We start from the raw sequence: 54,935 nt of genomic DNA on the forward strand, positions 1-54,935 counted from the left end.
CCGCTTCCGCGCGATCCGTTGTGCGCCAACGTCGCGTGGCGCACCTGACGGGCAATCGCTGCGCATCTCTCCGCTGCGTTAAGCAGAAAAGCCGGGCCCGGCCCGACACTTGCCCCGATTAACCACGAAAGTCGGCCTTGTCCCTCGCTGGGACGGATACGCCGTTAACCCAGTTTACCTGTTTCCAAAGAGGTTAAGCTGCGTTTAACCAACTGCATGGCTACAGACCTCGAACGCCTCTTTGGCATCACCGAAAAGCACAAGCGCCCGCTGATGCAGCAGGCTGACATGCTCCTGCCCGATGCGCCGACCGGGCGGGAGATTCGCGGACGGATTGCCTATAAGCGTGAACCGTTCATCAAGCAGCGCGATCTGCTCGATGCCTCGTTCAGCTTCCTCTTGACCTTCGTCGGCGCGATGATGTTCCTGATCTGAGGTCGGTCACCCACGCCGTCCGCCTGCATCAGCGCACGGGCGTGACCTCCGGGTCATCCGGGCATGGCACTTCTTCGCAAGCACGGTGCAACCGTTGCGCGATCCAGGCGGATATCAGGCATCCCGCCGCAATCAGGAACAGCGTGTCGGCGATGCTGATGCCCACGGCAGCCATGGCGCCATAGGCGAGTGCGCCGATTACCATCGCGCCCGAATTGACGATGTTGTTCGCCGCCACCGTCCGCGACGTTTCCGACTTGCTCACGGTCGTCGTGAGAAAGGCGTATAGCGGCACGACGAACATGCCACCCGCCACGGCTATACCCAACAGCGCCACCAGGATCATGTCGCCGCGGCGGATCGCCAGAAACTCGCGCCAGTTGAGCAGCGTGTCGCCATCGAGCGGCGAATCGGGAACATGCACCCATCCTTTGACGATCCACCACAGCATCAGCACAAACGCGGCCATCGCCAGCACCGAGACCGGGGAATATTTCGCCGAGACCTTGCCCTTCAGGATCATGTTGATGATGACTGATCCGGTCGCGACACCGACAGAGAAAATGGCGGTGAACATCGTTGCCACCGTATTGTCCCCGCCCAAGGCATTCTTGACCATCGGCGGGAATTGCGCCGCCAGCACCGCACCGATCGCCCAGAAAAAGCTGATGCACATGATGGCAAGGAAGAGGCGACGGACATGCATTGTGTCGGAAACCAGTCGCCAGCTTGAACGGAATATGTTCCAGTCGACCTTGCTGTCCGGCGCATCGGCCTCTGCGGGGGCGGGAGGGACGAACTGGGCGGTGATGCGACCAACAACCGCCACGACGATCACCCCGATGGCGGCGGTGTGCGGATCAACGATACCGCCGGCAATGGTTCCGGTCAGGATGGCCAGATAGGTGCCCGCTTCGACCAGGCCGGTGCCGGCCAGCACATCGTCATCCGCCAGATGCTGCGGCAAAATGCCATATTTGATTGGTCCGAAAAATGTCGAGTGGACGCCCATCGCGAACAGGGCGAGAAACATCAACGGGATGTTCTGGATCCATATGCCTGTCGCGCCGACCAGCATGATGCCGATTTCGGCGGTCTTGATCAGCCGGATCATCCGCGTCTTGTCGGTCGAATCGGCCAACCGTCCGGCAATCGCCGACAACAGGAAAAAGGGCAGGATGAAAATCGCCCCGGCCAGCGCGTTATAGTAGGCTTCTTCCTGTTCGCCCCCTTCAAGGATGACATAGGTGGCGAGCATGACCATCGCCATCTTGAAGAAATTGTCGTTGAACGCGTTGAGGAACTGGGTGGCGAACAGGGGCAGGAATTGCCGCTGCCGCATCAGCCGGGCCGAACCTTGCATGGGTGTGAAATGCTCCCTCTACCCTTTGTATGGCCACTGGGCCCCAGGGCATGACCGGCGCTTTACTATGCTGCCGGGTGGCTGTGGTCAAAATTCTTTTCCTTCCCCGGCCCGCATTGACTAAAAGGGGTGCGGTTTCATCGTCTGCCAGCCCTGATCGGTCCGCCCTTGCTCAGTCTGCCCAATCTTCTGACCCTGTCCCGCATATTGGCGGTCCCCATCCTCGTGGCCTTTTTGTGGTTCGACAAATGGACCACTGGCTGGCTGGTCGGCTTTGTCCTTTATTCGCTGATGGGCATCACCGATTATTTCGATGGCTATCTCGCCCGGGCCCAGGGGACCGTGTCGAAGCTGGGACAGTTCCTTGATCCTATCGCCGACAAGATACTCGTTGCGGCAGTCATCCTGCTGCTGGTGGCAACCAAACATGAACCGGCCTCGATCCAGGGCATTCACATCATCGCCGCTCTGATCATCCTCTTGCGGGAAATCGCGGTGTCAGGCTTGCGCGAATTTCTTGCCGGCATTGCCGTATCGGTGCCGGTCAGCAAACTTGCCAAGTGGAAGACGACTTTCCAGATGGTCGCCCTTGGCGCCCTGATTCTGGCGGGTGGGCTGCCGCAATTCCTGTTCATCAAACAGGTCGGCATCATCAGCCTGTGGGCGGCGGCAGCGCTGACTTTGGTTACTGGCTGGGATTATCTGCGCGTCGGCCTCAAACATATGGATTGACCAACCCTCGTCGGCGCGGCGCCGGGTTCAGCTGCGCCAATGCGCCTTCAAAATGTCGGCCAGCATGCGGAATTCTTTTTCCCGCGGCGAATTGCGCCGCCACACCAGCGCGATCGTGCGGCTGTCATGGTCGGTGTCGAGGCCGCGTGTCACGATGTTCGTCTGGTTCAACAGGCCCGCTGCCACCGCCATTTGCGGCAGCATGGTGACGCCCAGCCCATTGTCGACCATCTGCACCAATGTGTGCAACGACGTGCCCAGCATCCGCGCACCGGCGCGCAGATCGGGCCGGTTGCACGCGGCCAGCGCATGGTCCTTCAGGCAATGGCCATCTTCCAGCAGTAACAGTCTGGCCGGGTCGATGCTGCCCGGCACCACCCTGGCGGGATAATGGGATACATCGTCGCCCGGTATCGCCAGCAACAATGTGTCCTCGAACAATTCGGCATGGTCCACGTCCCCGCAGGCATAGGGCAGCGCCAACAGGACGCAGTCGACGAGGCCATGGTGCAGGGAATCACAGGCCGAGCCGCTGGTTTCTTCGCGCAGGAACAGTTTCAGCTCGGGCCGTTCCTTGCGCAGCTGGGGCAACAGGGCCGGCAACAGGAACGGCGCAATCGTCGGGATCACGCTCATCCGCAATTCGCCAGCCAGCGGTGTGCCAGCTGCCGCCGCCAGTTCGGCCAGTTCCTCCGCCTCGCGCAGCACGCGGTGGGCTTGTGCGACGATCCGGTCGCCCAAGGCGGTAAAGCGGACCACCCGGCGCGTCCGTTCCACCAGCATGATGCCCAATAGCGATTCCAGCTCGCGGATGCCGGCTGATAACGTCGATTGCGTCACATAACAGGCCTCTGCGGCCTTGCCGAAATGCTCATGTTCGGCCAGCGCAACGAGGTATTGCAGCTGCTTCAACGTCGGCAGATAGGTCTGCATGGCTGCCTCGATTTAGAGTTTCTGTCGATGAAACTGGTGACTTTAATCGAAATTGTCTCTCTAAGGGTGCTTGTCAAGGTGTGCGGGCATGCCAATGTGCCATGGTGCACCGGCGCTGTTTGAAGGAAACGGGGGCTATATCATGCTTTCATCGCTGATCGATTATCTGGCATCGATCAAAGCCCGCGACCCGGCACCCCGGTCGAACTGGGAAATCCTGCTCTATCCCGGCGTGTGGGCGCTCGGATTCCACCGAGTCGCCCATTGGCTGTTCGAAGCGGAGCTGTATTTCCTTGCCCGGGCCATCAATCACCTCTCCCGCTTTTTCACCGCCATTGACATTCACCCCGGCGCCAGGATCGGCAGTCACCTGTTCATCGACCATGGCTTTGTCGTCATCGGTGAAACGGCGGTGATCGGTAACAATGTCACCATCTATCAGGGCGCGACGCTGGGCGGCACCAATCCCACCAATGGCGTTGGCGGCAAACGCCACCCGACCATCGAAAATGATGTCATCATCAGCCTTGGCGCTGCCATTCTCGGCCCGATCACCGTCGGCGCGGGGGCGCGCATCGGTGCCAATGCGGTGGTGACAAAGGATGTCCCGGCCGGGGCCACCATGGTCGGCATCCCGGCCCGCTCGACGCTGGTAGAGGTGAAGCCGGAAACGCGGGAATTCGTCCCCTATGGCACGCCCTGCACCGAATTGTTCGATCCGCAGACGCAAAAGCTTGAACTCATGGCCTGCCAATTGGCTGACATGCAGAAACGCATCGCCGTCCTGATGGAGGAACGAGATGCCAAAGCGGGCGCACCCAAGGAAGCGCCCGCCAAGGTTGCCGCCAAAAAGCGCGATCAGGGCTGACGGCGGCGCATGGGTACGGTCACACCGCTTCCCGTCCAGCGTCCTGCCCTTCAGGTCGGCTTTGACCGGCTCGAACTCAACCGAATCCTCGATCTCTATGGCCGCATGGTCGCCGCTGGCCATTGGCGTGATTATGCCATGGACTTCGATCGGGATGTCGCCAGCTTTTCCGCCTTTCGTCGCACCGCCGAACGTCCTGAGATCCGTCTCGAGAAGCGTCCGGCGCTGCGCAACAAGCAAGGCATGTGGGCGCTGATCAACGAAAGCGGCGCGATCATGAAACGCGGCCACGACCTCCCCGGCGTCCTTGCCCCACTCGAACGCCGCTTGATGAAGCTGGTGGAGGGTTAGGGGTGCAGAGCCATTGCGCTGATGATCGTTTCGCAAAAGCTGTGCCGTTGCCGCCTGGACCGGGGACACATCGCCGGAGCGTTGCCGCAAGCGCGGAGAATGAATGGGCAGCAGGCTACCTCCCCACACACAAAAACGGCGGACCGTGCGGCCCGCCGTTCAGGTCAGTGAGTTTGGATTGCGTCAGGCGCTCTGGGTGACTTGGCCCGTGACCGGGACCATGCTGCGCACGCCGTCAGGCAGGATACCGACCACAATGCTGCGGGCATTCTGCCAGAAGGCCGAGAGCAGCAGCAGCGCCGAACCGATCACCAGCGCGGTCAGCGCGATGTTGAGTTCGACCGCACCGAATTCGCGGAACAACTGGGTCAGCGCGAACAGCACATAGGCGAGGGCCGAAACCAGCAGGGCGCGACGGTCAACCGCCAGGGCGATCACACCGAACAGCAGGTACAGGCCCAGCACGCCCACCGCGCCGCCCATGCCGATCGTGCCGCTGTCATTGACGCCAAGCAGCGAGAACAGCGGGTGGGCGATCATCGGTGCGGCGAGCAGGTGCAGCCAGAAGGCAACATCGCTGCGGCGGGTCTGGCGGGTGCGGTCGCTGCGGTCCCAGTTCATCGCAAAGGCAAAGACGCCGATGCCGCCTACGAGGACCAGCGACAGGATGACTGTCTTGTCGATATTGTCGGGACCGATGGCGGCGACAATCAGGCCGATGATCGTTGCCACCGCAGCGGCAGTGCCGGCCGCGATGGTGATCGGCACCATGAACCGGCGCCAGTGCAGGAAAGCGGCGGCAGTGGTCACCAATGCGACCCCGGCAATGATGACCGTGGTCAGCCTTTTGTCGGGATTGGTCCCGAACCATGCTTCGCCATTATCGACCAACAGGCCGATCTGCGCGGCCGCGACACCGCCGACAAAGGCGAGAAGCAGGATGATCGAGGGCAGGGCCATGCGGCGGCGCCGGGTGAAATATTCGGCGAGGCCCCAGGCGCTGGCCGCGATCAATACGCCGGCCATCGGGGTGGCGATTGATGCGCCGATCCACGCCATCGCGACAAGCAGGATAACGGCCGCGATCGAGACAAAAATATCGTTGAAGCCGGTGATGAGGCGGAAATGCTCCTCATCGACGGCCGGAGCATGCTGCCCCGCCGCCACATGGTCACGCAGCGCCTGTGCGGCTTCGGCGCTGATCGCGCCGGCCACCACGGCCGCTGTCAGGTCGGATTCGCTATACATCGGGACATCCCCTGTCTGTTACCCCTGAGCCCAGATCAGGGGTATAGCAGAGGTGTATTGCCGATGCAATACGCTAAGACAGGGGCAGGTAGAGGGGCGCAAGGCCGCTCTACCTTGCCCTCTACATCAATTGCCCGACAGCTTGCCCATCACCAGGCCCGACTGTTCGGCCCCGGTCTGCGGCACCGTCTCGCCAGCGCGGTCGGTGATCTCGGCAAAATGCTTGGCCACGCCCTCGGGATTGCGCTCGTCGGCGCCCAACAGCACACCATTGGTCATGGTGACATTGGCGGCGTGGACCACACCCGCACCTGCGCCGAGCGTGGTGTTGGTCGGCGCTTCCTCACTGACGAGATAGAGCGACGCCGGCACCACCAGTTCCGGCGCGAACAGCGCCAGCGCCGCTTCGGGGAAAATGTCCTCGGTCATGCGGGTCGCGGCGACCGGGGCGATATTGTTGACCTTGATGTTGTTCTTGGCGCCTTCGATCGCCAGAGTCTTGGTCAGGCCGACGAGACCCAGCTTGGCTGCGCCATAATTGGCCTGGCCGAAGTTGCCATAGAGACCGGTCGAGGATGAGGTCATCAGAATGCGGCCATAATTCTGCTCGCGCATGGTGTCCCACACCGCCTTGGTGGCATAGGCCGAACCGATCAGGTGCACCTTGACCACCAGTTCGAAATCGGCCGGTTCCATCTTGGTGAAGCTCTTGTCGCGCAGGATCCCGGCATTGTTGATCAATATGTCAACGCGGCCCCAGGCTTCCTTGGTCTTGGCGACCATTTCGGCCATCTGATCATATTCGGTGACACTGCCACCGTTCGACATGGCTTCGCCGCCAGCGGCCTTGATTTCCTCGACCACCTGCAATGCCATGTCGGAATGGCCTGTGCCGTCTCGCGCGCCGCCCAAGTCGTTGACAACAACCTTGGCGCCGCGACGAGCGAGTTCCAGCGCATAAGCACGGCCGATGCCGCCGCCCGCACCGGTGACGATGGCAACGCGATCCTTGAAACTGATGGTCATGGCAAAACTCCGTGTGAGATGCGGCCATCCTGGCCGCGCAAATTTCGCCGCCTTCCATAGGCAGATTCCTCTGCGAGGCAAGCGATCTGGCGCGGCTAGCGGGATGCCGCTACGGCAACGTGCACAAGCATTCGCCATGCAGCTGCGCGTCATAAAATCATAATGATAATGTCTCTGAAGTGTCACGAATACGAAATAGGGGCGTCTTGCATTTGTCACTGGTTTGAAGGGTATTTGTAACATGATCGTCAGGAACTGGCTTCTGTGCGGAGCGGCCGTTGCGGCACTGGCGGGCAGCCCCGCGACCGCGCAGACCATGTCTGCCGAAGATGCCGCCCTGCTGAGGGCGCAGATTGACGCGCTGCGTGCCCAGGTTGAGGCTCTTGAAGCGAGGCTGGACGCTGTTCAGGCCGCGCCGGTGGCTGATCCGGCGCCTTCGCCTGCCCCTTCAATTGCTGTTGCTGCTTCGCCGGCACCGGCATCACCTGCCCCGCCACAGATAAACACCGCTTGGCGCGGCGCACCGGAGTTCTCGGGTGAAGGCGGATGGAGTTTCAAGCCACGCGGTCGATTTCTTGTTGATACCGGCAATGTGTCGGCCCCGGACGGCATAGAGGCGACCACCCGGAATCTTGGTTACAACACGCGAGTCCGGCGCGTTCGACTCGGGTTCGAAGGAACCGTGCCGGGTGGATTCGGCTATAAGGTTGAGACAGATCTTTCGAACAGCTCGGTCGGGTTCGGTGATGTTTGGATCACCTATGCGCCATCGCCGGAGTGGCTGGTTCGCCTCGGCAATTTCGAGCCGCTCAATGGCATGGAACAGATCAGCAGTTCGAACTTTGTTACCACGCTTGAACGGGCCAGCTTCAACGAAGCCTTTTTGAACAATCGCCGTTTGGGCGCAGCCGTCGGATGGTATGATTCGGGTGATGAGCTGCGTGTCGATGTCGGGTTGTTCGCCAATCACGCGATTGACTCTTCGCTCGACAATGCCGGATGGCAGGCGTCGGCCCGTGCCACTTGGGCGCCGGCGATCGGTAACGGCCGCCTCCATCTCGGCGGGAGCATCCAGTTCCGTGAGTTTGCAGCCAATAACGGGGGAGTGGCCAACACATCTGGTGGCGCTTTTGCGGTCAACCAGCTTGCCCGCTATCGCGCTCGCCCCGGTTCTGTGCTCACCGATGTCCGGTTCGTTGACACTGCCAGCTTTGCGGCAAGCAGCGACCGGATCATCGGATTGGAAGCGGCCGTGATCTTCCCCGGAGTTTATGCTGCGGGTGAAATGCAGTGGCTTTCTGCCAATGCCTATGCCCCGGGTGGTCGCGCCAGCGGCCTGGACGCCTTCACCAACGGCAATACTGCGATTACGCCTGCCGGCAACCCCACTTTCTCTGGCGGCTATGCCGAAATTGGTTGGTTCATTACGGGAGAGAGCCGTGGTTATGGCAAGGGCTTGTGGCAGCGCACGCGCGTGCGTAACCCGGTGCATCGTGGCGGCTCAGGCGCGTGGCAGCTGGCGATGCGCTATGACTGGCTTGACCTCACCGATGCAAATCTGACAGGCGCGTCCACAACAGACTTTGCGACTGGCAACACGTCGCTTGCGGCCGTCAACAGTCGGCTTGGACGGGGTGGTTCGCAGGAAACGCTGTCCTTTGCGATCAATTGGCAACCGGTCGATTATGTCCGACTGATGCTTGATTGGAACCATGCGATGATCGAGGGCGGTCCGCTCGCGGCGCTGGCCCGCCCCACGTCCACCGATCCCATCAACCAGCGCAGCTACAGCGTCGATACGGTCGCAGCGCGAATGCAGATTGACTTCTGAGGGATGGCGGTCAGCGGCAATCACAATAGGGGCGCTGAAAGACAGCGCCCCTTTTTTTTGTCGTTTTGCCTCCGCCTCTGCCGGATGTTGTCCAACTCGGCCATGCAAGGCGGACCATGCCCGCGTTACTCCGCGCCATCCTTGTCGAGTGAATAGCCTGCTGAGCGGACTGTGCGGATGATGTCGGGCAGGCCATCAATATTGATGGCTTTGCGCAGTCGCCGTATATGCACATCGACCGTCCGCAACTCAATGTCGCTGTCCTGGCCCCAAACGCTATCCAGCAGCCGCTCGCGAGAAAACACCCAGCATGGCCGTTCAAGAAAGTGGCGGAGCAGGCGAAATTCGGTGGGTCCCAAACTGATGGATTTGCCTGCCCGCTTCACCCTGTGGCCGACCGTATCCATCTCAATATCGGCATAGATCAGCGTCTCGCCGGCGAGAGCAGGGCGCACGCGGCGCAGAACCGCATTGACCCGGGCAACCAGTTCACGTGGCGAAAAGGGCTTGGTGACATAATCATCCGCCCCGGTCTCCAATCCGCGAACCCGGTCCTCCTCTTCGCCCCGAGCGGTCAGCATGATGATCGGGACATTCGCGGTTGCAGGTGCGCGGCGCAGTTGCCGGCACAATTCGATGCCCGACATGCCTTCGATCATCCAGTCGAGCAGTATGATGTCGGGCAAGCGTTCGCGCACCAAGATCATGGCATCCTCCCCATTGGGGGTATGCCGGATGGCATAGCCTTCCTTGGCGAAATGCCATTGGACCAGCTCGGCTAGCGCGGCGTCGTCTTCGACCAGCAAAAGGTCGGGTGCCGGCATGACATCATGCTCCTGTTGACGAAGTGGATCCTGCTTCGGTGATGTCGGCGCCCTTTTCGCGCTCGTCCATATGGCGGCCGGTCGCGGCGAAATAGATCATCTCGCCGACGTTGGTGGCATGGTCGCCTGCTCGCTCAAGATTCTTGGCGATGAACAGCAGGTGTGCCGATTCTGTAATGCTGCGTGGATTTTCCATCATATAGGTGACGGAGGCGCGAAAGATCGAGTTATAAAACTCATCGACCTTGCGGTCACGGGCGCAGACTTCCTCGGCCTTGTCCGCGTCACGTCCGGCATAGGCGGCCATGATGTCACGCAGCATCTCGCACACCAGCTGGCCCATCGATGCCAGCAGGGGAATGCCCTCGATGGTGCGGTCGCCCGAAAGGATTGGCACGCGCTTGGCAATGCTCTTGCCATAATCGCCCACCCGTTCCAGCACCGCCGCGATTTTCAGCGCCGCGATCATCGTCCGCAGATCGTCGGCCATCGGCGCACGCAGCGCGATCGTGGTCACGACATGGCGTTCAATCTCTGCTTCCAGCTCGTCGATCCGCTTGTCATCGGCTACGATCGCGGCCGCTGCCGCCAGGTCACGCTGTTCGAGCGCCTTGATCGCCAGTTCGATTGCCATGGCCGCGCGGCTGCCCATGTCGGACACCATGCCGTGCAGCCGGGTCAGATCCTCGTCAAATGCCCTTACCGTATGCTGGGTCATCTCATGCCTCTCTTGCGCAGCGCTGTGGGCTATCAGCCATAGCGGCCGGTGATGTAATCCTTGGTGCGCTCTTCCCGCGGGTTGGTGAATATGTCTGTCGTCGCCCCATATTCGACAATTTCGCCAAGGTGGAAAAAGGCGGTGCGCTGCGACACGCGGGCCGCCTGCTGCATATTGTGGGTGACGATGACGATGGCATAACGACCCCGCAGATCGTGGATCAGTTCCTCGATGCGTGCCGTGGCGATCGGGTCCAACGCTGAACAGGGCTCGTCCATCAGGATCACTTCAGGGTCCACCGCAATTGCCCGCGCAATGCAAAGCCGCTGCTGCTGCCCACCCGACAGGGCCGTGCCGCTGTCGGTCAGCCGGTCCTTGACCTCGTTCCAAAGGCCGGCGCGGGTCAGCGCCTTCTCGACGATGGCGTCCAGTTCGCCTTTGCCGCTAGCCAGACCATGGATCTTGGGACCATAGGCGACATTGTCATAAATGGACTTGGGAAAGGGGTTCGGCTTCTGGAACACCATGCCCACTCGCGCGCGCAACTGCACCACATCCATCGATGCCGCGTAAATATCTTCGCCGTCGAGCCTGATGTCACCCGTAACCCGTGCGCCGACGACCGTGTCGTTCATGCGGTTCAATGTGCGCAGAAACGTTGATTTGCCACAGCCCGACGGGCCGATGAAGGCGGTGACATTGTCGCGGTCGACGTCAATCGACACGCCTTTGATCGCCTGCTTGTCGCCGTAAAACACGTCGACGTTGCGGGCGGTCATCTTGGCCGGGATGGAGTTGGCTTCGTTGGTCATGTTACCAGCGCTTTTCGAAACGGTTGCGAAGAATGATGGCGAGTGTGTTCATCGACAGCAGTACGACCAGAAGGACGATGATCGCGGCTGATGTGTTCTCGACAAAACCGCGGTCGATTTCATCCGACCACAGATAGATTTGCATCGGCAGCACGGTCGCGCTGTCACACACGCCTGACGGGGCGCCGCCGACGAACGCGCGCATGCCGACCAGCAACAGGGGTGCGGTCTCACCCAGCGCGCGGGCCATGCCAATGATAGTGCCGGTCAGGATACCCGGCAGGGCCAGCGGCAGCACGTGGTGGAACACCACCTGCGCCTTGGACGCGCCAACGCCCAAAGCGGCATCACGGATAGACGGCGGGACGGACTTGATCGCATTGCGCCCGGCAATGACGATGACCGGCATGGTCATCAGCGCCAGCGTCAGGCCACCGACGAGCGGGCTGCCCTGGCATATGCCGAGCAGGTTTATGAACAAGGCTAGCGCCAAAAGGCCAAAGATGATCGACGGCACGGCGGCAAGATTGTTGATCGACACCTCGATAATGTCGGTCAACCGGTTCCGTGGCGCATATTCCTCGAGGTACAGCGCAGCGAGAGTTCCCACCGGAAAGGCGATGGCAAAGCAGACCAGCATGGTCAGTAGGCTCCCCTTCAGAGCCCCCCAAATCCCCGACATCGTCGGATCGGTGGCGTCTGCGTTGGACAGGAACAAGGTGTCAAGTCCGGTCGAAAGCTTGCCGGCCTCTTCCAGTTGGGCGACTGCTCGCTCGGCGGCAGGTTCGCCTTCGCCCTTGGCCGCAACGTCAATCGCGGACGCGGCGGGAAGGTCGATGGTGACCTGACGTTGCAGCATCGACGGGTCATCGATAATGGCATCGCGCAGCACCCGCTCGGCGCCGGGACCGAACAGAGTTGCGCCCTGCGCGCCATAGGCTCCAGTTGCTGCCAGATTGACCAGATCGCCCAGTCCCTGCTGAGCCAGACTGCTCTGCGCTTCCTCGACTGTCATTGAATCCAGATTGATCGACAGGCCGCTGCCACGGAAATCAATCGGCAGTGCAACGCGGGTCTGGGTGAATCCGGACAGGCCTGACCCGGCCATTGTCACAAGCAGGAACAACAGGAAACCGGCGGACAGGGCGACAGCGGTCAAACCGAATGCCTTGAAGCGGCGCTCTGCTCGATAGCGGCGGCGGATGCGGGCTTGCATCTCCGCTCCCGCCCAGCGCGTCTCACTGGCGGACCGTTCGATGGCGGGAGTGGTCACGGCGTTACTCATAGCTTTCACGGTACCGCTTCACGATGGTGAGGGCGACGATGTTGAGCATCAGCGTCACAACGAAGAGCACCAGACCCAGTGCAAAGGCAGCCAGCGTCTTGGCACTGTCAAATTCCTGGTCCCCTGTCATCAGCTTGACGATTTGCACTGTCACCGTGGTGACGCTGGCAAAGGGATTGGCCGTCAGGTTGGCTGATTGGCCGGCTGCCATGACCACGATCATCGTCTCGCCAATCGCGCGACTGACGGCCAGCAGAACGCCGCCCATCACACCTGGCAATGCGGCCGGTATCAGAACTTGCCGGATCGTTTCCGAAGGCGTCGCGCCAAGCGCCAGGCTGCCGTCACGCATTGATTGCGGCACCGCGGCGATACTGTCATCTGCCATGGAGGATACCAGCGGAATGATCATGATGCCCATGACGATGCCGGCTGCCAGCGCCGAATCCGAACTGCCCCCTGCAATACCCAGCGAGTCGGACAGTCGGCGCAGCGCCGGCCCAACCGTCAGCGCTGCGAAATAGCCGTAAACAACGGTTGGTACACCGGCCAGAACCTCGATCATCGGCTTGAGCCATTGCCGCACGCGCACATGCGCATATTGCGTCAGGTAGATGGCGGTCATCAGGCCGAGCGGGATGGCGACGATCATCGCGATGATCGCCCCGATCAAAATCGTGCCCCAGAACAGCGGGATGGCACCAAATGTGTCGGCATTCACGTCGCCCGAAACCGGTCGCCAGTGCAGGCCGGTTAGGAAATCCGCTGGTGAGACCATCGAAAAAAAGCGAACCGATTCAAACAGTAAGCTGAAAACGATGCCAAATGTGGTCAGGATGGCAACCAGTGATGCAGCGAGCAGGGCAATCGTCACCACGCGCTCGACCCGGGTGCGGGCACGGAAGTCCGGACGAACGCGGGTAAAGCTGAAGGCACCACCGGCAAAGGCCAGGATAAGGGCAACCGCGAGTCCGATCAGCAGGTAATGCTGCTGTGCCGCGCGCCACGGTTCAACGAGCGAGGCGGCCGCCGGATTGAAGGCTTGGGTAATCGAACCGTCGGCAAGGGCACGCGCCTCACCCATGATCGCGTTGCGGCTGAAATCGTCGGCGGGCAGAGTGGCTGCGGCTGGATCGGCCAAAACCGACTGGGCTACCAGTCCCGGCGACACCATGTTCCAGACGAACAAAAAAGCCAGGGCCGGACCGACAACCCACAGTGCCACATACCAGCCATGATATTGCGGCCGGCTGTGCGCGCGGGTGCTTTGCAGGGCGGCCTTTTGCATCGCCCGGGCACGCCCAGTGATCCAGCCAACCAGGCCGAGACCCAGGATCAGGATGAAGATCGACATTGCCGACATGGAATGGGGGATATCCTGTTGATCGCCAGAGGGCAGGGCGGAACCGCTGGTCCCGCCCCAGGCCCGTTTCTCTTACTTCAAACCGTCCTTGACCAACAACGGCAGGTCATCGGTGGCCTTCAGTTGGGTGGCATAAATGTCGGCGCCCAGCGGGATCAGACCGCGCTGGCTCAGCGCGCCACCAGGGGCCGCCGCTTCGATCAGTGCCTTCAAATACTGCTGCAAGCCGGGGATCACGCCGATGTGCTGCTTCTTGATATAAATATAGAGCGGGCGCGAACCGGGATAGCTGCCGTCGGCGATGGTCGCCGCCGTCGCTTCGACACCGGCGATCGGCACATCGCGGATGGTCGTCCGGTTGGCATCGAGATAGCTGAAGCCGAACACGCCCAGATAATTGGGGTTCTGCGCCAGCTTCTGGACGATCAGATTGTCATTTTCGCCCTGCTCGACATAGGCCGGAGCACCGCGCAGCGTGTGGCACACTGCTTCATAGCGGTCCTTGTCGCTGTCCTTCAGCGCCTTCATTTCGGTGTTGGCTTCACAGCCCTTGCCCAGAATCAGCTCCTTGAACGCGTCATAGGTGCCGCTGGTCGATGGCGGACCATAAACAGCGATTTCGACAGCGGGCAGCGCCGGATTGACGTCGCGCCAGGTGCGGGCAGTATTCGGCTGGCCATAGGGGTTGGCCGCGAGGGCCTTGTATATATCTTCCTGCGTCAGGGCGAAGCGCGGGCCATTCACTGACTCGCCCAGCGCGATACCGTCGATGCCCAGCTGGACTTCGATGATGTCGGTGACGCCATTGGCAGCACAGGACTCGAATTCCTTGGCCTTCATCCGGCGCGAGGCGTTGACGATGTCGGGCGTTCCGGCACCGATGCCCGAACAAAAGCGTTCGATGCCGCCGCCAGTGCCGGTCGATTCGATCTTTGGCGTCTTCATGCCTGCGTTGGTCGCGCTAAAGCTTTCTGCGGCAACGTTGGCAAAGGGATAGACGGTCGAGGATCCGACAGCCCATACAAAGTCACGCGATGCGCTGGCACCGCCCGATCCGCCGCATCCGGCCAGCATCAGTGCAGGAGCCGCGATGAGCGCGAGCTTTTTGAAGGAAAGCTTGGAAAACATGGGATCCATCCTTGCAGAATTCAGGCACGAATCCTCGCCGTTTCGGAGCCGAACGATTCGTTGAATCGGCCAATCTTACACTTAGATGACAGTTTCATGACATCCGCGGCGGCAGGCAGGCGAACTCAATCGGTGATGAGGGGGAGTCGGACTTTCACCGTTGTCCCGACGCCGACGACGCTATCAATGTCGAGCCTGCCCCGGTGACGCTCGACGACATGCTTGACAATGGCGAGGCCCAATCCAGTGCCACCGAGTGACCGGCTGCGGGCGCTGTCTACCCGATAAAAACGTTCAGTCAGGCGCGGCAGATGTTCGGGCGCAATGCCCTCACTCTCGTCGCTCACTGCCAACTCGGCCATCTGTCCACCGACGAAGCCCAGCCTCACTGTAACCGGGGTTCCGGCCCGGCCATATTTCATCGCATTGCCAATGATATTGTGCAGCAATTGCGACATTTGCGCGGGGTCGGCGAGGATCGGCGCCGCTGGGCCTAGCTCCATCCGCACATCGGCTGCGCGTTTGTCTCCGGCCGCTGTCAGCTCGGCCACCACTTGCCGGATCAGTGCGCCCCACTCCAGCCGCTCGGTCGGCGCCTGGCTTTTGCTTGCCTCGATGCGCGACATCGACAACAGGTCTTCAACCAATTGCTGCATGCGCCGGGCTTCCTTATCGATCACTCCTAGGAATCGCTGGCGCACCTCGGCATCACCGCCGGCTGCCGGATCGGACAATGTCTCGACAAATCCCAATATGGCCGCGAGCGGCGTGCGCAGTTCATGGCTGGCATTGGCGACAAAGTCCGCCCGCATCCTTTCGATCGCATCGCGCCCACTATGGTCGGTCAACGCCACCAGACAGCTGCCGTCTTCCAGCAGCATTGTCCGCATTTCCCAACGTGCTCCTGGTCCGCCTATGCCGATCAGATCGATGGGTGTGGCAATGGTCGCCGGGTCGGTCCGGTCCAGGTTGGCCAGCCTGTCTGCTGCCGCTGGATGGCGCACCGCCGAGCGCACATCGACGCCGGTGATGAAGTCGCCCAAAAGCCCGCGGGCCGCATTGTTGGCAATCATCACGCGGGCGTCTTTGACCAACAGCAAGGGCACGCTGATAGCGTCGATAAATGCGGCGAAGCGGGGTTGATCCTCTAACGGGCGGTCGTCGCCACTGACCATCGTTACAGCCGGTTCAGCGACCGGCATCAACTGGTTGGTGGCCATCACACCGATCGCAACCAGTCCGGCAATCATCATTACGACAATGCCGATCCAGTCCGCGCTGACCGACAGCGCCACAGCGGTGCCCGCCAGCAACATGACCAACGCGGCAATCAACAGGGCGGGAAGACGGGTCATGGTTCGCGCACCTCTTCCAACAACAGGGCCGCTGTCAATCCCGGCGGACCTGCGCCCCACACAGCAGCAATTTGGTTACCACAGCTTGTCATAGTGGCACAGGCGGACCTGTAGTGGGCTTTCGTTGCGCGAATCGCCAGTGTAAGGATGCCGACAACGACATTGGGGACAGATGATGGATCAGGACGCCAACGGCGAAGCGAATGGCCAGCTGGCCAACGATCAGGATGCAGCGCCAGCCGCAGCCAAGCCTGCTGTATCGCTTGCCCGCCGCCGCGCGTTGATGCTGGGTGCCGCCGGTGTTGCGGCTGCGGTCACCGTCCGTCCGGCCTTTGCCCAGACCGCAGCATCGGCCTTCACATGCCAGATTCCTGTGCCTGAACCGGTTGCTGGCGGCAAATATATCGCCCTTGACGGCACACTCGTCCCGGCCGGCACACAGGGAGCTTTCCCAGGCTATTTCCGCCCGTTCACCGGTGAGGAAGTGCGTCAGGCCCTCGCTGGCCGCTCGCTTCCTGGTACGACGGCGGAACAGGGCATGGCCTACATGAACTACATCCGGCGCCTGCGTGCCGGTCAGAGTGGTTTCACCTGCTACGCATCGATCCAGGTGCCGCGCTGACCGCGGATGGCTGGGTCCGCGCATGAATGGTCAGTCTGATCGCGTGGCCGCTGCCGGCGAACCGGTTTGGCATGGGCCTGGGGCAGGCCGCCTGCGCCTCGAACCGCTCGATACGCTGACCATCGCCTATGACCGCACCTCAGGCCAGACGCATCTGCTCGCCCCGCCGCTCCCCGAACTGCTCGACCTGCTGGCCGCCGGCCCGGCGACTGGCGCGGCGCTCGTTGCCCGCATGGCCGAACAATTCGACCTCGGCGATCAGGACGTCCCGTCGCTGGTTGCCGAGAGACTGGCGGAACTTACCGCCATGGGCCTTGTCGAGCGGCGATGAGGCATAGCCACACCCTGCGCGTCGGCCCGGTCAGCTTTCGCATTGGCTCCGATTGGGAAGCGCCGGTCGATCATCTCCGCCGTCTCTATGCCGGCTATCCTGCCGCCGATTCCGGGCAGGCGCTCGCCACCGTCCGGCTGGAGGCAACCCGCCCCTGGCGCCGCTTCGTCCGGCCTTCTGTTCACATCCGCGGGGATTACACTATCCCCGATGCGCTGCCGCTGCCCCTGTCACAGGGGCTGCTCGCCGCGGAAATGGGCATGAACCTTCAAGTCGCCCTCGGCTGGCGGCAGCATCTGCTGCTCCACGCCAGTGCGGTGGAGCGCGACGGTTGCTGCATCGTCATGGTCGGCGCCTCGGGGTCGGGCAAATCGACGCTTGCGGCCCTGCTTGGTGAGAGTGAGTGGCGGTTGATGGGCGATGAATTCGCGCTGCTCGGCTTGGATGATGGTGCGATCAATGCCTTTCCCCGTCTCGTCAGCCTGAAAAATGCCGCCATAACCGAAATGGTGTCCCGTGTTCCCGCCGACCGGCTCGGCCCACCGATCCTGGGCACACCAAAGGGCACGATCCGCCATCTTGTCCCCCGCGCTGACGCCATTGTCCGCATGGATGAACCGGCGCGGCCATCGCTGCTGCTCTTCCCCACCTTTGGCGACGAGCCCGGTCTGCGCCCGGTGCCGCCGTCCGAAGCCTTCATGCGGCTGACCGACAGTTCGACCAATTATGTTGCGCTGGGTGAGCCGGGATTCGATGCACTGGTACGTCTGGTCCGCGATGTTCCTGCCGTTGCCATCGGCTATGGTTCCAGTCACGAGGGCATGGCGGTGGTCAACGCATTGTGGGCGGAACTCGGCAGGTGAGGGCGATCGAGCGCCTCATCATGTTGTTGCGCGATCCCGCCAAGGCGGCTGACGTGCCGGCCGATGCCTGGGACGCCATCCTCTCGGTCGCGCGCGGTGAGGTCATGCTCGGCACACTCGCGCTCCGCCTTGCCGGCCAGCCGCTGCCGTCCAGCGTTGCCAGGCATCTCGAAGCGGCAGCCCGTGCTGCCGATCACGCGCAACGCCTCGCGCTATGGGAGGCGGAGATGTGCCGCCGTGCGCTCGGCCCGCTGGGTATCGCGCCCATCCTGCTCAAGGGCACGGCCTATGCCGCCGCCGGGCTGCCCAACGCTGCAGGGCGGCAGATCGGCGATCTCGACATTCTGGTCCCGCGCGAGCGGCTGGACGAGGTTGAGGCGGCGCTGCTGGCTGCCGACTGGGAATGGGTTAAGGACGATCCCTATGATCAGGCCTATTACCGCCGCTGGATGCACGAGTTGCCGCCGCTGATCCATGCCGAGCGAGACCGCATGGTCGATGTCCACCACACTATCCTGCCGCTGACGGCCCGCATTACCCCCGATGCGGCAGCGATGATCGCCGACGCGCAAGACCTGCCGCTGCCAGCACATTTTGGGAATCTCCACGAACCGGGAGATGACCCGGAAATCCCTGCCGATCCCTCCACTGCCCCGCTGTTGGCAGGATACCGCGTCCTTGGCCGCTTCGATATCGTCCACCATTGTGTCGCCCATCTGATGGCCGATGGAGAAATGGACGGCGGCCTCAGGAATCTCTGGGATTTTCATTGCCTTGTGCTGGAAATGCAACGGCGGACCAATGGCAAATATCTAAAAGACTTGTTGTCCGACACCGGACGCCACGGCCTCCGTCATGCCTATGCCCGCACCGCCCGGCTGGCTCATCATCTTTTCGGGACGCCGATGTACGTGCTTGCACGGCTTACCCTCACCGACCAACTCTTCCTCCGCCGTCTGCTCGCGCGCGATGATTGGGGTCGCGAAATCCACCGCCCTCTGCGCTTCGCCTTCTATATCCGCAGCCACCTTTTGCGAATGCCGCTGCCGATGTTGCTCCGCCACCTCTGGATCAAATGGCGAAAGGGTTCGGCGGTCTGAGTTGCGCTTGACAGCCAGACAAATGTTCCTACTCTGTTCCAAACAACGACTCAGAGGAGGACCAGATGATCGGCTATGTGACCCTCGGTACCAACGACTTGCCGCGTGCCGCCGCATTTTATGATGCGCTTGCGGGGGAGATGGGCACGCCCCGCATGATGGAATTTGAGACCTTCATCGCCTGGGGCACGGAAAATGGTCCCGCTGGCATCGCCGTCACCAAACCCTATGACGGGCAAGCAGCCACTGTTGGCAACGGGGTGATGGTCGCGCTGGAAGCAAAGGACAAGGATCAGGTCCACCGCCTCTATGATATCGCGCTCGCCCATGGCGGCACGTGCGAAGGTCCTCCGGGACCGCGCGGTGACGGTTTCTACGCTGGTTATTTCCGCGACCCCGATGGCAACAAGCTCAACGCCTTTGTGATGGGTGAAGCGGCGGCCTGACCGGTCTTGCGCTGCGGCGGCGGGGATCATCCCAGTCGCCGTAGCCTCGGCACCAACTCGTCGAAATGGTTGATGACAGCGTCCGCGTTCAGCGTCTCGACCGGTTGCATCATATAGCCGAAGCTGCAGGCGACAGTAGTCGTGCCCGCTGCCCTCCCGGCATCAATGTCGAAATGGGAATCACCGATAAAGGCGGTGCGCGCTGCATCTTTCACCGGGTCGCCGCCGCACCTCGCTATCATCGTTTGGACGGTGATTGGGTCAGGCTTGGCGACAGCCAGCGTGTCGCCACCTATAATGGTGGCGAGGCGGTGCGTAAGTCCGAGCGCGTCAAGCAGCAACCGCGCATAATGCTCGCGCTTGTTGGTCACCACCGCATAGCGCACGCCCATCGCGTCGAGCGCATCGAGCGCTGCCAAGGTCCCCTCGAACGGCCGGCTGTGCACCGCGATATTGGCCTCATAATGCGCCAGCAACGTGATCAGCAGACTATCCAGCCGTTCGTCACTGACTGCTGGTGCACCTGCCAGCTTGATCCCCAGTTGCAGCATCATCCGCGCCCCGCCGCCAATCACCGTGCGGATTTGCGCATTGCTCAGCGGTGCAATGTCGGCGCTCGCCAGCGCATGGTTGGTCGCGGCGAGCAGGTCGTCGGCGGTGTCGACTAGCGTACCGTCGAGATCAAATCCGACATAGGCAAAGGGAAAATCACGCATCGCGCCGCTCCTGCCGCGCCGTAGTGGAAACCGCAACCAATTGCTGGCAAAGGGAGCGCCAGACCAGAAACTCAGCCAGTCGAGGCAAACGCATGACCAATCCCGCCCTCCGCCGCCCGCTCGCCGCCGTCATTCTCGCCGCGGGGCAGGGGACGCGGATGAAGTCGGCCAAACACAAGGTTCTCCACCCTCTCGCAGGCAAGCCGATGCTGGCGCATCTGCTTGATACGGTGGCCGGGCTTGGTGCCGAACGCACCGTTGTGGTTGTCGGCGCGGGCGGGGATCAGGTCGAGGCCGCCGTGGCTCACCGAGAAGTTGATATCGCCTGGCAGCGTGAGCAACTCGGCACAGGCCACGCCGTGCTGCAAGCCAAGGAAGCGCTGGCTGGCTTCGGCGGGGACGTCCTCATCCTCTATGGCGATGTGCCGCTGGTCAGCGCCGCGACGATGCAGCGCATGATCGACCGGCTCAACTTCGGCATCGAACCGCGCGCGGTCGTCCTTGGCTTCCGCCCTGACAATGCCGGGGCCTATGGCCGCATCATCGCCAAGGCTGATGGCACCATCGAGAAAATGGTCGAGTATAAGGACGCGAGCGAGGCCGAACGCGCCGTTGACCTGTGCAACTCCGGCCTCATGGCGGTTCGCTCGACCGACCTGTTCGTTCTGCTCGACAAGATCGGCAACGATAATGCGGCGGGCGAATATTATCTCCCCGACATCGTCATGCTTCCGGGGCAGGCGAGCGCGGTGATCGAAGTGGAAGACCCCGCCGAAGTCACCGGCGTCAACAGCCGCGCCGAACTCGCCGCGCTCGAATTGGTCTGGCAGCAAAGACGTCGCGTCCAGGCCATGGCCGATGGCGTCAGCCTCGTCGCGCCCGAAACCGTCTGGTTCAGCCACGATACCGCCATCGCCCGCGATGTGACGATCCACCCGAATGTCGTCTTCGGCCCCGGCGTGAAAATCAGTGAAGGCGCGACCATCCACGCCTTCTCGCATCTCGAAGGGGCAGATGTCGGCCCCAAGGCCGAGGTCGGCCCCTATGCCCGCCTGCGCCCCGGCGCGATTCTTGAGGAAAAGGCCAAGGTCGGCAATTTCGTCGAGATGAAAAAGGCGCGCATGGGCAAAGGCGCGAAAGCCAGCCACCTCACCTACCTCGGCGATGCCGATGTCGGCGCGGGCGCTAACATTGGCGCGGGCACCATCACCTGCAATTATGATGGCTATTTCAAATATCCGACCGTGATTGGCGAAGGTGCCTTCATCGGCAGCAACTCGTCACTCGTCGCGCCGGTCACCATCGGCGCCGGTGCCATCGTTGGCGCGGGCGGTGTCGTCACCAAGGACGTGACTGCCGACGCCCTTGCCCTCATTCGAGCACCCCAGACCGAGAAGCCCGGCTGGGCCAAGCGCTTCCGCGACGCGATGTTGGCGAAGAAGGCGGTGAAGTAACACGCATGACGACCCGCCACGTCGCTCAGATCAATGTTGCCCGCTTCCGCGTGGCCAAGGATGATCCGGTCAACGCCCCCTTCATGGCCGCGCTCGATCATGTCAATGCCATGGCCGATGCTAGCGATGGCTTCATCTGGCGGTTGGTGGGCGATGGCAATGATGCCACCGATGTCGAGGTCATCCCTGGCGATCCCGACTTCATCGTCAACATGTCTGTCTGGCGCGATATCGCCTCGCTCGAAGCCTTTGCCTATCGCCAGCCAGACCATCGCAAGGTCCTGTCTCAACGCGCCGAATGGTTTGATGTGATGGAGCCTTCCTTCTGCCTGTGGTGGGTGCCGGTCGGCCATATCCCGACGGTCGAGGAAGGCATCGCCATGCTGGCCCGGCTCAAGGCCGAGGGGGCGGGGGATGAGGTGTTCACCTTTGCCTCTTGGAAAGCATCGCGGGCGGGCAGGGGTTGAGCGTCCAACCATGCTGCCCACGCTCATCGCATCGCGCCTGACCCTGCGCCCCTTGCGCGACGAGGACTCCGCGGCTCTTCACCCGGTCTTCGCCGATCCCGCCGTGATGCAATGGTGGTCGCATGGTCCGCACCAGTCGCCGGAAAAAACACGAGAAGTCGTCGCGCTCAACGCGTTGCAGGAACCCGGCTATGCCTGCTGGGCCATCACACTCGATGGTGGCGCGGCGCATGGCTGGGTGACGCTCAAGGACCGCCGTCCCGGCGTCAGTGAGATCGGCTATCTGATTGGCCGCAGCCTTTGGGGGCAGGGCTATGGCCGCGAAGCAGTCACCGCGGTGCTCGACCATGGGTTTGCATGTCCGGGCCAGCGACGTGTCTATGCCGATGTCGACCCCGAGAACGCCCCCTCAATCCGTCTGCTCGAACGGCTGGGCTTTGTCCTCGAAGGGCATTTGCGCGAGGAATGGGAAACCCACATCGGCGTGCGCGACACCATCCTCTATGGCCTGTTGGCGCGGGAGTGGCTGGGCAGGGCAGCTCAGGCCGGATAGAATCGCGCTGCAAACCGCTCGAGAAAGCTGACCAGATTGGCGTGGCCGGCAATCACCGGCTTTATCGGGCTGGCAAATCCGACCTGATAAACATTCGCCAGCAGCGAATAGACGACGCAGTCGGTTTCGGTCGGCTCATCGCCAAAGAACCAGTCCTGCCCGTCCAGCATGGCGGCCAAGGCATCAATGTCGCGCTTGGCAATGGCGGCGATTTCCTCCGGGCTATGGTGGCCCATGCCCTGGCCTTTGAGCTGTTTCAGCACGCCGCGCCGGGCAAAAGGCGCCATGATGGTGCGCGGGATCGCCGGGATGCCGCCCAGCACGCTGCCTTTCAGCACCGGCCAGTTCTCGGCCGTGTTCCACCGGTCATTGACCATCGCCCAATAGAGATTTTCCTCGACCAACCGCTGGATCGCCAGCGCCTGCCCGCGCTGCGCCTGAGTCAGGCAGGCGTCGGGATCAACCCCGAAGCGCTCCTTCAGATAGAGGATGATCAGCGTCGAATCACCGATCTTGCGCCCCTCATGCTCGATCCACGGCGCCTTGCCCTTGGGCCCGCCGAATGGCGTCGTCGCCGTCACCGCCTCATGCGGGATGCCGGTCATCCGCAAAAAGGCGTCGAGCTTCAAACAGAAGGGGCTCACCGAAACCAGCCCCCAACCGCCGGGCAGATGATACGCCACCACCTTGTCCATTGCACACCCCATCACAGCCTCGACGCACCCAGCATGACAGACTGTTTCGATAGCGAAAGGGAAAAGTGGCGCCGCGCTGCCTTGACATGATATCATGATATGATATCAGTATATCATCATGGCGCGCATCCTTACCGACATCCCCGACGAAGACATTGAAAAGCTCGATGCCCTCGCCAAGCGGCAGGGGAAATCGCGTGCGGCGGAAATCCGTGAGGCGATCCAGCTGTATCTGGTTCAGCATGCAGACAATCAGGACTGGATCACGCGGGGTGCGGGCTTGTGGAAGCACAAGTCCGACATTGGTGATGCCGTCGAGTATCAGAGGGCGATGCGGGAAGACCGCCGGCCCTATGATGATGTCTGAGACACGGTCTGCTGACTGAGCATGTCTGCCCCCTTTTTCGACACCAATATCCTGATCGACTGGTTGAAGGATGATCGCAGGGCGACCAGCGAGCTGTCGCGCTACAAAAAGCATCGCATCAGCCGGATTGTATGGACGGAATTGTTGGCCGGTGTACCGCTTGAGGAGCGTGCAACCCTGCAGCAGGCGCTGTCCGCGTTCGAAGTGGTGGAAATCGACGCCCGTATTGCCACGGCCGCTGCCGACATCCGCTATCGCGCGCGAATGAAGTTGATGGATGCCTATATCCTTGCCACGGCGCAGGTGAATGGATCGATCCTGATTACACGAAATACCAAGGATTTCCCGGCAGAGATGCCGGGCATCCGTGTCCCCTACACCCTTTGACCAGAAAGCGGCTTTTGAACCATGTGCGGAATTATCGGTATCGTTGGCAAGGAACCTGTGGCCGATCGTCTGGTCGATGGCCTCCGCCGAATGGAGTATCGCGGCTATGACAGCGCCGGCGTCTGCTCCGTGCAGGACGGCCAACTGATCCGCCGCCGGGCGGAGGGCAAGCTCAACAATCTGGTCAAGGAACTGGCCGGCAATCCGGCGCCCGGCCTGATCGGCATCGCCCACACACGCTGGGCCACCCACGGCGCGCCGACCACGTCGAACGCCCATCCGCATGCGACCGGCGAAGTCGCCCTCGTCCACAATGGCATCATCGAGAATTTCAAGCCGCTGCGGGATGCACTGATCGCCCGTGGCCGCACCTTTGAATCGGAAACCGATACCGAAGTCGTCGCCCACCTCGTCTCCGAACATGTCGAGGCCGGCAAGTCGCCTACCGATGCCGTCAAGGCGGTGCTGCCGACCCTGCGCGGCGCCTTCGCGCTCGCCATCGCCTTCCGCAGCCATGACGACATGCTTATCGGCGCCCGTCTGGGCTCGCCACTGGTTGTCGGCTATGGCGATGGCGAAACCTATCTCGGCTCGGACGCGCTGGCGCTGGCCCCGCTGACCCAGCGCATCGCCTATCTTGAGGAAGGCGACTGGGTGATCATCACCCGCGACGGCGCGCAGATTTTCGACAAGGACAATGCGCCGGTCACGCGGGATGTCACAATCTCCGGCGTCACCGCCGCTGCGGTCGAGAAGGGGCCCTATCGCCACTTCATGCAGAAAGAGATTTTCGAGCAGCCGACCGTCGTCGCCCAGACGCTGCAAAGCTACATCCGCGCGGTCGAGATGCAGGTTGCCCTGCCGCAAATGGACTTTGACCTGAGCGCCATCAAGCGGATCACCATAGTCGCCTGCGGCACCAGCTATTATGCCGGCATGGTCGCCAAATATTGGTTCGAAACCTTTGCCCGCGTGCCCGTCGATATCGATGTCGCCAGCGAATTCCGTTACCGCGATCCGGTACTTGAACCCGGTGGCCTTGCCCTGTTCATCAGCCAGTCGGGCGAAACCGCCGACACGCTCGCCGCACTGCGCCACTGCAAGGAGCAGGGGCAGACTATCGCCGTCGTCGTCAATGTGCCGACCAGCAGCATGGCGCGTGAGGCCGACCTGTTGCTGCCGACCCATGCCGGCCCGGAGATCGGCGTCGCCTCGACCAAGGCCTTCACCTGCCAGCTCGCCGTCCTCGCCGCGCTGGCCGCGCATCTCGCGGTGGTCAAGGGACGGATGAGCCGCGCCGAGGAGCAGGAGGTGGTCAAGCACCTCATCGAGGCCCCCGCCGCGCTCAATGCCGCGCTGGCGCATGATGAGGATATCGCCGCCATGGCGCACCTCATTGCCCCGGCCCGCGATGTCCTCTACCTCGGCCGTGGCCCGGACTATCCGCTGGCGATGGAAGGTGCGCTGAAACTCAAGGAAATCAGCTATATCCACGCCGAAGGCTATGCCAGCGGAGAGATGAAGCATGGCCCGATCGCGCTGATCGACGAAGCCGTTCCCGTCATCGTGCTTGCACCCTCCGGACCGCTGTTTGAAAAGACCGTCAGCAACATGCAGGAAGTCCGCGCCCGTGGCGGCAAGATCGTCCTGGTGTCGGATGCCGAGGGTCTCGCGGAGGCCGGTGAAGGTTGCCTCGCCACGATCGAGATGCCCAAAGTCCACCCCCTCATCGCGCCGCTCGTATATGCCGTGCCGGTGCAGCTCCTCGCCTATCACGTCGCCTGCGCCAAAGGTACGGATGTCGACCAGCCGCGCAATCTCGCCAAGAGCGTGACAGTGGAGTAGCCTCCGCCAGCACAGTGGGGATGATCATGCACAACTTCGTGGCAAAACCGAGCCGTTGGCGCATGGCGCTGCTCGGGTTGGGCGCAGTTGGCTTTGTTGTCCTGGGCGTGTGGATTGCCGGACTGCTGGGGAACCCGCCGAAGCCTGGCAGGGAATGGGCCGGTTGGCTGGCGATTGTCTTCTTTGGTCTCTGTACCCTGATGATCGGGCGTCGGCTGTTCGATACCGAAGATCAGGTCCGCATTGATGCGCAGGGCATTGTCAGCAAGCAATGGTCAGCACAAACGATCCCCTGGTCGGCCATCGCCGACATTTCGGTGTGGGAATATCGCCACCAGAAATCGATCATCCTGCACCTGCACGATCCGGCGCAATTTCCATCAACTACCCTTGCCGGCAAGTTGGCGGGGGCCAATCGTGCCCTGACCGGTGGAGATATCGCCATCAGCCTGACCGGGACAACCGGCAGGTTTGACGATGCCATGGCGGCTATCGGGCTTCATTTTCGTCCCGGCGGAATGACATGATGGGTGCCTGAACCGATATGTCCGACCCGGCCACCGCGCTGCTTGCCCTGTTCTTCTTTTGCCTGCCCTGGCTGTTGATCTGGCAGATGGTCCGGGTCCGTCGGCGCGTACGTCAACAGGAAAGGCAAAGGCCGGACGTGGTGTCGCCGGTCAGGGCGGCGCATGTCGATGCCCTGTCGGTAGATGCCGATGGCCGCATTACCGCCCGGCCCGACAGTTTCGATCCTGCGCTTGCCGCCGCCGACCGCAACAGCCTCGCCGCCGATGATCTCAAAAATCTTGAGGGGCGGCGTTGAACTGGCTCAAACGCCTATTGAGACCGCTGGCCACACTTGTGTCGATCATTGCCAGTTTCATGTTTGTCGGCGCGGCGCACGACTGGCTGCCATATTGGTCGACACTTGCCATCTTTGGCATGATCCTGCTGATCATCACTTTTGTCATCTTCGTCCATGAACTTGGTCACGCCCTTGCCTTTCGCTGGCAGGGGGGCACGGTGGACGAATTCGCCGTCCTGTTCCTCGCTTGGCGGCGATCGCGCCAGGGCAAGCCTGGCGGCATGGGCTGGGCTCGCCGCATGGGGGCCGATATTGGCGGCTATGTGATTGGCCATTTCGGTGCGACCATCCGGACCCGCCGCAAGGCCATATGGGTTGCCGCTGGCGGCCCATTGGCCAATGGCCTGCTTACTATTCTTTGTCTGTTGGCGGCTTGGTCGATTAACGCGATGACGGCGCCTGATATGCCGTCATCGTCAGCAACCGGGCTGGAAATTGTCGCCGGATCCCCGCCAGAGACTGCCGATCTTGGCCAACTGCCCGATGCCGATGAAGTGCAACAGATTTTCGACCAGGTTGAACGGATACAAAAACTCGAGGCAGCGCAAGCCATTCTGGTGCTGATTGGCTTGAATTCGCTGATGACAGGCCTGCTCAACCTCATCCCCTTTTCGGGAAGTGACGGTTATGCGATTCTGCGCCATTGGCTCCAACGACGGGGACGTGATGGCTGAGATGCCTGACCGTCGGGCCTGCTTACAGATTGTATCGGAACACTAATAATGTGGAGAGCGTCACAATCATCAACGCCACCAGCGGCAGGCCGGTACGCACATAATCCTTAAAGGCATAATCACCTTCGGCCATGATCATCATATTTGTCTGATAGGCGATGGGTGTGGCGTAACAGAGGTTGCAACCGAACAGCACCGCCAGAACCAAGGGTTCGGGCGGCAGGCCCAGCGACTGAGCCAGGCTGAAGGCTATGGGTGTGCCCACCGCTGCGGCGGTGGCGTTCGATGCAAAATTGGTCAGCACTGTGACAAACAGCATGATCGCACCCAGCACACCCGCCGCCGGCAGGAACTGCAGGATGAGTGCCAGCAATTCACCAAGCCACTCGGCCGCACCGGTCACCAGAACCAACTTGCCCAGTGCGATACTCGCTGCGACCAGCACGATTACCTGCGCTGACAGGGCCCGGCCTACCCGCTCAAACTTCACGCAACCTGTGACGAACATCAAAACCGCACCGCCCAAGGCCGAAATCGCGATTGGCATCAGACCCAGACTGGCCATGCCGACCGATCCGACCATGATGGCCAGCGCCAACGGCGCCTTGTTCGAACGCGGCAATTCGGTACCGCCCTCCAGGATCAGCAGGCCGTCGCGTTGGGCAAAGGCTTGCGCATTCTCGGTCGTGGCCAGGACCAGCAATATGTCGCCCTCGCGCAGTGGCGCTTCTGCTGAAGGATCGCGTGTCTGGTTGAGGAACCCGCGAGCTGGCCGCACGCCCAAGATGGCGACATCTTCCAAACCGGCGTTTTGCAGCGTCAGTCCGATCAGCCGGGAATCGGGAGCGATGGTCATCTCCGTCCGGGCAAGGTCGATGTTCCGGGCCTGCGCCTCCTGTCGCAATCGGGCCATGAGCCAGCCGGGTGCAGGCGTCGCGTTCAACCGCCGCGCGGCTTCTTCGAGTGAATCCTGGGAGCCTGACAGGTTAAGTCGCATCCCTGGCTTGACGAGTTCTTCGATCGGCGTGTCGAACCTGATGTCGGCGGGCAACATTGCGGCGAGCATGGCCTGGGACTTTCCATAGGCGGATGTTTCGGTGCCCAGCCGGAACGTAGCGCAATAGCGGCGAAGTTCAGGTCCAGCTTCGCGGGAATTGTCGGGCAGCAAGCGGGGAACGACCAGCCAGATATAGGGCAACGCAATCAGTGCCGCGACCAGGACGATTTCAGTGAAATGAAAGACACCAATCGGCCTCATGCCCAGATCGGTGGCGATCGACACGACCAGCAGATTGGTCGACGTGCCGATGGTCGTCGCCATGCCGCCGATCAGTATCGCGGCATTGACCGGAATCAGCGTCTTGGACGCCGGCATGCCCCCCTTGTGCGCCAACTGCACAAGGATCGGCAGCAGCAAAACCAGGACGGGTGTGTCGTTGATAATCATGCTCATGCACAGCGCGATGATCAGTGTTATCAAAAGCCCCAGCTGCTGGTTCGTTTGCCAAACCCAATTGAGAGCGCGGGCTGCGGGGTCGAGAGCGCCGGTGACCACCAATCCGCGGCCCAGGATCATCAAGGCACAGATGGTTATCAGCGCATGATGGCCGAAACCTGAAAAGGCAAGAACCAGCCCGTCGCTGGGTGCTGTCCCTGGCATTGGGAAAAAATAGAGGCCGAGGGCTATGACCCCGATCGTTATGAGCGAGATGATCTCAACGCGCGCCCGCCCACTGGCGAAACCATAAAACATGCCCGCGGCAATCAGTATCGAGGCAAGCGCATGAACTGTAGGGAAGCCCACCATGGCCCATGCATAGGGCTTCAGGCCATTTTAGGCTAGCGGCCTTGCTGACGGCCATCCTGTCACACATGGCTGCCCAGCCGCAGGGAAAGGGATTGACGGGCGCCGTGTCCCGTGCACTGGGCGCTTCCCGGCCAATGGAATTTCCCGTTTTATTCAATTTTATCATTGGGTCGGTTCATGCTGGTCGGTTGCTTTCCCATGACACATATTGTCTGTCTGCCGGGGCTGGCATGGGCCAAGCAGGACCAGCAGGGGATAAAGACAGGGGGAAGCGATGGTGTGTTCTGGATGCGGGGCGATGATGGCGCCGCACGCGGCCTTTTGCGGGCAATGTGGTGCGGCCCAGCCCCGAAAAGCCGGCATTTCGTACAACCGGATGATCGGCGTGGGCTTGTTGGTTGCCGGGGTAACAGTCGCGGCAATATTCGGCGGCTATTGGCTCGGACGGCAGGATTCAGCCAGCCCAGATACGGCTGGGCTGGGGCCGACTGATTCGATCACGCCGATACCGGGCAAATCGACCGGCGAAACAGGTCGTCCAATGGTTGATGGGCCGGTCGCATCGCCACCAGTGCAGGCGCCGATCCCAGCGCCTGTTCGGGCTCCGGCCTTTCTCGACAGTTCGGTAACGTTGGGGGAATGGAAATTTTACGTCATTCTGGGCAGCGCGCCCCAAGGTTCGGGCAATGCCGCCACGCGCGCCGCGCAATTGAACCGTTGCCTGGGTTATCAACCCGCAACAGACTTCACCTATGCCTTTGAAGGCCTCGCGCCCGATCTCGAATTTGTCCACCTTGGTGGCTATTCGACAATGAGCCAGGCCAATCGGGTAGTCGCGTGGGCGCGGGGTTGTGTGCCTGATGCCTATGTCAAACGGGCGAAGTTCCTTTTCGATTGACACATTCGCTTCGGCGGAACCAATTGCCATGACTGTCTTTCACACGCATTTGAACCTATCTGGCCCCTGTCGCCGGTCAGGGCTGCTGCGGCCAGCCCGGCCATCAAGTGAATCCCCATGACTCCCACCGCGATCATCTTCGATTTTGACGGCGTGATTGCTGACAGCGAGGTGCCCGCCAACCGTGCGCTCGCCGAAAGTCTCACCGCCATCGGCCTGCCGACGACCTTTGAGGACAGCCTGCGCGACTATTACGGCCATAACTGGCAGGAAACCCAGCGGCGCATTGAGGCGCGACTGGGCAGGGCTCTGCCCGAAGATTTCCGCGATACCCATCGCGCCCGCGCCCGGGCGCATTTTGCGGCGGGATTTGATCCCGTCCCGGGAGCGCGGGTATTTCTCGACCGCACGAGCCACCTACCCCGTGCGATCGCCTCTTCCTCCAATGCCGCCTACATAGGCTGGGCGCTCGATCGCTTTGGCTTGGGCCATCACTTCACCGGACAGGTGCACAGCGCAGACGGGATGGAGCGCGGCAAGCCGCATCCTGATATTTACCTTCAGGCCGCGGCCGCGTTGGGCGTCGATTCTGCACACTGCCTCGCCATCGAAGACAGTCCGACTGGTGCCCGCGCGGCGGTGGCGGCGGGGATGCGGGTCGTTGGCCTCCTTGCGGCCGGGCATATCGCCGACCGCGCCAGTCATGGCGAGAGCCTGCGTGCCGTGGGTGTCCACCATGTCGCGGCCGATTTCCACGCGGTCGCCCGTTTTGCCGGCCTTGGCTGAGCGCAGCGATCACTCCGGCTTGCCACTGGCCGTCCCGCATGGAACAGTGTGGTCATGACCATCGCCATCATTGCTGCCGTCGTCATCATCTCGCTGTTTGTTCACATCGCCCTGTTCCTATGGATCAGGGCCAAGGTGCGCGGGGCCCGGCGGGATTGATTGTTGCTCGTGGCCATTGCCATTCCTGCCATCGCGCTGGTAGCTAATGCTTCGGATCGTGTGAAACATGGGGGTAATCGCGCGTGGACAATTTCTGGATCATTGCCATCGGTTTCATGGCCATCATCCTTTATCACACTGTCCGCTGGTTTCTGGGAATGAAGCCCGACCTGCCGTCACAGGACAGCGACGACGGCTGGCACATCAGCAGCAGTGACGACGACCGGGATTGAATCTCTCTCCCATGGCAATCGTCGACAGGCCTTTCCTACATGGCTGCAATCATGAGATGATGGGCCATGCCTTCGCTGCTACTTCCTGACCCGCCGCCTCATGCGCGCCTGGCCGATTCCACCCGGCAAACCACGGTCGATGACAATGCACACAAGGTGGTTTTTGCAATGGTTTGCATGATTTCCTATTTACGCACCTCGGCGGGCCGCTGATCGACGTGTTTCTCCCGCGCTGGGGTGTAAACCAGTGTCAACCAATTTCACCCTCCATTACGCACTCTATCTCGCCTTCTATCGTGGCGTTAACTTTTGCCCTTTGGCCCCGGATTGGCCGCATCCCGCGACAGGCACCAGCTTGCGTCGGCTCCGCACCATCGCCACTATGCGAGTCGGTTTTTCCCGGCCGTTTCAGGCCGGCGCATAGGATGCTGTCATGCCCCGCCTGTCCATGCTCGATCTTGTCCCCGTGACCCAGGGCGGCAGCATCGCTGCCTCGCTGGCCAACGCCGCCGATATTGCCCGGCACATCGAAAGCCTTGGTTTTTCGCGTTATTGGGTGGCCGAACATCATGGCATGCCGGGCATTGCCGGGGCTGCGACTTCGGTCGTCCTTGCCCACGTCGGCGCGGCCACCTCGACCATCCGTATCGGCTCGGGCGGAATAATGCTGCCCAACCATGCCCCGCTCGCCATCGCCGAACAGTTCGGCACGCTGGACGCGCTGTACCCCGGCCGCATCGATCTCGGGCTCGGAAGAGCTCCCGGTTCTGACGGGCGCGTGGCCCATGCCCTTCGGCGCAATCTGGCGGGCGATGAACAGCAGTTTCCCCGTGATGTGGTCGAACTCGCCGCTTATTTCGCTGCTGACGAGCGGCTTGGCATCACCGCAGTCCCCGGCGCCGGGGCCAATGTCGAGATGTGGATATTGGGCTCCAGCCTCTATGGCGCGCAACTCGCGGCGATGCTGGGCCTGCCCTATGCCTTCGCCAGCCATTTCGCGCCCGACGCGCTCGATCAGGCGCTCGACATGTACCGGCGCAATTTCAAACCCTCGGCCCGCCTCGAAAAGCCATATTGCGCTGCCGCCTTCAATGTCTTTGCCGCTGATACGGTGGACGAGGCGGAGTTGCTCGCTACCTCTCAGCAACAGGCCTTTGTCGCGCTGCGCACCGGAACACCTGGCCGGATGCCGCCGCCGTTCCCCGGCTATCGCGACACGCTCCCACCGACGGCCCGCGCCATGCTTGACCATGTGCTCCAGTACAGCGCGATTGGCATGGCAGATGACGTCGCTCGCGGCATCGATGCCTTTGTAGCCAAAACCGGCGTGGACGAGGTGATCATAGCCAGTTCGATCTTCGACCATCAGGCCCGCAAGCGCAGCCTGACGATCACCGCGGATGCGGTCCTCAAAGTGGTGGCGTGAGGCTGGCCCACAAAGATTGATTCCCCTGCGTCACGGCAGTATGAGGGGGGCCAGCACATGGCGGCCCGGACAAGGGGTCGCCATTTTGCTTTTGGCTTGGTTGTTTTCACGCACAGGAGAATGAGATGTCGATCACCCCACTCATGCCCGTCTACCCGCGGTGTGGGTTTCGCCCTGTGCGAGGGGAGGGGGCCTATCTGATCTCCGAAGACGGTCGTCGCGCGCTCGATTTCGCCAGCGGCATCGCCGTCAATCTGCTCGGCCACGGCCACCCGCACCTGACCAAGGCGATTGCCGATCAGGCTGCGACGCTGATGCATGTCTCTAACCTTTACGGCAGTCCGCAGGGGGAAAAGTTCGCCCAGCTTCTGGTCGACAACACCTTTGCCGACACCGTCTTCTTCACCAACTCCGGTGCCGAAGCAGTGGAATGCGCTATCAAGACGGCCCGTGCCTATCACCAGTCGGCGGGCTCGGACCGGTACGAGATCATCACCTTCAAAAACGCCTTTCACGGCCGGACGATGGCGACCATCTCGGCGAGCAATCAAGACAAGATGCACAAGGGCTTCCTGCCGCTGCTCGAAGGCTTCAAATATGTCGACTTTGACGATCTCGAAGGGGCCAGGGCGGCCATTGGCCCCAAGACCGCGGCCTTCCTCGTCGAGCCGATCCAGGGTGAAGGCGGCGTGCGTCCGGCTTCTGACAGCTTCATCCAGGGCCTGCGCACGCTGGCCGACGAGCATGGCCTGCTGCTGATCTTTGACGAGGTGCAGTGCGGTGTCGCCCGTACCGGCAAGCTTTACGCCTATGAACATTATGGCGTGACGCCCGACGTAATGGCTTCGGCCAAGGGCATTGGCGGCGGCTTCCCGATGGGTGCCTGCCTCGCCACCGAAACGGCGGCGCGCGGCATGGTCGTCGGCACCCATGGCTCGACCTATGGCGGCAATCCGCTGGCGATGGCGGCGGGCACTGCCGTGTTCGACGTCATCCTTGCCGACGGTTTCATGGACAATGTCACCGCGCTCGGCGCCAAGCTCGAAGCCGCGCTGCACCAGTTCATCGGCAACTACCCCAACCTGTTCACCGGCGTGCGTGGCAAGGGGCTGATGCTCGGTCTGATGATGACACACGAAACGCGCAACTTCGTCGCCCATCTCCGCGACAATCACGGCCTGCTGACAGTGGCGGCAGGCGACAATACGCTGCGTATCCTGCCGCCGCTCACCATAGACCAGTCGCACATCGACGAGTGCATTGAGAAGCTCTCCGCTGGTGCTGCCAGCTATGAGGCACCTGTCGCCTGACCACATCCCTTCCCCGGTGGCGGGGGAGGTACCGGGATAAAACAATGACCCGCAATTTCCTCAATCTCTCCGATGCTGGCGGTGACGCCATCGCAGCGATGATCGCCGACGCAATCGACCGCAAGGCCGCTCGGCGCAACGCCGATGGCTCGGCGTGGCCCAAGGGCCGCGTTGATGCTGACGCCCCGCTTGCCGGGCATGTGCTCGGTATGGTGTTCGAAAAGAACAGCACCCGCACCCGCGTCAGCTTCGACATGGCAATCCGCCAACTGGGCGGCAGCGCGATCATCCTTGACGCCGGCACGTCCCAATTGGGTCGGGGGGAAACGGTGGCCGATACGGCGCGGGTCCTGTCCCGCTATGTCGATATCCTTATGGTCCGTACTGATGATCACGCCAAGGTCGAGGAAATGGCGCATCACGCCAGCGTGCCGGTGATCAACGGCCTCACCGATCTGTCGCATCCCTGCCAGATCATGGCCGACTTGCTGACCCTCATCGAGCATGGCCATGCGCTACCGGGCATGACGGTCGCTTGGCTGGGCGACGGCAACAATGTGCTCAATTCGATTATCGAGGCGGCGGGCCTGATGAAATTCAACGTCCGCATGGCCGTGCCGCAAGGGTATGAGAGCGATGCCGCATTCATCGAACAAGCTCGGGCGGCCGGGGCTTCGGTGACTTTGCACCGCGACGCCATGGAGGCGGTTGCTGGTGCAAATGTGGTCGTCACCGATACATGGGTCTCCATGGGCCAAGATCATGCGCATAACAAGATTGCCGCAATGATGCCCTATCAGGTCAATGACGCGCTCATGGCCGCGGCTGACCCTGGCGCACACTTCCTGCACTGCCTGCCTGCACACCGCGGCGAAGAAGCAACCGATTCTGTGCTTGATGGCGCGCAATCGCTGATCTGGGACGAAGCGGAAAACCGCCTGCATGCCCAGAAGTCGGTTCTGCTGTGGGCATTGGGTAAATTGGGGTGAGCTTGGATTTGGTAGGTTCCATACCTTCTTTTCTTGCCTATCCGGAGCAGGTCAACTGCCGAACAGAAAGATCCCATGACGAGCACCACCGAAACCGGTTTTGACCGCCCGCTCATCTTCACCCTCCCTGCCGAGGATGCACGCGGCCGTGTGGTGCGTCTTGGTCCTGTCCTTGACACCATCCTCTCGGCACACACCTATCCGAAAGTTGCTGAAAAGGTTCTTGCAGAGGCGTTGGTCCTGACCGCGCTGCTCGGCTCCACACTTAAGGAACCGACCAGCCAGCTAACGGTGCAAGCGCAAACGCAGAATGGCCCGATCAGCCTGCTGGTTTGTGACTATGTCGCTGGGCAATTGCGCGGATACCTCTCATTTGACGCAGAGGCACTCACCGCCGCCGGCCCTGAGCCGACCCTGTTCGGTCTGTTTGGGAAGGGTTATCTTGCCCTGACATTTGACCATGGTGCCACCAAGGAGAGGTATCAGGGTGTTGTGCCGCTCGAAGGCTCGTCAATCGCCGAAGCCGCCGAACAATATTTCCGCCAGTCGGAACAGGTGCCAACGGTTGTCCGTATGGCGACTGTGCATGACGCCGGACGCGGCTGCATCGCCGGCGGCGTGCTGGTGCAACAACTGCCGATGGGAGAGGCCGGCGGCGAGAGGCTGGACGTTCAGGCCGAAAGGCGTAACGCTGACGACGCTTGGGATCATGTTGCTGCGATTGCCGAGACAATCACAGCCAATGAATTGACCGATGCAGAGTTGGGTCTGGAGGCACTGGTCTGGCATCTCTACCACGATGAGGAGGAAGTCAGGGTCTATCAGGGCGAAAGCCTTTCAAGAGGCTGCCGTTGTGACCCGGCGTATCTGGCTAGTGTCATCGCGCGTTTTCCTGCCGAAGACCGCGCCGACATGGTCAATGAGACCGGCTCAATCATGATCGACTGTGCCTTTTGCTCCCGTCAGTTCGCAATTGACCCCGAACAGGTTCCTGTGGGCCACTGATTGGATGCGGCAGTGGGCGCTCCGCGTCACATTGTGTTCATGACCTCGCGGGTATGAGCGAAGTGAACGCCGTGACCTTGTCTGGCGTCATCGGGACGCCTATCTTCCAAGGCAAGGGAAGCAAGGGGTCGCTTGTCCGGTGAAGGCAGAACAACACCGGTTACGACAGGATTATGCTGGTTATGACCTTGGTTCCAACCTTAGCTCGCCTCTCAGGCTGGCTTGGCTGCGCTCTGGTTGCAGCCATGCCGGTTGCAGCCCAGGCACCGGGCTTGGCAATGCTTGGCACGCTTGAGCGGGGCCAGTGGCAATTGCGTGACCGCGACGAAGCATCGGCTCCCGTGCGCAACCTCTGCCTCGGCGACGCGCGACTATTGCTGCAATTGCGGCACGAGCGCGCGCAATGCTCGCGCTATGTGATTGAAGACGAAGCCCGAAGTGTAACGATACACTACACCTGTCCAGGCGCCGGCCATGGCCGGACAACGATCCGAAAGGAAACCAGTCGTCTTGTGCAGATAGATACCCAGGGCATTGCCAATGGCGCGCCATTTTCAATTGCCTATGAAGCGCGCCGAATTGGGCCTTGCAACTGATACAGTCGCCACGACCGGGATTAACCCGATCTTAACCATGATCTGACAAAAGAAGTTTGTGACCGGTTTCGACGGCTCACTTCCTCCCTAGCAGATCCTGTAGGATCAAACTGGGCCGCCCCATCGAGCAATCGGGGCGGCCCATTTTCTGTGTCGGTCAGGACAGTCGGCCGCTGACCAATCGTTCGGCCACCTGGACAGCATTCAACGCGGCACCCTTGCGCAGATTGTCGCCGGCGATGAATAGGGCAAGGCCATGGGCAACAGTCGGGTCTTGCCGGATGCGGCCTACGAACACCGGGTCTTGACCCGTAGCTGCGAGCGGATTGGGGCAGTCAGTCAGCACGACGCCTTCGGCATCGGCGAGCAGGGCAGTGGCGTCTCCTACCGAGATCGGTCGATCAAAAGCGACGTTCAGTGACAGGGCATGGCCGGTAAAGACCGGCACGCGGACACAAGTCCCTGACACGGGGAGATCGGGAATGCCCAGGATCTTGCGGCTCTCGTCGCGCAGCTTGGCTTCCTCCTCAGTGTAACCATCGGCGTCGAGAACATAGTTGAGCGGAACTACGTTGAAGCCGATTGGAACCACCCATTTGCGCGGCGTGCCCAGATCGACAGCTTGGTTGTCTTGAGCCAGCGCTTCGCAGCCTGCGGCTCCGGCTTCGATCTGCTCGGCCAACTCCTCAACACCAGCGACACCGCCACCAGATACGGCCTGGTAGGTGGATGCCACGATGCTCTTCAGACCGGCCTTCAGGTGAAGCGGCTTGAGCACGGGCATCGCCACCATGGTGGTACAATTGGGATTGGCAACGATTCCCTTCGGAATGGTGCGCAGCGCGTCGGCGTTGACCTCGGCTACAACTAGCGGGACCTCAGGGTCTGACCGCCATGCCGAGCTGTTGTCGATCACAATCGCTCCGGCTGCAGCGACCTTGGGCGCTAAGGCCTTTGAAGTGGACCCGCCAGCCGAGAAGAAGACGATGTCGAGTCCGGCATAGTCGGCAGTTCCGGCATCTTCGACGACAATGTCCTGGCCTGCAAAACGGACGATCTTGCCGGCAGATTTGGGCGAGGCGAACAGACGGACCGACGCGAGCGGAAATGCTCGTTCCGCCAGAAGGTCGAGCATCATGCTGCCAACGAGGCCGGTAGCTCCGACAATCCCGACATGGGGCTTGGACGGAAATGAGGGGGATTCAGTCATGGCAATGCGTTTCCTTCTCTCTTGGGGAAGGCGCGGGATCTGCCGGTGTTGTGAAACCGAATGCCCCGCGCTTTCGCGGGGCTCTGTCCGTCTGGGCTCAGCCGTTGATTGACCGAGCACAACCGGACGCCCCGCGGGTGCGGGTCGTTTTGGTAATAATCGGATTGATCATCTGAATGGACATCGGAGCGGCGCTTAGCTCAACATATGCTTTAGGTAAAGACATGATCATGCTGCGCGAGCTCCGGCAGATACAGCGACCTCGACGAATTTCGGTGGGGACTTTGGCGCCTCACTCCGCGGGAATATGGCGATACTGCTGGAGCCAAGTGCCGCCAAAGGCATCCCGGCTGCGGCCAAGGCATAGGGTGAGACGCGATGGCGCGTACACAGGCCACCCGCACCGTCATTGACCAGTGGTGTTTCGAATTCGACGCCGAAATCGCGTTCGGTCGTGCGGGTCACGGTGGCGACAACCAACTGGCCCTTACCGAGATCGAGGACCATTTGCTCGCCTTGGGTTACGCCCAGCAACCCTTCGATGCGGGCGCCGACTATCGAAAGGTCGCGGATGATGGCCTCATAGCGATGGTCATCATGGATGATGCCTATCCGGCGGAACATGGTGCGCCGTTCGGGCCGAAAGCGATCAGGGCCATTCGGCACGATGCAAAACTCGCCGGCTTCCATGCGCTCCACCAGCTCGCTGTTGGGAATGGCCTTTGCATATAGCCACCCTTGCACATATTTCGCACCTTTGGAGCAGACCAACTCCAGCTGGTCGAAGGCTTCAACCCCTTCGACTGTAGTGTCCATTCCCAGCGCCTCGGCGAGACCGATGATGGCAGCGATGATCTTGATGCTGTTGTGATCTTTGGTGGTGCAACTGTCGACAAAGCTGCGATCGACCTTAAGCTTGTCAAAAGGTGCTGAACGGAGATAGCTCAGTGACGAAAAGCCAGTACCAAAGTCATCGAGAGCCAAGGACACGCCAAGCTGTTTCAGGCGTGAAAAGACGCTGTCGGTCGTCTCACTGTCATTGAGGAAGATGCTTTCCGTCAGCTCAAGCTCAAGGCGTGATGGTTCAAGACCGCTTTTTGACAAGGCATCGGCGACAATGTCCACAAACTGGTCGTCAGTGAACTGGACGGCGGAGACGTTGACCGCGACTCGCACTGCACCTGGCCAATGTGCCGCCTCTATGCAGGCATAGCGAAGCGCCCATTCACCCAACCGATTGATGAGGTTCGACTCTTCGGCAAGCGGAATGAAGGTTGATGGCGGTATGGAGCCCCGCTCGGGATGGTCCCACCGCATCAGGGCTTCGCAACCCACAACCACATTGTCGCTGACCCGGACAACCGGCTGATAGTGCAGCGCCAATTCTTCGTTCTCTAGCGCGTTCCGAAGCTCATCGAGTAACGTCTGGCGATCGGCTGCTTCATCCTTAAGATCATCGGAATAGAAACGGAACTGGCCGCGTCCGCCATTCTTTGCGGCATAAAGGGCAAGATCCGCATTGCGCACCAACTCTTCGCGGTCGAGCCCGTCATAGGGTGCAATCGCTACACCGATTGAGGTGCCGATCACGGCATGCTTGTCATCAATCGGATAGGGCTGGGAAACGAACTGGACGATTTTGCTGGCCAGTTCACCGAGTGCGCCACGATCTTCGATGTCGGGTAGAATGATCTGGAACTCGTCCCCGCCAAGGCGTCCGATTTCGCCCCTTTTGCCAACTATGCTGGCCAGACGCTCGCCGACCATTTTGAGCAGGGTGTCCCCAGCTGGATGGCCCATGGTATCATTGACCTGTTTGAACCGATCGAGGTCCAGCATGACCAGCGCACAACTGCGCTTTGCTTCCTTAAACGCAGCTAGCGTTGTGTCGAGCCGGCGGGTCATGCGATGACGGTTCGCCATGCCGGTCAGCGAGTCATATTCAGCCAGAAGACTGTCAGCCAATTGACGTTCATATTCTACCGTGACGTCTTTGGCACTACCGCGGAACCCCAGAAATTGACCGTCTGCATCCAGCTTTGGATGCCCGCTGATCAACCACCAAGTCTGGTCCGGCGCACTGCGAGTCTTGCCGTTTATGAAGCGAACCACAAGGTCTGCGATTTTTTTGTGGGCGGCAAGCTGGAATTTTAGTGGCCGATCCGACTTGGCTGTCGGGTTTTCCGGGTCAACCTCAAACAGGTCTGACAGCGATTGGCCAAGCAATATGTCAACCGGTTGACCAAGCCGCGTCGCGGCATTTTCAGACATGTATATAAGCCGGCCTTCGGCGTCAGTTGCCCAGATCCAACCGATCCCGGCCTGTTCAAAATCATCGAGCAGTTCGAGGCGGCGTGCCGCATCGCTCGCTGTCACGACTGCGACCGTACCGTCGCTCCCGCTACCAGACCGTTGTCCGCGTTGACCGCTAAAGGCGCTGAACAATGACACTTCGTTTGCTTGATCCGTAATTTCCAGACGAAAAATCGTCACCCGGCCCATAGCGGCTGTTTGTTGAGTTTCTCTGAATCTCGGCGCACAGGGTCCGTATGAAATTGAAGGACTTTGCCCTCCTTGTGCTGATTTGCCTGATGTGGGGGGCGTCGAACGTCGTCAGCAAGCTGGTTGTGGGGCATTGGGGTGTGCCTCCGCTGTATTTTGCCGCAGTACGATTTGCTTTGGTCTTGCTCGTAACGCTCCCTTGGTTGTTGCCGGTTCCGCAACCGGTCTGGCGAATCCTGCTTGTTGGGCTCTGTATGGGAGCGGGTAACTTCGCGCTCCTGTTCATGGGGTTGCAGACGGCATCGCCTTCGTCCGTGGCAGTGGTTGTTCAGGCGGGCCTGCCCATCACCACCTTGCTGTCGATCGTGATGCTCGGCGAGCGGGTCCATTGGCGGCGCGGCCTTGGCATTGCATTGACGCTGATCGGTGTGTTGATCGTGGTCTGGAAGCCTGGTTTCGCGCTGTCGGCAGGCTTGATGTTTGTGCTAGGCGCAGCCTTTGCCGGGTCGCTCGGTGCGATCTTGATGAAGCAGATGGACGAGATCGCGCCGATGCGCTTTCAGGCTTGGGTCGGGCTGACGGCGGTCGTCCCGCTGACCGTTGCGTCGCTGCTGTTCGAAGAGGGGCAGATCGTGACCAGCCTGGCCGCTGGCTGGCCGTTTGTCGCGGCACTGCTGTTTTCGGCCCTGATCGTTTCGGTGTGCGCGCACACCGCCTATTATGGATTGATTGCCAAATATGAGGCCAATCTGCTGGCACCCTTGACGCTGATCACGCCGCTCTCGACTATTGCGCTGGGCGTGATGTTCACCGGCGACCAACTGGATGGCCGCATGATCCTTGGTTCGGCATTGGCACTTGCAGGCGTGCTGATTGTCGCGGTGAGGCGGACCAGGGCGCCGATTGCCGAGACGCAGGAACATGCCTGACCGCTGGGATGAGTGCGATTCTCCCCCTTGTTCGCTGTTCAACTGTCTGTAGGGTATCCCCACTAAAAAAGTCTGGGGAGAGACATGCACTACGCGGAATTGGCAAAGGCTCGGGCCGAATTGATCGGACCCGGCGGAACTTTCGAGATTGTCGAAGCCGAGATTCTGGGCAACCGCATTCGCACCTATAAAAATGCTCCGCCTAGCATTCGCGAATTTTGGCTTTCCACGGTGGCCTTCGCGGATCGGCCCTACCTGATTTATCAGGATGAGAGCCTCACCTATGCTGAGACGCATCAACGAGTGAATGCGATCGCGGCCTGGCTGATGGCGCGGGGTGTTGCACCGGGCGACCGTGTGGCCATTGCCATGCGCAATTATCCCGAATGGATGCAAATCTATTGGGCTTGCGTGTCGATCGGCGTAGCGGCAGTCGGCATGAATGCCTGGTGGACGCCGGAAGAGATGGCCTATGCGCTCGATGATTCGCGGCCCAAGGTGCTGTTCCTTGATGGCGAGCGGCTTGCCCGTTTCCGCGAGCGCCCTGAGCTGGCGGGCACGATGACGCTGGTCGGCGTGCGGACCGATGGTGCGGACGCCGCTGTTGTGCCCTTTGCCGATGTCATTGCCCACGGCGGCGCGATGCCTGACGTGAAGGTCGACCCCGATGATGACGCCTGCATTTTCTACACGTCGGGCACGACCGGCTTTCCCAAGGGCGCGCAGCTGACGCACCGGGGGTGCGTCGCCAACCTGTTCAACATGCTCTATGGCACGGCGGCGCAAGCGCTGGCGGTCGAGCGGGCAACGGGCGTGGCGCCGCCCGCTGATCCGCCGATCCCGGTCACGCTGCTGACCACGCCACTGTTCCATGTGACGGCAAATAATTGCGGGGCCTATCTGACGACGGCGGCTGGCGGGGCGCTGGTCCACATGTATCGCTGGGATGCGGGCGATGCGCTCAAGCTGATCGAGAGGCATCGTGTGTCGAGCATGAGCGGCGTGCCGATCATGTCGCGTGAGCTGATCACCCACCCCGACTTTGCGACTACCGACACGTCGTCGCTGCTTGCCCTGTCGGGCGGCGGGGCGCAGGTGCCGCCCGATCTGGTGCTCAAGATTGACGAGCAGGTGGCGACGGCGCGGCCGACCACCGGCTATGGCATGACCGAGACATGCGGCATCATCACCTCGGTTTCGGGGGACTTTTTCGTCGACCGGCCGGACAGCGCCGGGCCGGCGATGCCGGTCTATGAAGCGAAATGCGTCGATGATGATGGCAACACAGTGCCGACCGGTGAGGTTGGCGAACTGTGGGTGCGCGGGGCGGCGGTGATCAAGGGCTATATCAACAAGCCCGAGGCAACCGCATCGACCATCACCGATGGCTGGCTACACACCGGCGATATCGCCCGTATGGACGAGGATGGCTTTATTTACATCGTCGACCGCAAAAAGGACATGGTCCTGCGTGGCGGAGAGAATGTCTATTGCGCCGAGGTCGAGGCGGTCATCTATCGCCATGCGGCGGTGGCCGAATGTTGTGTGTTTGGTGTGGCCGACGAGCGGTTGGGTGAGGAAGTGGGCGTGGCGGTGGTGCTGCGCGATGGGGAAAACCTCTCCGATGACGACCTCAGGGCGCATTGCGCCTCCATAGCGGCGAAGCACAAGGTGCCGCGCTATGTATGGTTCATGGACCAGCCCTTGCCACGCAACGCGAGCGGAAAATTCCTGCGCAGGGAGCTGCGTGACCAGTTGAGCCGGGAACTCGAATCAGCCTGAGCTGTGCGGAAAAGCGCGCCCAATTGCCCCGGTCACCGCGGGCAAAGGGGGGTGCGTAACGCTCTTCGATTTGGTTGACACAGGTTTACACACCAGCGCGGGAGAAACACGGTAATCCGCGGGCTGGAAAGGTGCGTAAATAGGATTTGATGCAAATGATTGCATTGAGGGTGAGGTAGAGGGTCAGTTGGAGGGGGAATTGGAAGGCGCGCTCGAACGGATAGTCAACAAGGCGGCGGTGGCAGGGAGGCATGCCGAGAGGGTCTGACAGGGCAGGGGCTGTAGGAAGGCGGAATTTGATTCACCTTCTTTCTTTTTGGGTATGGCCTTTCGGGGCGCTGCCGGACCGGTTTCGGTCCGGTAGCGATTCAGATGGATTCCCGCCTTCGCGGAATTACGCGTGTTGGTGAGTGGTCCCTCCGTCGGTCACTGCGTGACTGCCCCCTCCCGATGGCAAGTCGATGGGGAGAAGGGGCTCAATCCTCTTCGCCGACGCCGGGCCAGATGACGGCCTGGGCGCAATAGCCGCGTTCGCCGTTCCAGGTGATCGCCGGGCTGCCGTAAAGGACATAGCCCATGTCGAGCGCTTCGGAGACGCGCTTGCAGAATTTGTCGTCGTCGGGGCCGGTCAGCAGGCGGTAGCGCAGCTTGCCGTCGGGGGGATTGCTCATGCGGGCGTCCTTTTCGTTCGGATATTTGCACCAGCGATAGGGTTTCGGCTAAGCGGCGGCAACTCTCCCCCGCTTTCAGAACCGGAAAAACCGCCGTGCCGCTCGACCCATCCCTCGCCATTGTCCTCTTGTCCGGGGGGATGGATTCGATGGTCTGCGCCGGGCTGGCGCGTGAGGCCGGGCACCGGGTGATCGCGCTGACGGTCGATTACAACCAGCGGCATCGCTGCGAGCTGGAGGCCGCGGCGCGGGTGGTGGCGGCGATTGGGGCCGAGGAACATCTGATCGCGCCACTTGATTTGCGCAGCTTTGGCGGATCGGCGCTGACGTCGGATACGGCGGTACCCAAGGATGGCGCGGGAGCGGCGGGTGCAGCGGGCATTCCGGTGACCTATGTGCCGGCGCGCAACACGATCTTCCTCAGCCTTGCGCTGGGACTCGCGGAGGCGCGCGGTGCAAAGCATATTTATGTCGGGGTCAATGCGCTCGATTATTCGGGCTATCCTGATTGCCGCCCGGCCTTTGTCGAGGCTTTTGAGGCGATGGCCAACCTCGCGACGCGCGCCGGGGTGGAGGGTGATCCCTTCCGCTTTGAAACGCCGCTGCTGCACATGACCAAGGCCGATATTTCCCGCGAGGCCCACCGGCTGGGGCTCGATGCGGGGATGAGCTGGACCTGTTATGACCCGACGGCGGACGGGCTGCATTGCGGCGAGTGCGATGCCTGCCGGTTGCGCGCCAAGGGCTTTGTCGAGGCGGACCTGCCTGACCCGACGCGCTATGCGGTGGAGCCACGCTGGTGAGTTATGCGGTCAAGGAAATATTTCTGACGCTGCAAGGCGAAGGGATGCGCGCCGGACGGCGGGCGGTGTTCTGCCGCTTTGCCGGATGCAATCTGTGGTCGGGGCGTGAGCAGGACCGGGCGCGTGCAATCTGCCAATTCTGCGATACCGATTTTGTCGGCATGGACGGCGAGGGCGGCGGCAAATTTGCCGATGGCGCGGCGCTGGCGGCGGCAATTGCCGCCTGCTGGGGCGAGGGCCGCGAGGGGCGATATGTCGTACTGACCGGCGGCGAGCCGATGTTGCAGGTCGATGCCGAACTGATCGACGCGCTGCACGCTGCCGGATTTGAAATCGCGATCGAGAGCAATGGTACCTTGCCGGTGCCGCGCAGCATCGATTGGATCTGCATCAGCCCCAAGGCGGGCAGCACGGTGGTGCAAACCAGCGGTGACGAGCTCAAGCTGGTTTGGCCGCAGCCGGGCAGTGATGTGGCTGCGATGGAGCAATGGGATTTCGCCAACCGGTTGATCCAGCCGATGGATGATGTGCGCGGCGAAGCCAATGTGAAGGCGGCGGTGGACTTTGCGCTGGGCAATCCGCGCTGGCGGCTGTCCTTGCAGACGCACAAATTGCTCGGGCTGGCCTAACGCTTGGCCGGTTCTGCGGGCGGACGGATCACCGTATCGCCGGGACGTCCGGTTTGCGCATCACCAGCAGACGCCGAAGCGTCATCTGCGGCCGGCTCGTCGCCATTGTCTTCGGTCGCATCTTCGGGTGGCTCAGGCCGGTCGGGTTCACCGGGGCGTACCTCGACGCTGGTGTCGATGGCAGTACCATCGCCACTTGCCTGATCGAGGGTGATCATCTCGTCACTGGCGGTGCCGGGCAGGATTTCGACATTGGTCATTTGCGTATCGGCGCTGCTGCCCGCGCCAAAAAGCCAGTCGCATCCACCCAGCATCAGCGCGGCGGGGGCTAGAAGGGCGAAAGCGGGGCCTGATTTCATTGTAGGCGTGATCCTGTACAAAAGCTGTGGCGTCTTCATGCCCCGGAGAGCGTTGAAAGGAAATGGTCTCGATGGTGAGCAAGTGCGGCGTCGACATCGGCCATGCCGGCATGGATGCCGAGAGCAGCAAGGCTGGTGACCGGATATTCGGCGATGCCACAGGGCACAATGCCGCCGAAATGGCTAAGGTCGGGGTTCACATTGATCGACAGGCCATGCAATGTGACCCAGCGGCGGACGCGCACGCCAATGGCGCCGATCTTGGCCTCTTGCCCGTTGGCGTCATCACACCAGATGCCGATGCGCCCATCGGCGCGGCGGGCGGTCACCCCGAAATCGCCAAGCGCGTCGATTACCCAGCCTTCGATGGCATGGACGAAACGGCGGACATCGCGGCCGCGCCTCGTCAGGTCGAGTTGGACATATGCGACGCGTTGACCCGGGCCATGGTAGGTGTAGCGGCCACCACGTCCGGCATCATAGACTGGAAAGCGGCGGTCGATCAGCTCGGCAGGGTCGGCGCTGGTGCCGGCAGTGTAGAGCGGCGGATGTTCGAGCAGCCAGATGCGTTCGGCCGCGTGCCCCGAATGAATGGCGGCGGCGCGGTGTTCCATGTCAGCAAGAGCGTCCGGATAGAGAGTGAGGCCGGGTGAAACCTGCCATTCCGGGGCCGCAGCCTTTCCTGTCATACCCTGTTCCATCGCCCCCGCGACCCACCACCGGCAGGAACAAATGTCAATACAGATGAACGATCAAGCCAGTGGTGCTGGACTGTCCGTCTGGCCATGATATGCAATGCTCGAGGGGCCATCGCAGACGCATTGACCCCGGCATCATTTTAGGAGGGGTTGATGCAGAGATATACAGTGGGAAACGCCTTTTCGGAGGCCATTGCCTTTGTGAAGGAAAATCTGACTAACCTGCTCCTCTTACTGGGCAGTGCTGTTGTCCTCGGGCAGGTGGGCCAGGCCGTTTTGACCGGTGGTTCAGATGAGCAATTCGGCCAGAATATTGCCCGCATGGTTCAGTCGGGCGACATTCAGGGCAGCTTTGGCCTTTTCGGAACGGCGTTGGCTGCCATGATTTTGGGCGCCGTGCTGCAATCAGCCGCGCAGTTTGCGATCTTGCGGCAGGGCCTGTCCGACGAAAAGGATGTGTCGACGACAATGGTCTATGGACTGGTCGCGACGATCGTCAACATGCTGTTCTGGATGGCGATCGGCTTGGGCATTGTCCTGATCTTTGTTGTCCTGTTCGGTGTTACTGGCGTGTTCGCGGACCTTCAGGGAGGCGGGTCGCCTAGCGGAGCCGGTATCGCGGGCATTGTCGGTCTGCTTTTTGTGCTGATACTGGTAGTGTTGCCGTTGATGCTTTGGCTGGCCGCCCGCCTGTTTGTGGCAACGCCGGTGATGGCCCATGCGCGGAGCATCAACCCCATTTATGGCCTGGTCGAGTCCTGGAGGCTTACATCCGGTTCGGTGCAATGGTCGGTTCTGGGGACGCTGTTGCTGTTCATCCTGGTGGTCTTTGCCATTTCGATGGTGTTCGGTCTGGTGGGCGCCCTGTTCATGCTGATCGGCGGTCAGATGGTTGGCGCGGTTGTTGCCGGAGTCGTCGCCGGAGTGCCGACGGCGATCATTTCGCTGGGCATGACCGCCGGTGTTTATCGTGCGCTGGTTCCAGTGGATTCGCGCTACGACATTTTCAACTGAACGGCGACGTTGCTGACAAAAAAGGTAGGGCGGGGCCGTTGCTGGCCGCGCCCTACTTTTTGGCCAAAGGATCCGGGTTGACCTATTCCCAGGCGGCGAGCGGCGGCAGGCTCATCAATATGGCGTCAATATTACCACCGGTCCGCAGGCCGAAAAGCGTACCCCGGTCATGGACGAGGTTGAATTCGGCATAGCGGCCGCGCCAGATGCGCTGTTGCCGGATATCCTCCTCGGTGAAGGCGGTATTCATCCGGCGACGGACAATCGGCGGAAATGCGGCGAGAAATGCCTCTCCCACCGCGCGGGTGAAGCCGAAATTGCGTTCGAACATCGCTTCATTGTCGACTTCGAGATGATCGTAGAAAATGCCACCGACGCCGCGGGCGACACCGCGATGGGGGATGAAGAAATAGTCATCGGCCCATTTGGCATAGCGTTCATAGACATCCGGGCCATAAGGTTGGCAGGCGGCGCGGAACTGGGCGTGGAACGCTTCGGTATCCTCGGCATAGGGAATGGGCGGATTGAGATCCGCTCCGCCACCGAACCAGCGTTTGGTGGTGACAAGGAAGCGGGTGTTCATGTGGACTGCCGGCACATGCGGGTTTGCCATATGGGCAACGAGGCTGATTCCGGTGGCAAAAAAGCCGGGATCTTCGGCAGCTCCGTGGATCTGGCCGGCGAAATCGGGCGAAAATTCGCCGCCGACGGTCGAGACGTTGACGCCGACCTTTTCAAACACCTTGCCCTTCATCACGCCGCGGACACCGCCGCCTCCGCCGCCTTGAGACAGCGGGCCGGGAGCGACGCCGGGACCTTCGCGATCCCAGGCGATATAGTCAAAGCTCGCTTCGCTGCCCGCCTCCCGTTCAATCTCCTCAAAGGCGGTGCATATGCGGGTGCGCAGCGATTCGAACCAGTCGCGCGCGGCCTGTTGCTGGGCGTCGAGAATGGTCATTGTGCAAATCCTTTCGTCTGGCGTAGCGCCTCTGCAAGAGCGATGCCGCCTGCGATTGCGACATTCAAGCTGCGGAATCCGGGCAACAGAGGAATGCGGACCCGCGCGGCGGCACGCTCGTGAATGTCGGCCGGCGCCCCATGGCCCTCGCTGCCGAGCATCAGCACATCCAAAGCGGTAAAGCGAAAGCTGTCGATCGGTTCCGCGCCGGAGGTGGTCAGCAACACTGTCCGCCGATTGTCGGATGTCATGGCGGCGAGGAATGATTCGCGGCTCGCATGGCGGCGAACAGTCGCCAGTTCCGCATAATCCATGCCCGCGCGGCGCAGCGCCCGCTCGCCAAAGGCGAAGCCGCAGGGCTCGACAATGTGCAGATCAACGCCAAAGCAGGCTGCCGTGCGCAGCAGCGTTCCGGTATTGCCGGCAATGTCGGGTTCGATCAGGGCGAGGGCGGGACGCATGGCGGGGGCAATGCCGTGCCTGGCGGCCAAGGGCAAGGGTGCGCATTCCCTTCCTGTTGCGAGCCCTTCGCGGTTCATCCGGGCAGGGCAAGGCGATGTCCAGTGAGATAGCTGCACAAAAGGCCAATTTGCCCATTGGCAAGCGACAAGGGCGCGGCTATCAGGCGCCCAAATTGACGCCGGGGGGCGGCGGCCATGACGTGCATGTCACGCCTGCCACCCTCTGCTATCCGCGGCCACGCCCGTCCGGGCACAACTAGGGTTTTCGCATGGCTACAGTCCAGGAACCGCATGGTGGGGAAGGGGCCGATGGCGTTCGCCGTCGCGACTTCATCCACATTGCTGCCGTCAGCTTCGCCGGAGTCGGCGCGGCTGCCGTTGTCGCTCCGCTGGTTTACCAGATGAGCCCGTCGGCTGACGTGCTGGCCCAGTCCTCGACCGAAATCGACATCAGTGCGATCGAACCGGGCATGGCGATCAAGGCGAGCTGGCAGAAGCAGCCTGTGTTCGTCCGCAACCTGACGCCGGCGGAAATGGCCGAAGCGAATGCGGTGAGCATTGGCGACCTGCGCGATCCGCAGACGCTGGCTGATCGCACCAAGCCGGGCAAGGAAAACTGGCTCGTCACCCTGGGCGTCTGCACCCATTTGGGTTGCGTGCCGCTGGGTGCCGCCGAGGGTGAGAACCGCGGTGACTTTGGCGGCTATTTCTGCCCCTGCCACGGCTCGCACTATGATACGGCTGCCCGCATTCGCAAAGGCCCGGCCCCGACCAACCTGGTGGTGCCGCCCTATGAATTCACGTCCGACACAGTCATCGAAATCGGCTGAGGAGTAAGGCAAGATGAGCTTTCCCTGGGCACAGGAATATAAGCCGCAAGCGCCGTTGATGCGCTGGCTCGACGAGCGCCTGCCTTTGCCGCGCCTCGTCTATAACGCAGTGGGTGCCGGCTATCCGGTTCCGCGCAACCTCAACTATTTCTGGAACTTCGGCGTTCTCGCCGGGTTTGCGCTGGTCATACAGATCGTGACCGGTGTCGTGCTAGCCATGCATTATTCGGCGAACACGCTGGTCGCGTTCAACTCGGTCGAGCACATCATGCGTGACGTGCCGGCCGGCTGGCTGATCCGCTATGCGCACATGAATGGTGCGAGCTTCTTCTTCATCGTCGTTTACATCCACATTTTCCGTGGCCTGTACTTCGGTTCCTACAAGGCGCCGCGCGAGATGATCTGGCTGCTCGGCGTGGTCATCTTCCTCCTCATGATGGCGACCGCCTTCATGGGCTATGTGCTTCCCTGGGGCCAGATGAGCTTCTGGGGTGCACAGGTAATCACCGGCTTCTTCTCGGCGATCCCGGTCGTCGGCGAGCCGCTGCGCCAGTGGCTGCTGGGCGGTTTCGCGCCTGACCAAGCGGCGCTCAACCGCTTCTTCTCGCTGCACTATTTGCTGCCGTTCGTCATCGCCGGTGTGATCATCCTGCACATCTGGGCTCTGCACATTCCGGGTTCGTCGAATCCGACCGGCGTGGAAGTGAAGACCGAGCAGGACACGGTGCCGTTCCACCCCTATTACACGGCCAAGGACGGTTTCGGCCTGGGCGTGTTCCTGATCTGCTTTGTCGCGGTGACTTTCTTCGCGCCGAACATGCTGGGCCATCCGGACAATTATATCGCCGCCAATCCGCTTTCGACCCCGGCGCATATCGTCCCTGAATGGTATTTCTGGCCGTTCTACGCGATCTTGCGCGCCTTCACCGCCGACTTCTTCTTCATCCCTGCCAAGCTGCTGGGTGTGTTGGCGATGTTCGGTTCGATCGCGCTGCTGTTCTTCCTGCCCTGGCTCGACAAGTCGCCGATCCGTTCGGCCACCTATCGTCCGCTGTACCGGAAGTTCTTCTGGTTCGGCCTGCTGCCCTGCATCGTGATCCTTGGCATCTGCGGCGTCATGCCGGCCTCGCAGCCGTGGATCATCATGAGCCAACTCGCTTCGGCCTATTATTTCGCGCACTTCCTCATCATCCTGCCGATCATCTCGCGGATTGAAGTGCCCGATGCGCTGCCGTCGTCGATCACCGAGGCGGTGCTGAGCAAGCACGCAACTGCTGGTGCGGCACCCGCCGCGGCCCACGCCTGAGCCCGGCCGGAAAGGAAAAGATCATGATCCGTCCTATCGCCATGCTCGTCGGTGCCTTCTTTGTCGGGGCATTGTTGTGGGCTATCGTCAAGACGCCGTTGACCAACGAGGTCGACAAGATGAAGGCGTTCCATCTTGAGCCCAAGGAGCTGCATCTCGCCAGTGATGGCCCGTTCGGCCATTGGGACACGGCACAACTTCAGCGCGGCCTGAAGGTGTACAAGGAAGTGTGCGCCGCCTGTCACGGCCTTGGCCAAGTTGCCTTTTATGATTTCAAGGCGCTGGGCTATGATGAAGACCAGGTGAAGGCCATTGCCTCCAGCTGGCCGATCCAGACGGCGACGATCAACCCGGACACGGGAGAGGCGGCGACCCGTGCACCGATCATCTCGGACAAGCTGCCTCAGCCCTATCTGAACGAGGTGGCCGCACGCGCTGCGAACAACAACGCCTATCCGCCTGATCTGTCGCTGATCACCAAGGCTCGCGAAGGCCATGCGCCCTACCTCTATTCGCTGCTGACCGGCTATCGCAATCCGCCGGCCAATCTGCCGGAAGAACTGCGTCCATCGGGTCCGCTGCACTACAACCCCTATTTCGCCAACCTCAACATCGCCATGCCGCCGCCGCTGACTGCCGAAGGTCAGGTGACCTATGATGACGGCACTCGTGCGACCGTGGACCAGATGGCCAAGGACGTGACTGCGTTCCTCGTCTGGACGGCTGAACCGAAGCTGGCGACCCGCCATGCCTATGGCTGGGCGATCCTGGGCTTCCTGCTGGTGCTGACGACCCTTGCCTACATGTCGTACCGCTCGATCTGGGCCGACAAGAAGCATTGATCGCCGCCAGCGGCTGACGAACGGAAATAGGGGCGGTGCCGGATGCGGTGCCGCCCCTTTCCTTTGTCTGTGCCGCGTCCTAGCAAGAGGACGGCACTGCCTTCGCAAGGGAGGCGATCAATCAGGACAGGGGTGGCGATGGCCAACGAGCCGATGGAGAATGAGCAAGGAACGGCATTGGCGGCCATCGATGCCGCTATCCGCATCATCCCGGATTTTCCGCAACCGGGTATCCTATTTCGCGACATTACGCCGTTGTTGGCCGACCCAAAGGCCTTTGCCCTCGCCCAAGCGCTCTTACTGGAACGAGCACGCAGTTTTTCTCCGGATGCGATAGTCGCCGTTGAGGCGAGGGGGTTTCTTTTTGGCGCGCCGCTGGCGCTCGATCTCGCCGTGCCGCTGGTTCCGGTGCGCAAGCCTGGCAAGCTGCCCGCCGATACCCATTCGGTCGATTATGGTCTTGAATATGGCACTGACCGGCTGGAGATCCACAGCGACGCACTGGCGCGGGGCGCACGCGTGCTACTGGTTGATGACCTGTTGGCGACCGGGGGCACGGTGCGGGCTGCGGCTGATCTGGTTGAACGGTTGGGGGCCGATGTTGTCGGCGCCCTGTTCCTGATCGAATTGACCGGCTTGGGCGGCGCGGAGCGCCTGGCTGAAGCGCACATCGGCGTCAGTGCGCTGTTACGCTGCTGATGCTGCTCGACCGTGCGATCAGAACGGCAGCCAGCGCTGCCTTTGTGAGAATTTCATGTAGCCGACATTGACGCCGAGTCGCGCGCCGAGCCCCATGCGAATGGGTATGAGGACTATGTTGCCGCGCCGCAGGTAAGAAGCGTTGAAGCCCCCAACAAGATAGGCAGTCCCTTCACCAGCGGGAAAGCGACGGAACAATTCCTGGCTGTCGTGGAGATTATAGACGAGCACAAAGGTGTTGCCGGCATTGGCGCCAGCATCAAGTCCGAGTGACGGGCCGGTCCAATAGACCGGGCGTTCACCCTCTATGCGGTGATGCAACGTGCCCGAGCCATAGCGCACGCCAAAAACAAGCGCGCCGCCCAGTTCACGCCCGACGATATAGCCATTGGGTTCCCCCTGTTCCCGCAGGACATCCTCAATCATACGGGCGAGTCCTTCGGCTCCGCGACCGAACAGTCCTTCTGCCGCGCCGATCAGATCATCGCGCTGATAGGTTTGGGACGGGGTGCCGGCCAACACCGGGGCAGCGGCTGCGGCTTCGCCTGGAGGAGAGGCGGGAGCGGCAGCCGTCGCCTCTTCGGTGGACAGCCCCTCGGTTGTCCAGCCGCCATTGGGGGGAGTGGGCACCGCTGCCGGCGAGGTAGCTGCGGTTGCTTGATCAAGGTCCGCATCAATTACCGTATTGGGATCGACCGAACGCACAGGTTGGCCATTGCCCGGAACCGTGCCCAAAGCCAGGGTCAGTCCGGCAAATCCGGCGGCTGCATGGCGTACCCAGTTGATCGTCCAGCGGCGCATCGCCCCACTCCCTTTCCAGTAGGCCAAAGGGCCCGCCGTCACCATGAATCAGTAAGCTGTCACCGCAATGAATGGAGCGATGAAGCGAGTCGGAATTGCGCCGAGGCGAGTCTCCATCTTTATCTCGTCTGGCTTATTGCGTCCGCCCCCGTCGCTGGCTATAGGCGCGGCAGCCCTTGCAGGTCCGGAGACGTGGGTGAGTGGCTGAAACCAACGGTTTGCTAAACCGTCGTACTGTGAATACGGTACCGAGGGTTCGAATCCCTCCGTCTCCGCCATTTAACCCATTGGAAACATTCTATTCCTTGGGTTTGGCGCAAAAAATCCCCAGCATTTCAAGGGTTATAGGCAACAGCCTCTCCACTGCACATCTGCGGTGCTGGGGCACATATGCTCTCTTAGGCCCGATATTCTCCAAAGCTCTCGACCGGACCTGTTTTAGTGGATGAGCGTATTGGCTTGGAAATGCGCGCTTTTTCCTCGGCGCGAAAATGGCTGTTGGATGCCAGTAGAACCACAAGATTCCACCCGGTTCCAACCCATCAGCCCACCTGAAACGACGAAGGCGGCAGAGTTGAACTCCGCCGCCTTTCGTTTTGCCAGGGCTTGGTCTCGAAGCTGCTTAAGGCTCGAGCTTCACCGGCAGCTTGATTTTGGGCTTCCGCTGCTGTGATGCCATGGAGAGGTTCACCTTTGCCGAGATGACCCTAAGGGTGGCACTGTCAAAGCAAATGCACCTGCTGGTAGCGAGGGCGTTTGAAGGCTAAGCGGCGTCATGTCTCGACGCCGCAAATCCGCCAGTCCCTTCCGCTATTTCAACTCGTCACCGGAGATCATCCGTCTCGCGGTGATGCTGTATGTCCGCTTTCCGTTGTCGCTGCGAAACGTTGAAGACCTACTATTCGAGCGCGGCATCGACGTGTGTCACGAGACGGTGAGGCTGTGGTGGAACAGGTTTGGTCCACTGTTTGCTGCAGACATCCGGCGCCAGCGGGTAAACCGGATGCGCGGCTTCAAACACTGGCGTTGGCACCTTGATGAGATGTACGTCAAACTCAACGGCGAGATGGTTTATTTATGGCGTGCTGTAGACCACGAGGGTGAGGTTCTGGAAAGCTACGTCACTCGGAAACGCGACAAATCCGCAGCTTTACGCTTTCTGAAGAAAGCCATGAAACGCCATGGACAGGCAGAAGAAATCGTTACTGATGGACTACGCTCCTACCCTGCCGCCATGAAGGAACTGGGCAATGTAGAGCGGCGGGAGATGGGACGCTGGCTAAACAACCGAGCTGAAAACAGCCACCTCCCCTTTCGACGACGAGAACGGGCGATGCTGCGATTTCGGCAAATGAAGTCCCTACAGAAATTTGCTTCAGTCCATGCTTCCTTCCACAACCACTTTTCCCAGGAACGCCACCTCGTCGACCGAACCACATTCAAGCTTCGACGCTCGGCCGCACTGGTCGAGTGGCAAAACCTTGTGAACTAAAGAATTGCAAAGTTGAGGATCATTGCATCCAGTGGAGAGCGGTTCGCATTAGACTGACAGCACCGTGTGGCGGGCTTCGTGAT

At 61.4% G+C, this 54,935-nt stretch carries 60 protein-coding genes, 1 tRNA gene and 1 pseudogene (2 of these 62 cut by a window edge); 39 read left to right on the forward strand and 23 right to left on the reverse strand.

The window, feature by feature from the left end:
- Together GV829_RS08485 and GV829_RS08490 are read left to right on the forward strand one after the other, a co-directional pair.
- On the forward strand, window positions 1–82 hold the final stretch of the coding sequence (locus tag GV829_RS08485) for a ribonuclease T2 family protein (protein WP_169945787.1). The gene continues 641 nt to the left of window position 1, outside the view; 82 of the gene's 723 nt are visible here — the last part of the coding sequence; its start codon lies off the left edge, out of view; it ends in the stop codon at window positions 80–82.
- 134 nt (window positions 83–216) lie between these two features.
- Complete coding sequence (locus tag GV829_RS08490) at window positions 217–435, forward strand: hypothetical protein (protein ID WP_169945789.1); 219 nt, start codon at window positions 217–219, stop codon at window positions 433–435.
- A 28-nt stretch (window positions 436–463) separates the two neighbouring features.
- Here GV829_RS08490 and GV829_RS08495 read toward each other — a convergent pair whose 3' ends face one another.
- A complete protein-coding gene (locus tag GV829_RS08495; protein WP_169945791.1) occupies window positions 464–1,798 on the reverse strand; it encodes an MFS transporter in 1,335 nt (444 codons plus the stop codon).
- Between the two features lie 168 nt (window positions 1,799–1,966).
- Between GV829_RS08495 and pgsA the strand changes: the two genes are divergently transcribed.
- Window positions 1,967–2,530: a CDP-diacylglycerol--glycerol-3-phosphate 3-phosphatidyltransferase gene (gene pgsA, locus GV829_RS08500; RefSeq protein ID WP_169948135.1), complete on the forward strand. Its 564-nt coding sequence runs from the start codon at window positions 1,967–1,969 to the stop codon at window positions 2,528–2,530.
- Window positions 2,531–2,557: 27 nt separating this feature from the next.
- On the opposite strand, the gene GV829_RS08505 is transcribed toward pgsA, so the two are convergent.
- Window positions 2,558–3,463 (reverse strand): hydrogen peroxide-inducible genes activator, encoded by a 906-nt coding sequence (locus GV829_RS08505; RefSeq protein ID WP_169945793.1) that lies wholly within the window; start codon window positions 3,461–3,463, stop codon window positions 2,558–2,560.
- 142 nt (window positions 3,464–3,605) lie between these two features.
- Here GV829_RS08505 and epsC point away from each other — a divergent pair, with 142 nt between their 5' ends.
- Window positions 3,606–4,331, forward strand: coding sequence for a serine O-acetyltransferase EpsC (epsC, locus tag GV829_RS08510; protein ID WP_169948137.1), 726 nt, complete (start codon window positions 3,606–3,608; stop codon window positions 4,329–4,331).
- 9 nt (window positions 4,332–4,340) lie between these two features.
- Window positions 4,341–4,682, forward strand: a complete 342-nt coding sequence (locus GV829_RS08515; RefSeq protein WP_169945795.1) for a DUF2794 domain-containing protein — start codon at window positions 4,341–4,343, stop codon at window positions 4,680–4,682.
- 183 nt (window positions 4,683–4,865) lie between these two features.
- On the opposite strand, the gene GV829_RS08520 is transcribed toward GV829_RS08515, so the two are convergent.
- Window positions 4,866–5,930, reverse strand: coding sequence for a hypothetical protein (locus GV829_RS08520; RefSeq protein ID WP_169945797.1), 1,065 nt, complete (start codon window positions 5,928–5,930; stop codon window positions 4,866–4,868).
- Between the two features lie 126 nt (window positions 5,931–6,056).
- Window positions 6,057–6,956 (reverse strand): SDR family NAD(P)-dependent oxidoreductase, encoded by a 900-nt coding sequence (locus GV829_RS08525; RefSeq protein WP_169945799.1) that lies wholly within the window; start codon window positions 6,954–6,956, stop codon window positions 6,057–6,059.
- Window positions 6,957–7,197: 241 nt separating this feature from the next.
- On the opposite strand from GV829_RS08525, the gene GV829_RS08530 reads away from it, so the two are divergent.
- A complete protein-coding gene (locus tag GV829_RS08530; RefSeq protein ID WP_169945801.1) occupies window positions 7,198–8,787 on the forward strand; it encodes an OprO/OprP family phosphate-selective porin in 1,590 nt (529 codons plus the stop codon).
- Between the two features lie 125 nt (window positions 8,788–8,912).
- Here GV829_RS08530 and phoB read toward each other — a convergent pair whose 3' ends face one another.
- The 7 genes from phoB to GV829_RS08565 all read right to left on the reverse strand — a co-directional run bounded on the left by phoB (window position 8,913) and on the right by GV829_RS08565 (window position 16,272).
- Window positions 8,913–9,611: a phosphate regulon transcriptional regulator PhoB gene (gene phoB, locus GV829_RS08535; protein WP_169945803.1), complete on the reverse strand. Its 699-nt coding sequence runs from the start codon at window positions 9,609–9,611 to the stop codon at window positions 8,913–8,915.
- Between the two features lie 4 nt (window positions 9,612–9,615).
- Window positions 9,616–10,329, reverse strand: a complete 714-nt coding sequence (gene phoU / locus GV829_RS08540; protein ID WP_169945805.1) for a phosphate signaling complex protein PhoU — start codon at window positions 10,327–10,329, stop codon at window positions 9,616–9,618.
- A 32-nt stretch (window positions 10,330–10,361) separates the two neighbouring features.
- Window positions 10,362–11,141 (reverse strand): phosphate ABC transporter ATP-binding protein PstB, encoded by a 780-nt coding sequence (gene pstB, locus GV829_RS08545; RefSeq protein WP_169945807.1) that lies wholly within the window; start codon window positions 11,139–11,141, stop codon window positions 10,362–10,364.
- A 1-nt stretch (window position 11,142) separates the two neighbouring features.
- Entirely contained in the window at window positions 11,143–12,357 is a 1,215-nt protein-coding gene (gene pstA / locus GV829_RS08550) for a phosphate ABC transporter permease PstA (RefSeq protein ID WP_169948139.1), read from the reverse strand.
- Window positions 12,358–12,418: 61 nt separating this feature from the next.
- Window positions 12,419–13,789, reverse strand: coding sequence for a phosphate ABC transporter permease subunit PstC (gene pstC, locus GV829_RS08555; RefSeq protein ID WP_169945809.1), 1,371 nt, complete (start codon window positions 13,787–13,789; stop codon window positions 12,419–12,421).
- 72 nt (window positions 13,790–13,861) lie between these two features.
- Complete coding sequence (locus GV829_RS08560) at window positions 13,862–14,917, reverse strand: substrate-binding domain-containing protein (RefSeq protein WP_169945811.1); 1,056 nt, start codon at window positions 14,915–14,917, stop codon at window positions 13,862–13,864.
- A gap of 125 nt (window positions 14,918–15,042) precedes the next feature.
- Window positions 15,043–16,272 carry an ATP-binding protein gene (locus GV829_RS08565; RefSeq protein WP_169945813.1) on the reverse strand — a complete coding sequence of 410 codons (1,230 nt, stop codon included), beginning with the start codon at window positions 16,270–16,272 and terminating at the stop codon, window positions 15,043–15,045.
- A gap of 175 nt (window positions 16,273–16,447) precedes the next feature.
- Between GV829_RS08565 and GV829_RS08570 the strand changes: the two genes are divergently transcribed.
- From GV829_RS08570 to GV829_RS08590, 5 genes are all read left to right on the forward strand, one after another.
- Window positions 16,448–16,894 carry a hypothetical protein gene (locus GV829_RS08570; RefSeq protein WP_425505449.1) on the forward strand — a complete coding sequence of 149 codons (447 nt, stop codon included), beginning with the start codon at window positions 16,448–16,450 and terminating at the stop codon, window positions 16,892–16,894.
- A 22-nt stretch (window positions 16,895–16,916) separates the two neighbouring features.
- Complete coding sequence (locus tag GV829_RS08575) at window positions 16,917–17,225, forward strand: HPr-rel-A system PqqD family peptide chaperone (protein WP_169945815.1); 309 nt, start codon at window positions 16,917–16,919, stop codon at window positions 17,223–17,225.
- Complete coding sequence (locus GV829_RS08580) at window positions 17,222–18,088, forward strand: HprK-related kinase A (protein WP_169945817.1); 867 nt, start codon at window positions 17,222–17,224, stop codon at window positions 18,086–18,088. The genes GV829_RS08575 and GV829_RS08580 overlap by 4 nt, the downstream gene beginning before the upstream one ends.
- A 20-nt stretch (window positions 18,089–18,108) precedes the next feature.
- A complete protein-coding gene (locus GV829_RS08585; RefSeq protein ID WP_169948143.1) occupies window positions 18,109–19,188 on the forward strand; it encodes a nucleotidyltransferase domain-containing protein in 1,080 nt (359 codons plus the stop codon).
- A 65-nt stretch (window positions 19,189–19,253) separates the two neighbouring features.
- The gene (locus tag GV829_RS08590; RefSeq protein WP_169945819.1) at window positions 19,254–19,634 is read left to right on the forward strand and encodes a VOC family protein; all 381 of its coding nucleotides are present in this window, start codon (window positions 19,254–19,256) and stop codon (window positions 19,632–19,634) included.
- Between the two features lie 26 nt (window positions 19,635–19,660).
- Here the strand turns inward: GV829_RS08590 and GV829_RS08595 are convergent, their stop codons facing one another.
- Window positions 19,661–20,350 (reverse strand): HAD hydrolase-like protein, encoded by a 690-nt coding sequence (locus GV829_RS08595; protein ID WP_169945821.1) that lies wholly within the window; start codon window positions 20,348–20,350, stop codon window positions 19,661–19,663.
- Between the two features lie 92 nt (window positions 20,351–20,442).
- Here GV829_RS08595 and glmU point away from each other — a divergent pair, with 92 nt between their 5' ends.
- The 3 genes from glmU to GV829_RS08610 are packed head-to-tail and all read left to right on the forward strand — an operon-like array spanning window position 20,443 to window position 22,824.
- A complete protein-coding gene (gene glmU, locus GV829_RS08600) occupies window positions 20,443–21,804 on the forward strand; it encodes a bifunctional UDP-N-acetylglucosamine diphosphorylase/glucosamine-1-phosphate N-acetyltransferase GlmU (RefSeq protein WP_169945823.1) in 1,362 nt (453 codons plus the stop codon).
- 5 nt (window positions 21,805–21,809) lie between these two features.
- On the forward strand, window positions 21,810–22,271 hold the full coding sequence (locus GV829_RS08605) for a DUF3291 domain-containing protein (protein WP_169945825.1): 462 nt from the start codon (window positions 21,810–21,812) through the stop codon (window positions 22,269–22,271).
- Window positions 22,272–22,281: 10 nt separating this feature from the next.
- The gene (locus GV829_RS08610; RefSeq protein ID WP_169945827.1) at window positions 22,282–22,824 is read left to right on the forward strand and encodes a GNAT family N-acetyltransferase; all 543 of its coding nucleotides are present in this window, start codon (window positions 22,282–22,284) and stop codon (window positions 22,822–22,824) included.
- On the opposite strand, the gene GV829_RS08615 is transcribed toward GV829_RS08610, so the two are convergent.
- The gene (locus GV829_RS08615) at window positions 22,812–23,519 is read right to left on the reverse strand and encodes a glutathione S-transferase family protein (protein WP_169945829.1); all 708 of its coding nucleotides are present in this window, start codon (window positions 23,517–23,519) and stop codon (window positions 22,812–22,814) included. The genes GV829_RS08610 and GV829_RS08615 overlap by 13 nt on opposite strands.
- Window positions 23,520–23,637: 118 nt before the next feature.
- On the opposite strand from GV829_RS08615, the gene GV829_RS08620 reads away from it, so the two are divergent.
- The 6 genes from GV829_RS08620 to GV829_RS08645 are packed head-to-tail and all read left to right on the forward strand — an operon-like array spanning window position 23,638 to window position 27,657.
- Entirely contained in the window at window positions 23,638–23,886 is a 249-nt protein-coding gene (locus GV829_RS08620) for a ribbon-helix-helix domain-containing protein (protein WP_169945831.1), read from the forward strand.
- Window positions 23,887–23,907: 21 nt separating this feature from the next.
- Entirely contained in the window at window positions 23,908–24,273 is a 366-nt protein-coding gene (locus GV829_RS08625; protein ID WP_169945833.1) for a type II toxin-antitoxin system VapC family toxin, read from the forward strand.
- Between the two features lie 21 nt (window positions 24,274–24,294).
- Window positions 24,295–26,118 (forward strand): glutamine--fructose-6-phosphate transaminase (isomerizing), encoded by a 1,824-nt coding sequence (gene glmS, locus GV829_RS08630; protein WP_169945835.1) that lies wholly within the window; start codon window positions 24,295–24,297, stop codon window positions 26,116–26,118.
- Between the two features lie 26 nt (window positions 26,119–26,144).
- A complete protein-coding gene (locus GV829_RS08635; protein ID WP_169945837.1) occupies window positions 26,145–26,645 on the forward strand; it encodes an STM3941 family protein in 501 nt (166 codons plus the stop codon).
- A gap of 17 nt (window positions 26,646–26,662) precedes the next feature.
- Window positions 26,663–26,941, forward strand: a complete 279-nt coding sequence (locus GV829_RS08640; RefSeq protein WP_169945839.1) for a hypothetical protein — start codon at window positions 26,663–26,665, stop codon at window positions 26,939–26,941.
- Window positions 26,938–27,657, forward strand: a complete 720-nt coding sequence (locus GV829_RS08645) for a M50 family metallopeptidase (protein WP_169945841.1) — start codon at window positions 26,938–26,940, stop codon at window positions 27,655–27,657. The genes GV829_RS08640 and GV829_RS08645 overlap by 4 nt, the downstream gene beginning before the upstream one ends.
- A 22-nt stretch (window positions 27,658–27,679) precedes the next feature.
- Here GV829_RS08645 and GV829_RS08650 read toward each other — a convergent pair whose 3' ends face one another.
- Window positions 27,680–29,464: an SLC13 family permease gene (locus GV829_RS08650; protein WP_169945843.1), complete on the reverse strand. Its 1,785-nt coding sequence runs from the start codon at window positions 29,462–29,464 to the stop codon at window positions 27,680–27,682.
- Between the two features lie 298 nt (window positions 29,465–29,762).
- Here GV829_RS08650 and GV829_RS08655 point away from each other — a divergent pair, with 298 nt between their 5' ends.
- The 8 genes from GV829_RS08655 (at window position 29,763) to GV829_RS08690 (ending at window position 36,866) form a co-directional block, all read left to right on the forward strand.
- Complete coding sequence (locus GV829_RS08655; RefSeq protein ID WP_169945845.1) at window positions 29,763–30,362, forward strand: hypothetical protein; 600 nt, start codon at window positions 29,763–29,765, stop codon at window positions 30,360–30,362.
- 117 nt (window positions 30,363–30,479) lie between these two features.
- Window positions 30,480–31,148, forward strand: a complete 669-nt coding sequence (locus GV829_RS08660; RefSeq protein WP_169945847.1) for an HAD family hydrolase — start codon at window positions 30,480–30,482, stop codon at window positions 31,146–31,148.
- Between the two features lie 242 nt (window positions 31,149–31,390).
- Entirely contained in the window at window positions 31,391–31,540 is a 150-nt protein-coding gene (locus GV829_RS08665) for a hypothetical protein (protein ID WP_169945848.1), read from the forward strand.
- A gap of 433 nt (window positions 31,541–31,973) precedes the next feature.
- Entirely contained in the window at window positions 31,974–32,966 is a 993-nt protein-coding gene (locus GV829_RS08670; RefSeq protein ID WP_169945850.1) for an LLM class flavin-dependent oxidoreductase, read from the forward strand.
- Window positions 32,967–33,091: 125 nt separating this feature from the next.
- The gene (locus GV829_RS08675) at window positions 33,092–34,276 is read left to right on the forward strand and encodes an aspartate aminotransferase family protein (protein ID WP_169945853.1); all 1,185 of its coding nucleotides are present in this window, start codon (window positions 33,092–33,094) and stop codon (window positions 34,274–34,276) included.
- A gap of 44 nt (window positions 34,277–34,320) precedes the next feature.
- Entirely contained in the window at window positions 34,321–35,265 is a 945-nt protein-coding gene (argF, locus tag GV829_RS08680; protein WP_169945855.1) for an ornithine carbamoyltransferase, read from the forward strand.
- A 75-nt stretch (window positions 35,266–35,340) separates the two neighbouring features.
- Entirely contained in the window at window positions 35,341–36,270 is a 930-nt protein-coding gene (locus GV829_RS08685) for an Hsp33 family molecular chaperone HslO (RefSeq protein ID WP_169945857.1), read from the forward strand.
- Between the two features lie 182 nt (window positions 36,271–36,452).
- A complete protein-coding gene (locus GV829_RS08690; RefSeq protein WP_169945858.1) occupies window positions 36,453–36,866 on the forward strand; it encodes a DUF3617 domain-containing protein in 414 nt (137 codons plus the stop codon).
- A gap of 157 nt (window positions 36,867–37,023) precedes the next feature.
- On the opposite strand, the gene GV829_RS08695 is transcribed toward GV829_RS08690, so the two are convergent.
- Window positions 37,024–38,076, reverse strand: coding sequence for an aspartate-semialdehyde dehydrogenase (locus GV829_RS08695; protein ID WP_169945860.1), 1,053 nt, complete (start codon window positions 38,074–38,076; stop codon window positions 37,024–37,026).
- A 228-nt stretch (window positions 38,077–38,304) separates the two neighbouring features.
- Window positions 38,305–40,452 (reverse strand): putative bifunctional diguanylate cyclase/phosphodiesterase, encoded by a 2,148-nt coding sequence (locus tag GV829_RS08700; protein WP_246202789.1) that lies wholly within the window; start codon window positions 40,450–40,452, stop codon window positions 38,305–38,307.
- 173 nt (window positions 40,453–40,625) lie between these two features.
- Here GV829_RS08700 and GV829_RS08705 point away from each other — a divergent pair, with 173 nt between their 5' ends.
- Window positions 40,626–41,507: a DMT family transporter gene (locus tag GV829_RS08705; protein WP_169945864.1), complete on the forward strand. Its 882-nt coding sequence runs from the start codon at window positions 40,626–40,628 to the stop codon at window positions 41,505–41,507.
- Window positions 41,508–41,591: 84 nt separating this feature from the next.
- On the forward strand, window positions 41,592–43,289 hold the full coding sequence (locus GV829_RS08710; RefSeq protein WP_169945866.1) for a class I adenylate-forming enzyme family protein: 1,698 nt from the start codon (window positions 41,592–41,594) through the stop codon (window positions 43,287–43,289).
- Between the two features lie 476 nt (window positions 43,290–43,765).
- On the opposite strand, the gene GV829_RS08715 is transcribed toward GV829_RS08710, so the two are convergent.
- The gene (locus GV829_RS08715; protein ID WP_169945869.1) at window positions 43,766–43,960 is read right to left on the reverse strand and encodes a DUF1737 domain-containing protein; all 195 of its coding nucleotides are present in this window, start codon (window positions 43,958–43,960) and stop codon (window positions 43,766–43,768) included.
- A gap of 95 nt (window positions 43,961–44,055) precedes the next feature.
- On the opposite strand from GV829_RS08715, the gene queC reads away from it, so the two are divergent.
- Complete coding sequence (gene queC / locus GV829_RS08720) at window positions 44,056–44,763, forward strand: 7-cyano-7-deazaguanine synthase QueC (protein ID WP_281356112.1); 708 nt, start codon at window positions 44,056–44,058, stop codon at window positions 44,761–44,763.
- Complete coding sequence (gene queE / locus GV829_RS08725; protein ID WP_169945873.1) at window positions 44,760–45,392, forward strand: 7-carboxy-7-deazaguanine synthase; 633 nt, start codon at window positions 44,760–44,762, stop codon at window positions 45,390–45,392. The genes queC and queE overlap by 4 nt, the downstream gene beginning before the upstream one ends.
- On the opposite strand, the gene GV829_RS08730 is transcribed toward queE, so the two are convergent.
- Complete coding sequence (locus tag GV829_RS08730) at window positions 45,389–45,751, reverse strand: hypothetical protein (protein WP_169945875.1); 363 nt, start codon at window positions 45,749–45,751, stop codon at window positions 45,389–45,391. The genes queE and GV829_RS08730 overlap by 4 nt on opposite strands.
- Window positions 45,752–45,786: 35 nt before the next feature.
- Entirely contained in the window at window positions 45,787–46,440 is a 654-nt protein-coding gene (gene lipB, locus GV829_RS08735) for a lipoyl(octanoyl) transferase LipB (protein ID WP_169945877.1), read from the reverse strand.
- Window positions 46,441–46,602: 162 nt separating this feature from the next.
- Between lipB and GV829_RS08740 the strand changes: the two genes are divergently transcribed.
- Window positions 46,603–47,463 carry a hypothetical protein gene (locus GV829_RS08740; protein WP_169945879.1) on the forward strand — a complete coding sequence of 287 codons (861 nt, stop codon included), beginning with the start codon at window positions 46,603–46,605 and terminating at the stop codon, window positions 47,461–47,463.
- Between the two features lie 82 nt (window positions 47,464–47,545).
- Here GV829_RS08740 and hemF read toward each other — a convergent pair whose 3' ends face one another.
- Window positions 47,546–48,421 carry an oxygen-dependent coproporphyrinogen oxidase gene (hemF, locus tag GV829_RS08745; RefSeq protein WP_169945881.1) on the reverse strand — a complete coding sequence of 292 codons (876 nt, stop codon included), beginning with the start codon at window positions 48,419–48,421 and terminating at the stop codon, window positions 47,546–47,548.
- Window positions 48,418–48,882 carry a tRNA (cytidine(34)-2'-O)-methyltransferase gene (locus GV829_RS08750; RefSeq protein ID WP_169945883.1) on the reverse strand — a complete coding sequence of 155 codons (465 nt, stop codon included), beginning with the start codon at window positions 48,880–48,882 and terminating at the stop codon, window positions 48,418–48,420. The genes hemF and GV829_RS08750 overlap by 4 nt, the downstream gene beginning before the upstream one ends.
- Before the next feature lie 269 nt (window positions 48,883–49,151).
- On the opposite strand from GV829_RS08750, the gene petA reads away from it, so the two are divergent.
- The 4 genes from petA to GV829_RS08770 all read left to right on the forward strand — a co-directional run bounded on the left by petA (window position 49,152) and on the right by GV829_RS08770 (window position 52,559).
- Window positions 49,152–49,712 carry a ubiquinol-cytochrome c reductase iron-sulfur subunit gene (gene petA / locus GV829_RS08755; protein ID WP_169945885.1) on the forward strand — a complete coding sequence of 187 codons (561 nt, stop codon included), beginning with the start codon at window positions 49,152–49,154 and terminating at the stop codon, window positions 49,710–49,712.
- A 13-nt stretch (window positions 49,713–49,725) separates the two neighbouring features.
- Complete coding sequence (locus GV829_RS08760; protein WP_169945887.1) at window positions 49,726–51,018, forward strand: cytochrome b; 1,293 nt, start codon at window positions 49,726–49,728, stop codon at window positions 51,016–51,018.
- Window positions 51,019–51,041: 23 nt separating this feature from the next.
- Complete coding sequence (locus GV829_RS08765) at window positions 51,042–51,860, forward strand: cytochrome c1 (protein WP_169945889.1); 819 nt, start codon at window positions 51,042–51,044, stop codon at window positions 51,858–51,860.
- Window positions 51,861–51,998: 138 nt separating this feature from the next.
- Window positions 51,999–52,559: an adenine phosphoribosyltransferase gene (locus tag GV829_RS08770; RefSeq protein WP_281356113.1), complete on the forward strand. Its 561-nt coding sequence runs from the start codon at window positions 51,999–52,001 to the stop codon at window positions 52,557–52,559.
- 18 nt (window positions 52,560–52,577) lie between these two features.
- Here GV829_RS08770 and GV829_RS08775 read toward each other — a convergent pair whose 3' ends face one another.
- Entirely contained in the window at window positions 52,578–53,360 is a 783-nt protein-coding gene (locus GV829_RS08775) for a DUF1134 domain-containing protein (RefSeq protein ID WP_169945893.1), read from the reverse strand.
- Window positions 53,361–53,546: 186 nt separating this feature from the next.
- On the opposite strand from GV829_RS08775, the gene GV829_RS08780 reads away from it, so the two are divergent.
- Together GV829_RS08780 and GV829_RS08785 are read left to right on the forward strand one after the other, a co-directional pair.
- A tRNA-Ser gene (locus GV829_RS08780) sits at window positions 53,547–53,638 on the forward strand.
- Between the two features lie 497 nt (window positions 53,639–54,135).
- Window positions 54,136–54,852 (forward strand): IS6 family transposase, encoded by a 717-nt coding sequence (locus tag GV829_RS08785; RefSeq protein ID WP_169945895.1) that lies wholly within the window; start codon window positions 54,136–54,138, stop codon window positions 54,850–54,852.
- Window positions 54,853–54,917: 65 nt separating this feature from the next.
- On the opposite strand, the pseudogene intI1 reads toward GV829_RS08785, so the two are convergent.
- Window positions 54,918–54,935 (reverse strand): annotated as a pseudogene (gene intI1 / locus GV829_RS08790) (class 1 integron integrase IntI1); its annotated part runs 807 nt beyond the window's last position; the annotation flags it as partial.

This window comes from Sphingomonas lacunae (assembly GCF_012979535.1).
Taxonomy (GTDB): domain Bacteria; phylum Pseudomonadota; class Alphaproteobacteria; order Sphingomonadales; family Sphingomonadaceae; genus Sphingopyxis; species Sphingopyxis lacunae.

Excerpts from the sequence above, each read along its gene's own strand:
- GV829_RS08490 (WP_169945789.1), top strand. The coding sequence starts at position 217 with ATGGCTACAGACCTCGAACGCCTCTTTGGCATCACCGAAAAGCACAAG.
- GV829_RS08495 (WP_169945791.1), bottom strand. The coding sequence starts at position 1,798 with ATGCAAGGTTCGGCCCGGCTGATGCGGCAGCGGCAATTCCTGCCCCTG.
- GV829_RS08505 (WP_169945793.1), bottom strand. The coding sequence starts at position 3,463 with ATGCAGACCTATCTGCCGACGTTGAAGCAGCTGCAATACCTCGTTGCG.
- epsC (WP_169948137.1), top strand. The coding sequence starts at position 3,606 with ATGCTTTCATCGCTGATCGATTATCTGGCATCGATCAAAGCCCGCGAC.
- GV829_RS08515 (WP_169945795.1), top strand. The coding sequence starts at position 4,341 with ATGGGTACGGTCACACCGCTTCCCGTCCAGCGTCCTGCCCTTCAGGTC.
- GV829_RS08520 (WP_169945797.1), bottom strand. The coding sequence starts at position 5,930 with ATGTATAGCGAATCCGACCTGACAGCGGCCGTGGTGGCCGGCGCGATC.
- GV829_RS08525 (WP_169945799.1), bottom strand. The coding sequence starts at position 6,956 with ATGACCATCAGTTTCAAGGATCGCGTTGCCATCGTCACCGGTGCGGGC.
- GV829_RS08530 (WP_169945801.1), top strand. The coding sequence starts at position 7,198 with ATGATCGTCAGGAACTGGCTTCTGTGCGGAGCGGCCGTTGCGGCACTG.
- phoB (WP_169945803.1), bottom strand. The coding sequence starts at position 9,611 with ATGCCGGCACCCGACCTTTTGCTGGTCGAAGACGACGCCGCGCTAGCC.
- phoU (WP_169945805.1), bottom strand. The coding sequence starts at position 10,329 with ATGACCCAGCATACGGTAAGGGCATTTGACGAGGATCTGACCCGGCTG.
- pstB (WP_169945807.1), bottom strand. The coding sequence starts at position 11,141 with ATGACCAACGAAGCCAACTCCATCCCGGCCAAGATGACCGCCCGCAAC.
- pstA (WP_169948139.1), bottom strand. The coding sequence starts at position 12,357 with ATGCAAGCCCGCATCCGCCGCCGCTATCGAGCAGAGCGCCGCTTCAAG.
- pstC (WP_169945809.1), bottom strand. The coding sequence starts at position 13,789 with ATGTCGGCAATGTCGATCTTCATCCTGATCCTGGGTCTCGGCCTGGTT.
- GV829_RS08560 (WP_169945811.1), bottom strand. The coding sequence starts at position 14,917 with ATGTTTTCCAAGCTTTCCTTCAAAAAGCTCGCGCTCATCGCGGCTCCT.
- GV829_RS08565 (WP_169945813.1), bottom strand. The coding sequence starts at position 16,272 with ATGACCCGTCTTCCCGCCCTGTTGATTGCCGCGTTGGTCATGTTGCTG.
- GV829_RS08570 (WP_425505449.1), top strand. The coding sequence starts at position 16,448 with ATGGATCAGGACGCCAACGGCGAAGCGAATGGCCAGCTGGCCAACGAT.
- GV829_RS08575 (WP_169945815.1), top strand. The coding sequence starts at position 16,917 with ATGAATGGTCAGTCTGATCGCGTGGCCGCTGCCGGCGAACCGGTTTGG.
- GV829_RS08580 (WP_169945817.1), top strand. The coding sequence starts at position 17,222 with ATGAGGCATAGCCACACCCTGCGCGTCGGCCCGGTCAGCTTTCGCATT.
- GV829_RS08585 (WP_169948143.1), top strand. The coding sequence starts at position 18,109 with ATGTTGTTGCGCGATCCCGCCAAGGCGGCTGACGTGCCGGCCGATGCC.
- GV829_RS08590 (WP_169945819.1), top strand. The coding sequence starts at position 19,254 with ATGATCGGCTATGTGACCCTCGGTACCAACGACTTGCCGCGTGCCGCC.
- GV829_RS08595 (WP_169945821.1), bottom strand. The coding sequence starts at position 20,350 with ATGCGTGATTTTCCCTTTGCCTATGTCGGATTTGATCTCGACGGTACG.
- glmU (WP_169945823.1), top strand. The coding sequence starts at position 20,443 with ATGACCAATCCCGCCCTCCGCCGCCCGCTCGCCGCCGTCATTCTCGCC.
- GV829_RS08605 (WP_169945825.1), top strand. The coding sequence starts at position 21,810 with ATGACGACCCGCCACGTCGCTCAGATCAATGTTGCCCGCTTCCGCGTG.
- GV829_RS08610 (WP_169945827.1), top strand. The coding sequence starts at position 22,282 with ATGCTGCCCACGCTCATCGCATCGCGCCTGACCCTGCGCCCCTTGCGC.
- GV829_RS08615 (WP_169945829.1), bottom strand. The coding sequence starts at position 23,519 with ATGGACAAGGTGGTGGCGTATCATCTGCCCGGCGGTTGGGGGCTGGTT.
- GV829_RS08620 (WP_169945831.1), top strand. The coding sequence starts at position 23,638 with ATGGCGCGCATCCTTACCGACATCCCCGACGAAGACATTGAAAAGCTC.
- GV829_RS08625 (WP_169945833.1), top strand. The coding sequence starts at position 23,908 with ATGTCTGCCCCCTTTTTCGACACCAATATCCTGATCGACTGGTTGAAG.
- glmS (WP_169945835.1), top strand. The coding sequence starts at position 24,295 with ATGTGCGGAATTATCGGTATCGTTGGCAAGGAACCTGTGGCCGATCGT.
- GV829_RS08635 (WP_169945837.1), top strand. The coding sequence starts at position 26,145 with ATGCACAACTTCGTGGCAAAACCGAGCCGTTGGCGCATGGCGCTGCTC.
- GV829_RS08640 (WP_169945839.1), top strand. The coding sequence starts at position 26,663 with ATGTCCGACCCGGCCACCGCGCTGCTTGCCCTGTTCTTCTTTTGCCTG.
- GV829_RS08650 (WP_169945843.1), bottom strand. The coding sequence starts at position 29,464 with ATGGTGGGCTTCCCTACAGTTCATGCGCTTGCCTCGATACTGATTGCC.
- GV829_RS08655 (WP_169945845.1), top strand. The coding sequence starts at position 29,763 with ATGATGGCGCCGCACGCGGCCTTTTGCGGGCAATGTGGTGCGGCCCAG.
- GV829_RS08660 (WP_169945847.1), top strand. The coding sequence starts at position 30,480 with ATGACTCCCACCGCGATCATCTTCGATTTTGACGGCGTGATTGCTGAC.
- GV829_RS08670 (WP_169945850.1), top strand. The coding sequence starts at position 31,974 with ATGCCCCGCCTGTCCATGCTCGATCTTGTCCCCGTGACCCAGGGCGGC.
- GV829_RS08675 (WP_169945853.1), top strand. The coding sequence starts at position 33,092 with ATGTCGATCACCCCACTCATGCCCGTCTACCCGCGGTGTGGGTTTCGC.
- argF (WP_169945855.1), top strand. The coding sequence starts at position 34,321 with ATGACCCGCAATTTCCTCAATCTCTCCGATGCTGGCGGTGACGCCATC.
- GV829_RS08685 (WP_169945857.1), top strand. The coding sequence starts at position 35,341 with ATGACGAGCACCACCGAAACCGGTTTTGACCGCCCGCTCATCTTCACC.
- GV829_RS08690 (WP_169945858.1), top strand. The coding sequence starts at position 36,453 with ATGACCTTGGTTCCAACCTTAGCTCGCCTCTCAGGCTGGCTTGGCTGC.
- GV829_RS08695 (WP_169945860.1), bottom strand. The coding sequence starts at position 38,076 with ATGACTGAATCCCCCTCATTTCCGTCCAAGCCCCATGTCGGGATTGTC.
- GV829_RS08705 (WP_169945864.1), top strand. The coding sequence starts at position 40,626 with ATGAAATTGAAGGACTTTGCCCTCCTTGTGCTGATTTGCCTGATGTGG.
- GV829_RS08710 (WP_169945866.1), top strand. The coding sequence starts at position 41,592 with ATGCACTACGCGGAATTGGCAAAGGCTCGGGCCGAATTGATCGGACCC.
- GV829_RS08715 (WP_169945869.1), bottom strand. The coding sequence starts at position 43,960 with ATGAGCAATCCCCCCGACGGCAAGCTGCGCTACCGCCTGCTGACCGGC.
- GV829_RS08730 (WP_169945875.1), bottom strand. The coding sequence starts at position 45,751 with ATGAAATCAGGCCCCGCTTTCGCCCTTCTAGCCCCCGCCGCGCTGATG.
- lipB (WP_169945877.1), bottom strand. The coding sequence starts at position 46,440 with ATGACAGGAAAGGCTGCGGCCCCGGAATGGCAGGTTTCACCCGGCCTC.
- GV829_RS08740 (WP_169945879.1), top strand. The coding sequence starts at position 46,603 with ATGCAGAGATATACAGTGGGAAACGCCTTTTCGGAGGCCATTGCCTTT.
- hemF (WP_169945881.1), bottom strand. The coding sequence starts at position 48,421 with ATGACCATTCTCGACGCCCAGCAACAGGCCGCGCGCGACTGGTTCGAA.
- GV829_RS08750 (WP_169945883.1), bottom strand. The coding sequence starts at position 48,882 with ATGCGTCCCGCCCTCGCCCTGATCGAACCCGACATTGCCGGCAATACC.
- petA (WP_169945885.1), top strand. The coding sequence starts at position 49,152 with ATGGCTACAGTCCAGGAACCGCATGGTGGGGAAGGGGCCGATGGCGTT.
- GV829_RS08760 (WP_169945887.1), top strand. The coding sequence starts at position 49,726 with ATGAGCTTTCCCTGGGCACAGGAATATAAGCCGCAAGCGCCGTTGATG.
- GV829_RS08765 (WP_169945889.1), top strand. The coding sequence starts at position 51,042 with ATGATCCGTCCTATCGCCATGCTCGTCGGTGCCTTCTTTGTCGGGGCA.
- GV829_RS08770 (WP_281356113.1), top strand. The coding sequence starts at position 51,999 with ATGGCCAACGAGCCGATGGAGAATGAGCAAGGAACGGCATTGGCGGCC.
- GV829_RS08775 (WP_169945893.1), bottom strand. The coding sequence starts at position 53,360 with ATGCGCCGCTGGACGATCAACTGGGTACGCCATGCAGCCGCCGGATTT.
- GV829_RS08785 (WP_169945895.1), top strand. The coding sequence starts at position 54,136 with ATGTCTCGACGCCGCAAATCCGCCAGTCCCTTCCGCTATTTCAACTCG.